The following is a 57,671-nucleotide window of genomic DNA, read 5'->3' on the forward strand; positions in this document are numbered from 1 at the left end:
GTGACAGGCCGGCACTCTAACCAACTGAGCTACACCCGCATTCATTTCAAAGCGTTCCGGATGCTTTCGCACCCATCAAAGCGGCCTTAGCCGTTCGATGAGCGGCTAACTACGGGGTTCGTGTTTGGGTGTCAAGCAGGTTTGAATACAAATCCGTGACAGATTGCGAATTGTTTTCAGAAGCGACGCCGGCGCGTTTCGGTTCCATCGATTTAGCATGGCTGGTTCGCGCCCCACGCATTTCTAAAACGGCTGATACGCCCCGCCCTCCCCCGGCCTGCTTTCGAGAAAGCACATATTGTTGATAACCTGCGCCGAGACGGCGCGAACAAAAAAATCAAAAAATCTTCACAAACACTCTTGCGGTTTTTCGTCGTTCCGCATAGATCACGGCCACCGAAACGCGGCGGGCAATTGCACCGCTTCGCTGAAGGGCGATTAGCTCAGTTGGTAGAGCGCCTCGTTTACACCGAGGATGTCGGGAGTTCGAGTCTCTCATCGCCCACCATTTTTTCAAAAAAAGATGAATAGGCAAAGCCGCGCTTGGCAATTGTTCAACGCTCGTTCTCACTTCGGGGAGAGCGCGCCCTCTATATCTTGCGCACGAATGGAACCGGGCACGCCGAAGCGTGCCGCTCAGTAGTTGCCCGTGATGACGATCGTCAAAAGCACTGCCGAAACAAGCACGAGAGCTGCGATGGCCAACTCCCATGGCCAGTGATTCGCCATGGAGGCGATGAAGACCAAATCTTTTGTGCCGCGTCCTTGAACCAGCTCCTTTAAGCTGGTGCGCCATGAGCAACAGCTCGCGCGAAGGACTGCGAGACCGGATCACGACCGGGGAGCGGCACCTCACGCAGCAACGTAGGGACCGCGACCGCCTGGATGGATGCCTCCTTGGCGATTTCCGTAACATAGTTCGAGAGAATCGGGCGCGGCGCGATCTCGATAAACAAGTTGCACCCCATCGCCATCGCCGCCTGACAGGCAACCTTGAAAAGCACAGGATCGCGAACATTGCGCCACCAATATTTGGTGTCCAGCAGACGCCCATCATAGAGCTCACCTGTCACCGTCGAAATGAAAGAGGCCGTGCCAGCGTCCGGCGCGACATCTAGCAGATCCGCGAGGAAGGCATCCTTTGCCCGGTCGATGATCGGATGATGAAAGGGATAGTTGATGTCGAGTATGTGCACGACAATGTGCGCCTGGCGGGCAGTATTCTTGAATGCCTCGATCTGGTGGACAGGACCGGAAATCGTAACCGAATTCGGTGCATTGATCGCCGCGATGCAAATATCGTCTAGGTCGTGTGCCTTGGCAAAGGCGAGTGCGCCATCCTCATCGAGAACAACGGCTGCCATCTTGCCTTCACCGGCAAGAAGATCCTGATGCAGCGAGCGTTTAGCGATGATGGCGACCGCCTCGGCAGCCGTCAGTGCTTTGGCCACATAGGCGGCTGCTATTTCACCAACCGAATGGCCGAGGACAACATCAGGCTTTACACCAAGCGCCGAGAGGCAGTCCGAGAGGGAAACTTGAACGGCAAACAGCAGGGGCTGCGCAACCTTCGTATCGGCAAGCCGCGAAGACAGGTCAGCGGACACCAGGATATCCGTCAGCCTCTCGCCAAGATAGTATTCAAAGAGAGCACTGAACGACTGGAAACATTGCCGGAAATGGCGGTTCTCTTGATAAGCCTCGACGCCCATTCCCGCCCATTGCGAACCGTTACCAGAGAAGACGAAGGCAATTTTGATCGGTTGGGCCGGCAATTCACCAGTGAAATATTTAACCGGTGCCGTCGGCAGCGGACTTAATCCATTAAGCTTAATCTCCAAGGCCACGCTCCAGCTTCGACGGCGCTCGCCACGCTTCGTCCCTCCCCAACTTATGCCATTCGATGACGTCATCCAAGTCTTGTAGCATGCCAGCACCGCAAAACGAGCAGGGCAAAGAACTGATTCTCAGCGACGACGGATCGACTTCGGAAGAAACGAGGCGATGGTATGAGACGCAGAAGTTGAAGGGCAATATCCGGTTCGTTCTGAACGGCAGGAATGGCGGCATAGCGGCTGCCTCCAATGCCGGGCTGTCTCAGACCCGTGGCCTATGGGTTGCCTTTCTGGACCATGACGACATGATCGCGCCGCATACGTTCAAGGTCGTGCGGCATGTCTTCAAACAAAATCCACGCGCGAATTTTCTCTATACCGACGAATTGGTGGTCGACGATATGCTGAAGGCAACAGGACTGATGCTGAAACCGGCCTACGATCCCGTTCTCCTGACGGGCGTCAACTACATCAATCATTTCTCCATCTATCGCCGCGGCCGGCTCCAGGAGATCGGCTATCTGCGCACCGGATATGACGGCTCTCAGGATTATGACTTGCTGTTGCGCTATCTGGATGGATTGCCCGACGATACAATCCTGCACTTGCCCTACCCGGCCTATTGGTGGCGGCGCAATGGCCGCACCTATTCGCGCAAGTTCATGGATGCGGCGACCACCAATGCCCGCAAGACGCTTTCCGAACGATTCGCGCACCGGCAGCAGCCCATTCGCACGGAAGAGGCGCTGACGGACACCCTCCATCGCGTCATGTTCGAGCGGCCGGAGGCTGCCTGGCCCAAGGTTTCGATCATCATCCCCAGCAAGGACAGCCTCGACCTGATCTCGAGGGTGCTGAAGGATATCTTCGAACGCACGGATTACCCCAATTTCGAGGTGCTGGTCGTCGACAACGGCTCCTCGGATCAGGCTGTCCTCGATCTCTACGACCATTATCGTCGGACCTACCCGCAGTTCTCCGCGTCGATCATACCGGAACCGTTCAACTTCTCTCGTTCGGTCAATCGAGGCCTCAGTGCCGCTACAGGCGAACACTATCTGATCCTCAACAATGACGTCGAAATCATCGAGCCGGGCTGGCTGAAAGAGAAGGTGACCTGCCTCGCCTATGAGGGAACCGGCATTGTCGGCGCCAAGCTGCTCTATGGCAATAACAAGCTCCAGCATGCCGGTGTCATCGTCGGCTTCGGCGGGCTGGCCGGTCATTGGTATATGAACAAGCCTAGGGAATTTGGCGGCCCGATGAACAGGCTGCATGTCCGCAATTCGATGACCTGCGTCACAGGCGCGGTGATGCTGATTTCCGGCGACTGCGCCCGCGCCATCGGCGCATTTGACGAAGAGAATTTCGCGGTCGCCTATAATGACGTCGACTATTGCGTGCGTGCCCACAAGGCCGGGTTCCGCATCATATGGACGCCGTTCGCCTGCCTCTACCGCCATGAATTGGTGTCGCGCGGGTCCGACAACTCGGGAGAGCGGAAAAAGCGCTTCGAGCGGGAGAAGGATAATTTGCGCAGGCTAGACGAGACGCGGACCTTCGTGGATCGCGCCCTCAATCCTGCCTATAGCCGGGACAAATCGGACCCCAAGATCCTGATCCCGACGAAATTGCACACGCCACAATGAGTTCACGATCCGGCCGGATCGATGTCTTATCGCGTCGTTAGGCGCGATACTGTTCCTCGCTCACATATTCCATCCAATCCGCAGCCTTGCCATCCTGCGTCTCTTGAATAGCGATATGGGTGAGTGCGGTCTCTGGTCCCGCACCGTGCCAATGTTTTTCGCCGGGCTCGAACCAGAGGACATCACCGGCATTGATCTCCCGGATGTCGCCGCCCCAGCTCTGCGCGACCCCCTTGCCCGCGGTTATCACCAGGGTCTGTCCGAAAGGATGAGTATGCCAGGCGGTGCGGGCGCCCGGCTCGAAGCTGACGCTGACGACCTGGACGCGGGCTGGCGCCGGCGCTTGCATCAACGGCTCCTGGCGCACCTCGCCGGTAAAATACTCCGCCGGTGCCTTCAGCGTTGGGCGTGATCCATTAGGCTTAATTTCCACGGCTTTTCTCCTGCTTTGACCGGCGCTCGCCGCGTCTCGCTCCTACTGCCAGCCTATGCCATTCGGTGAAATCATCCAAGGCCGACATTCTGCCGGGCGCTCAAAGCCGGATCAGGTCCAAACCCCCACCGATCTCCCGCTTGGCGATCTCGACCACGCTCATCTCATGGGTGAAGAGAATGGTCTGGAAACGCTCCGCCGTGCCGGCGAGCGCCTTCAATCCGGCGCTGGCGCGCTCGTCGTCGAAGGTCTGGAAGATATCGTCGACGATCAGAGGGGCCGGTTCGTTGCGGGCGGAATAGTCTTCGAGGAAGGCAAGCCGCAAGGCGAGGTAGAGTTGATCGCCGGTTCCCTCGCTCAAGCCTGCTAGCGGCACGCGCTCGCCGCCGGAGCGTTCGGCCAGCAACTGCAGCGTATCCGCGTCGTCGTGTTCCTCGACCAGCCGCGTGAAGCCATGGCCGGTCAGCAGCGAGAAGAGTTCCCCTGCCCGCGTGATCACCGGATCGGCCTGCTGTTCGCGATAGGCCTCCATCGAGCTTGCCAGCATCTGTGCGGCAAGCTTCAGCACCACCCATTGCCGCGCCAGGTCCTTGGCTTCCTGCTCGGCGGAAAGCTTTTCGAAGACGGCGTATTCGGCGCTGACGCCGGTTTCAAGCGCGCTCCGTTGCCGCTGGTTTTCCGCCAGGCGGGCCGCGAGCGCACCGTTAGCGCTGAACTGCCTCTGGTCCTCTGCAGATAGCCGCTCGATCTCCAGTCCGGCGGCGACGCGTTCGAAGCCGACGAGTTCGGCACGAATCACCTCTTCGCCATCGCCTTCCGACTGCTGACGCAAGCGGTCGCGGCTTTCGGCGAGCCGCGCATGCAAGCGGGCGCGATCGCGCAGGCGCGAGAGCAGAGCCGGCAGATCGGTGTCCTCGGGCAAATCCGCTGTTAGATCGGCAAGGGCGGCCGTGACCGTCGCAAGCGCCTCGCCACAATGGGCGGCCTGCGCCTCCGCGCGTTGGCGCTCCTCCTCGAGCCGGTCATGCTTCTTCTGCTCGCCACGCACCGCGCCGACACGGGCGTGCAATGCCTCGGCGGCGGCATCCGGCGGCAGATGATCCACCTCGTATCCAGCGGTTGCGGCAAGGGTAGCGAGCCGCCGCTCGAAATCGGCCATGTCACGGCGCATGCCGCTGACGCGGCGCTGGCGATTGTCATGCTCAGCCAGAACATCCGGCAACTCCGTCCATGCCTTCAAGGCTGCGGCAGCCATTTCCAGCGTCGCATCGGCGGAAAGACCGAGCGACAGGACTGCCTTGCCGAAGGCATCGCGCCAAACGGCTTGACGCCGCTCGATAACCTGTTGCTGCTCGCCAAGCCGCGTCAGCCGGTCCCGCGCCGCGCCGATCTCGCCTTCGCGCGTCCGGCTCTCGCTCCAATGCTCCGACAGCAAACGGAGATGTTTTCTCAAACCTTCCGCCATTGCGCCCGGCGGCAGGCGGCCGCTCTTGTAGCCGGTGGCATCAGCAATATCCTTCAGCGCCGGCGAGATACGCGTCTCCGCCAAGCCAGCCTCACTCCGCTCATCCTGCAGATCACGGAGAGCCCGGCGCTCGCGGAACAAAGCCTCGACCCCACGCCGCCATTCCAGCATGGCTGCCGGATCGAGAGCGGAAACACCCGATGCATCGAAGAGTGCCGCGAAAGCGGCCAGCGCCTTTGCCGAGGCTTCCTCGCGCTGCTGCAATCGTTTTGCGGCCTCCTCGCACTCCTGCAGCAATCGTGCCTGACGCAGGCGGTTATCGGCATGGCGCGAGACGCGATCCGCATCGCTCAATGCCGCATCGGCCAGTCGATCCGCTTCAGCCAGGGTTGCCGCAAAAGCGGCGATCGCTTTGCCGTCCGGAGATTGGCCGGCATCCGTCAGCCCATCGCGGATCGATCGCCATTGGACATCACGCGCTTCACGCGCGCCGGCGATCTGTTCACGGGTGACGATCGGGCCGGTCCGCTCCGCATCTGCCAGCGCCTGTTCGATCTCTGCCAATTGCTCATCATAGCCGCGCAGCTTGTCGGATGCTTCGCGTACGCCGGCGCGGGCCGCATCTATGGTCTCCCGATGCGCGGCGATCTCGGCGCCATCCGGCAACGATGTAGCAAAGAGCGCGTCGATATCGGCGACCGCCGGGCGCAGGCGGCCCGCGGCCTCGCGAAGATCCGTCACGATACGGCTGATCTGCGTCTCAAGCCCATCAAGACGGGCAAGGCTAGCGAGATCACTTGCCAATGCTTCCAGCTGATCTGTGTACGGCCTCGGATCGATCAGGCGGCCCGCGGAGCCGTCCTTCTCCAACGATGCCAGCTGCCGGCGCTCGCTGTCCAATTGCTCGGCATTTCCCTGGCCCTGCTGCAACAGCCGCCTGCCTTCCTCGACCAGTTCGGAGAGGCGGACGCGATCGGCGTCGCTGGGCTGCTGCTTTTCCAACTGTGATACATCGGCAAAGCCAAGGCGGCGGCCGAGTTGCGCAAGCGTCGCCTCATAGCCGGCCAGTTCCTGATCGACGCGCGGCAGATCCTGGCGCTGGCTGCGATAATTGCCGGTATCGGCAAAGAGCTGGGTGATATCGTCGGCTAATTGCAGCACGGTTTCGTCGATGCGGATCATCGACAGTTCTTCGCCGGTGCGCGTGGCCAGTTGCTGGGCGCGGTGTAGTTCCTCTTCGGCGGTGCGCTTGTCGTTCAGGCCCCGCTCCAGCCGATCGGCAAAACTGTCCGGTATTGCCGCGAGATCAGCGAGGTCCTCAAGGGCCGCCCTCTCCGCATCGATTTCGGCCAGTAGAGGCTGCAGCGTCTTCAGCTTTTGCAGCCGGTCGAGGGCCTGCCGCGTCTGATGACGCTCATCCTGCAAACGCTCCAACTCGGCCTCGATCTCGGCGGCTTCGGCGAGCAGCTTCTTCCAGTCGCCGGATTTGAGCTCGTTGTCGCGTTCGGCTTTGCGAGCCTCGTCGTGGCGGTCCAGCGCCTGATAAAAACTTCGATCCTTGGAGCGGCGCTGCGCATAGATGCCATCGGCTTCGCCTTCCAGCGACTGGCGCAGGCGAGAGAGGCCGGTGAGACCGGAGGCAGCGGAAAACAGCAGACTGCCTATCTCGCCGCCGCTGCGCAGCATCGCCGTCGCCCCTTGCCGCAATCGGAGGGAATCGAGGCCGAAGGCGCGCTCGAAGACATCACGGCTCAGATTGCCGAGAAATGGCGCCAGGGCATCTTCTGCAAGCGGCGTTTCCTTGTCATCAGGTGCAAGCAGCGTGTTCTTTCGTCCGCGACGCCGACGAAAGGCGAGCGTTGCACCATCGCGCGTGGCGATCGACGCGCCGACGCGCAGGGTCGTCGGCTCGTGCAGAAAGCTTTGCTCAGCGGCAGTCGGAAAGCCAAACAGCAGGTCGGAAATCGCGCTCAACGCCGACGACTTGCCCGCTTCGTTTGGCCCGTAAATGACGTGCAGCCTGGCGCCCGTGCGAAAATCGAGCGTGCGGTCGGTCAGCGCGCCGTAGCGAAGAATATCGAGCCGGTTAAAGCGCATGGGTCAGCCCGCTCCCTGCCCGCGTGCCAGCAGCAATTGCCGCGCCTCTTCGATCAAGGTCTCGATTGAGTCGTCCAGCGGCAGCTCTGCCGCGCCCAACCCGCCCGGCAGGCGGACCGCGATCTCTCCGACCAGCCGGCTTGCTTCGGCCACGATATCCGCGTCACCGGCATGCTCGGAGAGCAATTGCCCAAGATCAAGCGTGCCATTGGCCTCGACAGCAGCCGCAGAGGGCGCTTCGAGCCGCAGTTCAAGCTTTTCCAGCCAGATATCCTCGTGCACGCGATGGCAGGCTGCCTCGACTTCATCGCGCCACTGCTGGCGATTGGCGGCGATAGCACCCTGCAGCGGTGTGATGCCCGACAGCCGCACCCTCAACGCTGTCATCCGCCCTGCCATCTCATCGGCCAGCAATTGCACCGCCTGCTCGACGTGGCGCAGGATCGCGGCCTGATCGTCCTCGGGATCGACTGTGATATCGACCTGCGCAAAACGCGCCTCGTCGACGATCAGGCGTTCGTGGCTGATGCGGCCATCCTCGACGGTGACGAGCACGGCGCCCTTGGCGCCACGTTCGCGAATGCTGCGGCCCTGTAGATTGCCGGGAAAGATCACCAGCGGATCGGTTGCCACCACTTCATAGTCATGGACATGGCCAAGCGCCCAATAGTCGTAGCCGCGCGAACGCAGGTCATCGACCGAGCACGGCGCATAGGGCGCATGCGGCTCGCGGCCGGTGAGCGAGGTGTGGAGAACACCGATGTTGAACCAGCCGGATACGGGTGCCGGATAGTTTATCGCCAGATTGTCATTGGCCGAGCGTTCGGCAAAGCCCTGCCCGTGCAGCGCCACCCGCAAAGCCTCCAGCTTGACGGAGCCCGGCTTGCTGGTTGGGAATTCATGGACATTGGCCGGCAGCGTGATGGTCTTGGTGATGACGCTCGCCGCATCGTGATTGCCGCGCAGCAGATAGACCGGGATTCCGGCTCGTTCCAGGCGCGCCATTTCGCGGTTGAAGAACAGGCCGATCTTGTTGTCCTTCCAATCGCCGTCATAGACATCGCCGGCAATGAGGAAGAAATCGACCCGTTTCTCGATCGCCAGCCCCACCAGCGTCGAGAAGGCCTTGCGGCTCGCCTCCACGAAGATCGAGGCGATCGCGGCATCCTTCAGAGCCAGCCCCTGGAAAGGACTGCCGAGATGCAGGTCGGCGGCGTGGATGAAGCTGAAAGAGGCCATAGGCTCCAGTCGATGTCAGATATCTGGCATCCCTTTTAGGCAAATACGGAGGCAATGAATACCTGCCGGCAGCGGTCATCCCATGCTTTCGTGGATTGCCGAACGCTGTCATATTCCTATGTCACACGATTGCGATCCTGCGCCATCCTCACGCGCTTGCCGCGACTTCAGACGGCTGCTACTGCGCTAGACTTTCAGTACGAACGGAGAGATTTTCATGAGACACCATGCTTTCGGCCGCACGCCCTTCACCGTCACGGATGTCGGCTTCGGCGCCTGGCAAATCGGCGGCGCCTGGGGCGATGTCAGCGAGGCCGATGGCCGCGCGGCACTGAACGCAGCACTCGATGCTGGCATGACCTTCATCGACACTGCCGACGTCTATGGCGACGGCCGCTCCGAAAAGATCATCGCCGACGTGCTGAAGGATCGCGGCGGCGAGCGCCCGATGGTTGCCAGCAAGGCTGGCCGACGCCTCAACCCGCATGTGGCCGACGGCTACACCAAGGCCAATCTCGAAGGCTTCATCGACCGCAGCCTGAAGAACCTCGGCGTCGACAGCCTGGATCTCGTACAGCTGCATTGCCCGCCGACGGAAGTGCTCTACCGCCCCGAAGTCTTCGCAGGTCTCGACGAGCTGCAGAAGGCCGGCAAGATCAAGGGATATGGCGTCAGCGTTGAGAAGGTCGAGGAAGCACTGAAGGCAATCGAATATCCCGGCGTCGTCAGCATCCAGATCATCTACAACATCTTCCGCCAGCGTCCTGACCATCTGTTCTTCAAGGAAGCCAAGCGGAAGCAGGTCGCCGTCATCGCCCGCGTGCCGCTGGCCTCCGGCCTGCTCTCCGGCAAGATCACCCGTGACACGCACTTCGCCAGCGACGATCACCGCAACTTCAACCGCAACGGCGAAGCCTTCGATGTCGGCGAGACCTTTGCCGGCGTGCCCTTCGAGGTCGGCCTGCAGGCGGTGGAAGAAGTGCGCAAGCTTGTTCCAGCCGGTGCTAGCATGGCCGCCTTTGCGCTACGCTGGATCCTGATGCACGAGGCGGTCACCGTCGTCATCCCCGGTGCCCGCAATGCCGAGCAGGCCAAGGCCAATGCGGCCGCCGCCGATCTCGCACCGCTGCCTGCCGACGTCATGGCGGCAACGCGCGAAATCTACGAGCGTCTGATCGCCCCGCACGTCCATCACCGCTGGTAAGAGCAAAGGCCTCTAGAAAACTGGTGGTCGGGTGCAGACCCGGCCACGAACGGGAGACACGGGAGGAGAATTCAATGAAAGTAGCGCTTGTAACGGGTGCATCCCGCGGGCTTGGCGCGGTCATCGCGCGCGGATTGGCGCAGGACGGTTGGGCCGTTGCAGTTAATTATGCGAACGATACCCCTGGAGCGGAAGCGGTAGTTGATGCGATCCGGCAGCAGGGCGGCCAAGCCTATGCGGCAAAATTCAGCGTGATCGACAAGGCTCAGCTGACCGCGGGGCTGGATGCAATCAGGGACGCGATCGGCCCCGTCGACCTGATCGTCAACAACGCAACGGGTCCGCAGCCAAGCATGCCCTTGATGGAGCAATCCTGGCGGACCTATCTCGATCAGCTCGAGTTCTTCGTCAAAGCCCCCCTCGAACTGCTTCAGGCGGTGCTGTCGGATTGGCGCCAGCGCAAGTCGGGACGAATTATCAATATCGGCTCGGAAATAGCAGAGCTCGGCAATCCCAATGTCGGGAACTATGCGGCGGCAAAAGGCGCCATGCTTTCCATGACCCGCTCCTGGGCTCGGGAATTGGCGCCCGAAGGGATTACGGTCAATCTGGTCGCTCCCGGCTGGATTCCCGTCGAACGCCATGTCGGATCGTCCCAGCAGTCGATCGATGACTATCTCGCCCAAACTCCGCTTGGGCATTTCGGAACACCGGAGGACATCGCCCACATGGTGGTATTCCTCGCCTCGAACAAGGCAGACTTCCTGACGGGTCAGAAATTTGCAGTCAACGGCGGACGCACGCTTCTCTGATCGCCGCGTGCCAACAAAAAAGGGGTTCGAAATGATTCGAACCCCTCATATCGTCCGCCATGGAGCAACCGCTCCGACGGCGGGTGAAAACGGATCAGCTGTTAACAGCGTCCTTCAGGCCCTTGCCGGGCGTGAACTTCGGCACGTTACGGGCCGCGATGTCAACTTCAGCGCCGGTCGACGGGTTGCGACCCTTGGAGGCTGCACGGTGAGAAACGGTGAAGCTACCGAAACCTGCGAGACGAATGTCGCCGCCCTTCTTCAGTTCAGCCTGCACGGCATCGAAAACAGCGTCAACAGCGGAAGCAGCGTCGGCCTTCGTAATACCGGCCTTCTCGGCCACTGCGGACACGAGCTCATTCTTATTCATGTTTCCACCCCTTTCTACTGGTATGAAACGACTAGTCTGTTAGCGGGGCGCAGAATACGTATGCTCCGGCCCGCCGCAACCCCAAAAGCCCTGCAAATCAAGGAAAAGCAAGCGCCGCCAAAAGCTTTTCACAAAAAAAGACCGGCAAAAACGCCGGTCTTTTCTCGTTTTATGTCAATTTGTCATAAATCAGGCGAAACCGCACTTAATGCGCGATCGTCGCTCCGACATCGTCCACACCCTCGACCGTTGCAATCACCGGTGTTTCGACGGTGCCGTCCCATTCGATCGGCTCGGGCCGGCGAACCAGCGCATGCTTGATCACCTCGCCCATGCGGGATACCGGGATGATCTCCATGTTGTTCTTCACGTTGTCCGGGATCTCCGCCAGGTCCTTGGCGTTTTCCTCCGGAATGAGCACGATCTTGATGCCGCCGCGAAGTGCTGCGAGCAGCTTTTCCTTCAGTCCGCCAATCGGTAGGACACGGCCGCGCAGCGTGATTTCGCCGGTCATGGCGACATCCTTGGAAACCGGGATGCCGGTCATGATCGAGACCATGGCGGTTGCCATCGCGACACCGGCCGACGGACCATCCTTCGGCGTTGCCGCTTCCGGTACGTGGACGTGGATGTCGCTCTTGTCGAAGCGAGGCGGCTCGATGCCGAAGTCGACAGCGCGCGAACGGACATAGGAGGCCGCGGCGGAGATCGATTCCTTCATCACTTCCTTCAGGTTGCCGGTCACGGTCATGCGACCCTTGCCCGGCATCAGCACGCCTTCGATCGTCAGCAGCTCGCCACCAACTTCCGTCCAGGCGAGACCGGTGACGACACCGACCTGGTCTTCACGCTCGGCTTCGCCGTGGCGGAAGCGCGGAACGCCGAGATACTGGTCGATATTCGCAGCGGTGACCGCAACGGACTTGCTCTTGCCCTTGATGATCTCGGTGACCGCCTTGCGGGCGAGCTTCATCAATTCGCGTTCGAAGTTACGAACACCGGCTTCGCGGGTGTACTGCTGGCTAATTGCCATCAGGGCATCGTCGCTGACCGAGAATTCCTGCGGCTGCAACGCATGTTCCTTGATGGCCTTCGGCAGCAGGTGCCGCTTGGCGATTTCGCGCTTCTCGTCTTCGGTGTAGCCGGCGATACGGATGACTTCCATGCGGTCCATTAGCGGAGCCGGAATGTTCAACGTGTTCGCCGTCGTGATGAACATCACGTCCGACAGGTCGTATTCGACTTCCAGGTAGTGATCCATGAAGGTCGAGTTCTGCGCCGGATCCAGCACTTCGAGCAGGGCCGAAGACGGGTCGCCACGGAAATCCATGCCCATCTTGTCGATTTCATCGAGCAGGAAGAGCGGGTTGGACTTCTTGGCCTTCTTCATCGACTGGATGACCTTGCCGGGCATCGAGCCGATATAGGTACGGCGGTGACCACGGATTTCGGCTTCGTCACGAACGCCGCCAAGCGCCATGCGGACATACTCGCGGCCGGTCGCCTTGGCGATCGACTGGGCAAGCGAGGTCTTGCCGACGCCCGGAGGGCCGACGAGGCACAGGATCGGGCCCTTGATCTTGGTCGCGCGGGCCTGGACGGCCAGATATTCGACGATGCGCTCCTTGACCTTGTCCAGACCGAAGTGATCCGCTTCGAGGATCTTCTCGGCATTGCCCAGATCGGTCTTGATCTTCGACTTTTTGTGCCACGGAATGCCCAGCAGCCAGTCGAGATAGTTGCGCACGACAGTGGCTTCCGCCGACATCGGGCTCATCTGGCGCAGCTTCTTCAGCTCCGCATCGGCCTTTTCCTTGGCTTCCTTGGATAGCTTCGTCTTGGAGATGCGCTCTTCCAGTTCGGCCATCTCGTCGCGGCCTTCCTCGCCGTCGCCGAGCTCCTTCTGGATCGCCTTCATCTGCTCATTCAGATAGTATTCGCGCTGGGTCTTCTCCATCTGGCGCTTGACGCGCGAGCGGATGCGCTTTTCGACCTGCAGGACCGAAATCTCGCCTTCCATGAAGCCGAGCGCCTTTTCGAGGCGGCCCTTGACGCTGGTGGTTTCCAGCATCTCCTGCTTCTCGGTGATCTTGATCGACAGGTGCGAGGCAACCGTATCGGCGAGCTTCGAATAGTCTTCGATCTGGCTGGCCGCACCGACTACTTCCGGCGAAATCTTCTTGTTGAGCTTCACATAGCTCTCGAACTCCGAAACGACCGAGCGGCTCAGCGCCTCCAGTTCGACCGGATCTTCCGCTGGCTCATGCAGGACGTGGCCGAGGGCCTCGTAGAAATCCTCGCGCGCCGTATAGGTGTCGACCTCCGCGCGTGCCTTGCCTTCGACCAGCACCTTAACGGTGCCGTCGGGAAGCTTCAGGAGCTGCAGTACATTCGCCACGGTGCCGACCTTGTGGATCGCATCCGGGGCCGGATCGTCGTCGCTGGCATTGATCTGGGTCAGCAGCATGATCTGCTTGTCAGACCCCATGACCTCTTCCAGCGCGCGGATGGATTTTTCCCGTCCGACGAACAGCGGCACGATCATGTGGGGGAAAACCACGATGTCGCGCAACGGCAATACCGGATAGGCAATGCTCTCATTTGCCGCAGACGTTTTCTTAGTCATGTCATTTCCTTTCCGTCGTCCCGTTCCCGGGCTCTCTGCCGGCCTTGGGGGATTAGCCGGCTCTCTCACTTGGGTTAGAAGTGGAGCTTCACATTATCTATTTCAAGTCGTGCAGGACGCGCGCCGTGAGGCAGCGAGACACGAATTCACAAGGAGGAACGCAACAACAAACACCGGACCCCGGCTACTCGAACACTGCCGGCAACGCAGGCCGCGGAGGACCACAGCCGAGCAAAAACCCGATCCACCGACGATTCCGGAATCATGCCATCATGGCTGCGGCGGGCGCTCTTCACAACCGGTTTGGACGGCGTTCCCATAAGCTTATCCCGGACTTTATCAGGAAACTGTACGATTTTTCAAATAGAAAGGGGCCCGTCAACGACGAGCCCCTGTATTTAAGCTGCAGATCTGTCGATCAGGCGGTGGCGTTGGCCTTTTCGTCCTGCCGATCGGCGTAGATATAGAGCGGGCGGGCGGAGCCGCGAACCACTTCCTCGGAAATGACCACTTCGCGAACACCTTCCAGCGCCGGCAGATCGAACATGGTGTCGAGCAGGATCTTTTCCATGATCGAACGCAGGCCGCGAGCGCCGGTCTTGCGCACGATCGCCCTACGGGCGATTTCGCGCAATGCGTCCTCATGGAAGTTCAATTCGACGTCTTCCATCTCGAACAGGCGCTGGTACTGCTTGACGAGCGCGTTCTTCGGCTCCGACAGGATCTGGATCAGTGCATCCTCGTCCAGGTCTTCCAGCGTCGCCAGGACCGGCAGACGGCCGATGAATTCCGGGATCAGGCCGAACTTGACCAGATCTTCCGGCTCCAGCTCGCGCAGCACTTCGCCGACACGGCGGTCATCGGGGCCCTTGACGGCAGCACCGAAGCCGATCGAGGTCTTTTCGCCACGAGCGGAGATGATCTTGTCGAGACCGGCAAACGCGCCGCCGCAGATGAACAGGATGTTCGTCGTGTCGACCTGCAGGAATTCCTGCTGCGGATGCTTGCGTCCACCCTGGGGAGGAACGGAAGCGACCGTGCCTTCCATGATCTTCAGAAGCGCCTGCTGCACACCCTCGCCCGAGACATCGCGGGTGATCGACGGATTGTCCGACTTGCGGGAAATCTTGTCGACTTCGTCGATGTAGACGATACCGCGCTGGGCGCGCTCGACATTGTAGTCGGCAGCCTGCAGTAGCTTCAGGATGATGTTTTCGACGTCTTCACCGACGTAACCAGCTTCGGTCAGCGTCGTGGCATCAGCCATCGTGAAGGGCACGTCGATGATGCGGGCCAGCGTCTGCGCGAGATAGGTCTTGCCGCAGCCGGTCGGGCCGACGAGCATGATGTTCGACTTCGCCAGTTCGACATCGCCGTTCTTGGACGCATGCGCGAGACGCTTATAGTGGTTATGCACCGCCACCGACAGGATCTTCTTCGCCTGCCTCTGGCCGATGACATATTCGTCGAGAACCTTGATGATGTCCTGCGGCGTCGGCACGCCGTCACGGGACTTGACCATCGAGGATTTGTTTTCCTCGCGGATGATGTCCATGCACAATTCGACGCATTCATCGCAGATGAAGACGGTCGGTCCGGCAATCAGCTTCCGGACTTCATGCTGGCTCTTGCCGCAGAATGAACAATACAGAGTATTCTTGGAGTCGCCGCCGTTGCTGCCGCTGACTTTGCTCATATCCTTTTCCTTCCAGCACGCCGCGGATTTTCCAATCGAAATCGCGGTCCACTCAATGCGCCCGCCGGACCTGCCCCTCGTTTCATCAGCAGATCGCGGCGCTCTTCGGGGTACTGAACGCAGCCCAGCAATCATACCGGGCCGCGGTGGCAACGAATCCCCCTTCGAATGCCGAATGCCATGTCATAAAAACGCTACATAGCATGAATGCGTACTATTACCGTGTTCCGCTCCACATTAAACCCCTATTCGATCACAAATGGGATAGAACTGTGGCGTAGAAGTCACCGCTGCGTGGATAACTCACGTAGCGGCTTCACCTTCCATTTCGGTACGCGACGTCAGCACCTTGTCGATCAGACCCCAATCCTTGGCCTCGTCGGAGGACATGAAGTGGTCACGATCCAGCGTCTGCTCGACCTCTTCATAGGTCCGGCCACAATGCTTGACGTAAATTTCGTTCAGGCGACGCTTCATCTTGATGATGTCGCGAGCATGCCGTTCGATGTCCGAAGCCTGCCCTTGGAAACCGCCCGACGGCTGGTGAACCATGATGCGGGAATTCGGCGTTGCGAAACGCATGTCCTTGTCACCAGCGGCAAGCAGCAGCGAGCCCATGGACGCAGCCTGGCCGATGCAAAGCGTCGAAATTGCCGGCTTGATGAACTGCATCGTATCGTAAATCGCCATACCGGCGGTCACGACGCCACCCGGCGAATTGATGTAGAGCGCGATTTCCTTCTTCGGGTTTTCAGCCTCGAGGAAAAGAAGCTGGGCGCAGACCAGCGTCGCCATGTGATCTTCGACCGGGCCGGTCAGGAAGATGATGCGTTCCTTCAGCAGGCGGGAATAGATATCGTAGGACCGTTCCCCGCGGTTAGTCTGCTCAACAACCATCGGCACCAGAGCCATAGCTGTATCGACTGGATTTCTCATGTGCGTCCTTTACCAAGCTTGCCCCGACGGCGATAACGCCGGGAATCGAATAAAATCCTTTATCCCTACATAGAGTGTCCCTGCCCTACACTTCAAGACGCCCGAAGGGATAACGCCAAAAAGGCCTAATGCTCATTAGATGTTGAAGAAGCGTTTCCAACCGCCGATGCCAATAGATCCGATGACGTGATACGCGTACTCCACCACATTTCCCAACCAAAAGGTGAAGGAAGGGTGAAATCCAGGCGATGTTGGCACAGCGCCTGCCACAAGCGCAGCTAAAATTTACCAAGCGGCTCAAGAAACTCATCATCTTACTCGGCGACGATTGCAAGCGTTGCCCTGTCCCCTTACGCCGTCGCTATCCGCGCCGCGGAAAGGGAGAAACGCCGACCGTGCTCAATATCACCACGGGACTGACCATCTGGTGCTCGGAAGCGATCACGCTCGCTGCCGTGCTTTTTCTCGCCTGGCGGCACAATCGCCAGATGCCGGCCTATCTGATGTGGGCGCTGGGCTTCGCCTTCAGCGCCGTCGGGTTCGGTCTCGTGGCGGCGCGTGGCCTCATTCCGGATCCACTGTCGATCGAATTCGGCAATGGGATCGCTCTCCTCGGCGAGAGCGCCTGGATCGCTGGGTTTCACCGGATGGACAAGCGCAAGCTCCAGTGGTCGTCGCTGCTGCCACCGGCGATCTGGATCGCCGGCATCGGGCTGCCATGGATCCATGAGAGCTATGCCAACCGAGTCTTCCTGTATGACCTGGCGGGCGCTGTCGGTGCGATGCTGATGGCTCGCGCAGTGCGCCCGGCGGAAGGCCGGCGCGAGGCAACACGCGGTCTGCTTGGTCTCGTGTTGATGGCTCTCGCCTGCGACTGCCTCATCTCCTCCATGTCGATGATACTTCTCAGACCGAGCTTCGAAGAGGCGTTGATCTATCGCGGCTATTCCGCCCTTGGATATGCGTTGCTGATCACTACGGCCATTGCGCTCAGCGGCCGGTTGCTGATGGAGCGCGCCGAGCGGCACTGGCGAACGATTTCGATCACGGACATGCTGACGGGCGTCCTGAACCGGCGCGGCCTGCAGGATTATTTGCCCCTTGTCGTCAAAAAGGCAGCAAGGGGTTCGCACAAGATTGCCGTGCTGCTGTTCGATCTCGACCACTTCAAGGCGATCAACGATCGTTATGGCCATCAGACCGGCGACACCGTGCTTGCCGAATTTGCCCGCATCGGTCGGCAGTTCATACCCGAAAGCGGCGCATTCGGCCGCATGGGCGGCGAGGAATTCATCGCCTTCATCCCAGTCGCCGATCAGGCCGAGGCCGAGGCGATCGCCGAGACGGTCCGTGCGGAAGTCTGCCGTGCGCCGCTGCTTGCCGGCCAATCGTTCGTATCGGCGACGGTCAGCGTCGGGCTGGCGATCATGCCCTGCGGCAGCGCTAATTGGGACCGGCTCGTTTCCGCCGCCGATCGGGCGCTTTATGCCGCCAAACGCGCGGGCCGCAACTGCACCGTCGTCTTCGGCGAGGCGGAAGCGTCGACGGCGACCGACATGCCGCCGGATCCGAACGGCGGCGAACTGGTGCCGACGCTCGACGACCAGATTCATGCGCTCCGTCGTCTCGGTACGCTCGCCCAGATGTAACGGTCTTTTCCCATTCGATTTATTCCGATAATCCTCTCGTCATGACCATATCTTCCGTCTTCTCCATCGATCCCGTCTCGCGCCGCCTCTCCCTCAACGGCCGCGATCCCGCTTTCTACAGCAACCCGAACGCGGTCTACGCCGCCTTGCATGCCGAATGTCCCACATTCTATTGGGAAGAGCAGAGGCGATGGTATTTCATCGGCTACGACCATGTGAACGGGCTGCTGCGCGACCGCCGCTTCGGCCGGCAGATCCTGCATATCGCCAACCGCGAAGAGCTCGGCATGCCCGCGCCGCTGCCACACCTGAAAAATTTCGATCTCTCCGAACAACATTCTCTGCTCGAAATCGAGCCACCGGAACACACGCGACTTCGCACCCTCGTCAACCGCGCCTTCGTCTCCCGCCATGTCGAGAAAATGAAGCCGGAGCTGGCTGAGCTGGCCAATCGGCTGATCGATAAATTCGAGAAGAACGGCGAAGTGGAGCTGCTCTCGGCCTTTGCCGATATCATCCCCGTCACCATGATCGCGCGGATGATCGGTATCCCGGAGGAGATGGGGCCACAACTCTTGAAGTGGTCGCATGCCTATGTCCGCATGTACATGTTCGGCCGCACGCGCGAGGATGAGGACGCAGCGGATCAGGCGGCGAAGGAATTCTCCGACTATGTGAAATCCGTCATCCGCGAACGCCGCGCCAATCCGCGCGACGATCTCCTGACGCATATGATCACTACCGAGCATAAGAGCCAGTATCTGACCGAGGACGAGCTGGTGTCGACGACGATCGTGCTGCTGAACGCCGGGCACGAGGCGACCGTGCATCAGATCGGCAATTCCGTCCGCGTCATCCTCGAAAGCGGCTATGCGCCATCGGCACTTTTCAAGGACGAGGCAACGACCGAGCGCACCGTGGAAGAGACGCTGCGCATCTGCGCGCCGGTGCATATCTTCGACCGCTGGTGCCTGGAGCCGACGGAAATAGACGGCGTCTCCTTCCAGCGCGGCGACAAGGTGGCGATGATTCTCGCCGCCGCCAATCTGGACCCCAAGAAATTCTCCGATCCCCTCACCTTCAAGCCCGACCGCAATGAAGCGCCGAACCTCTCCTTCGGGGCCGGCATCCATTTCTGCATAGGCGCGCCGCTGGCTCGACTGGAGCTGAACGTGGTGCTGCCGATCCTGTTCGAGCGCCTGCCCGGCCTGAAGCTTCAGAAGACGCCCGAGGTCAAGGACGTCTATCACTTCCACGGCCTCGACAAGCTCGAACTGAGCTGGTGAGCTTGGCGGGCGCGAGCCTGTCGGTTCGCTCGATCATGCCCCAAAACGAAAAATGGCGCGCCAAGCGGGCGCGCCATCGCAAAATTGCCGGCAGCGGGCGATACCCGCTTTTGTCGTATCAGCCGTAACGGCCGGTGATGTAGTCTTCCGTGCGCTTCACCTTCGGCGCCTGGAAGATCTGCTCGGTCGGGCCGTATTCGATCAGATCGCCCAGATACATGAAGGCGGTGCTGTCGGAGATGCGGCTTGCCTGCTGCATGTTGTGCGTCACGATGACGATGGTGAACTCGCCCTTCAGCTGAGATACCAGCTCCTCGATCTTGGCGGTCGAGATCGGGTCAAGCGCCGAGGTCGGCTCGTCGAGGAGCAGGACTTCCGGACGCAAGGCGATGGCACGGGCGATGCAGAGGCGCTGCTGCTGACCGCCGGAAAGGCCAAGTCCGCTCTGGTGCAGCTTTTCCTTCACTTCGCTCCATAAGGCTGTTTCCGTCAGCGCCGCTTCGACGCGGGCGTCCATTTCCGCCTTGGAAATCTTCTCGTAGAGCCGGATGCCGAAAGCGACGTTTTCATAGATCGACATCGGGAACGGCGTGGGCTTCTGGAACACCATGCCGACCTTGGCGCGCAAATCGTTCAGATCGACGTCCTTGGCAAGAATATTGCGACCGTCCAGCAGGATCTCACCCCCAACCGTCTGACCCGGATAGAGATCATACATCCGGTTGAACGTGCGCAGCAGCGTGGACTTACCGCAACCCGAAGGGCCGATGAAGGCGGTAACCGCATTTTTGCGAATGTTCATATTCACACCCTTCAGAACGCGATGGCCGTTCTGATAGGTGAAATCGAGGTTCTTCACCTCAAGTTTCGCGATCATGCCGAGATCCGACTGAGAAACGGCGTCCTTCCCCGGCTGTGCGTTGACGCTCTGGAAATTGTTGTCGCTCATGTTCATGGTCTCATTCCTATCGTTCGGCGGCGTCATTGGCGGCGTCCACTCAAGACACGGGCAAGGATGTTGAGGGCGAGGATGGCAACGGTGATGATCAGCGCGCCGGCCCAGGCCAGTTGTTTGAGATCCTCGCCTGCATCGGCGGCGAGCGTATTGATGGCAACCGGCAGCGTGGCGATTGGACCGGTCAGGCCTGCATTCATGAATTTGCTGTAACCGGCCGTGAAGAGGAGCGGCGCAGTTTCACCGCTGATACGGGCTATGGCCAGCAGGATGCCGGTGAGGATGCCTGTCCAGGCGGACCGGTAGATCACCATCGTCATGGACTTCCAGCGCGGCGCGCCGAGCGCAGCGGTCGCCTCACGAAGCTCGTTTGGCACTAGCAACAGCATATCCTGCGTCGTGCGGTTGACGACCGGAAGGGCGATCAGCGCCAGCGCGAGGATGCCGGCGAAGGCAGAGTTGCCGTGCATGGGCACGACCACGGCGCCGTAGACAAACACGCCGATGATGATCGAGGGTGCGGACAGCAGGATGTCGTTCAGGAACTTGGCGGCCTCGGCAAGCTTGGTGCCGTTGGCATACTCCACCAGATAGGTGGCGGCGAGAATGCCGATCGGCGCGGCGATCAGGATGGCGCAGCCCGTGACCAGTACTGTTCCGTAGATTGCGTTGATCAGGCCACCGCGCGAACCCTGGGCCGGGATCGACATGGTGAACACGTCAAGGCTGAGCGCCGATACACCGCGATAAACCAGGGTTCCAAGGATCACGCTGAGAAAGAATATGCCGAGAATGGCCGCGATGAGGCACAAGACCATCATCACCCGGTTCTTCCCATAACGCCTCGAGACGAGGTTCTGACGAATTGCATTGTCCATGGGTTTATTCCTCAAAGCGCGTTGCCGCGACCGATCATCCACCTCGCCACCGCAAGCACGCAGAAGGAAAGGACGAACAGGAGCAGGCCGAGCGCAATCAGGCTCGACAATTGCAGACCGTCGGCGTCGCCGAAGTTGTTCGCGATCTGGGCGGAAATGGTGGTGGACGGCGAGATGATCGACGATTGCAGACGGCTGACCGAACCTATGACGAACGTGACGGCCATGGTTTCGCCAAGCGCGCGGCCGAGGCCGAGCATGATGCCGCCGACGAGGCCGCGACGTGTATAGGGGATCAGGATGTGGCGGGCCACTTCCCATGTGGTCATGCCCGTGCCGTAAGCGGATTCACGCAGCATCGGCGGCACGGTGCTGAACACGTCGCGGGAGATCGCGGTGATGAACGGCAGGATCATGATGGCCAGCACGAGGCTTGCCGTCAACAGGCCGACGCCCGGCGCCGGCGGCTGGAACAGCAGGCCGATCACCGGCACCTGGCCGATCGTCATCATAAGGAAGGGCAGGATATAGGTCTGCATCAGCGGCACGAGAATGAAGAGGCCGACGATGCCGTAGATAATGGAGGGAATACCGGCCAGAAGCTCGATGGCCGTACTGATCGGACGTCGCAGGCTGCCGGGGCAAAGTTCCGTGAGGAAGATGGCGATGCCGATGCCCAGGGGAACGGCGATCAGCATGGCGATGAGCGAACTCACCAGCGTACCGACCACGGCAGGGACAGCACCATAAATATCGGCGGGAGCGCTCCACTTCGTGCCCCAGAGGAACGAAAACCCGAAGGCCTGGAAGGTTGGCAAGGCATCGATGATGAGAACCACGATGATTGCCAGCAGCAGAAGCACGACAAGAGCAGCCGAGCCAAACGTCATAAAATAGAAAATTCGATCCTGTATCCGGAATTTTCTGGTGACGGCGCTGGTATCCAGTGCCTGGAAGCCAGCCGTCTGAGTCGCGTCAGCCATCGATTTCCCCTTGTCCTGTCACGAAAGGCGGACAGGGCCGTGCCCTGTCCGCCGTAACTTCTCAGCTAGCACAAATTACTTCGCGCCAAAGTCCTTCGTCCAGGACTTCTCGACAACCGCGGCAACACTCTCCGGGATCGCAAGATAGGACAGGGCGGTCGCGTCCTTCTGTCCGTGCTCATAGGACCACTTGAAGAATTTCAGCGCTTCTTCGTTGAGAGCAGGATCGGCCGGCTTCTTGTAGAGCAGAACCCAGGTCGAAGCTGCAATCGGCCAGCTCTGATCGCCCGGCTGATTGGTGATGATGAGGTTGAAGTTCTTGGCGTTGGCCCAATCGGCGTTGGAAGCAGCAGCCTTGAATGTCTCGAGGCTCGGCTCGATAACCTTGCCGGCAGCATTCTTCATCTTCGCGAAACCAATGTGGTTGGCGATGACGTAGGAATATTCAACGTAGGAGATCGAACCAGCTGTCTGGTTGACAGTGGTGGAAACGCCTTCGGAACCCTTGGCGCCGAAGCCGACCGGCCATTCAACCGCCGTGTTCGAACCAACCTTTTCCTTCCACTCCGGCGAAACCTTCGCCAGGTAGTCGGTGAAGTTGAAGGTCGTGCCCGAGCTGTCGGCGCGATAAACGACGGAGATCGGCGTGGAAGGCAGCTTGACGTCGGGGTTGAGGGCCTTGATGGCCGCATCGTCCCACTTGGCGATCTTGCCGAGGAAGATGTCGGACAGCGTCTTGCCGTCGAGAACGAGTTCGCCCGGCTTTACGCCTTCAACATTATAGGAAACGACGATGCCGCCGGAGATCATCGGGAACTGGGCAATGCCGTTCTTCTCGAGGTCAGCGTCGCTCATCGGCTTGTCCGAAGCGCCGAATACGATGGTCTTGTCGAGGAGCTGCTTGATGCCGGCGCCCGAACCGACAGACTGGTAGTTGACGACATTGTTCGTCGCAGCCTTGTAGCCTTCAGCCCACTTGGACAGAACCGGCGCGATGAAGCTCGAGCCAGCGCCTGTGATGTCGGCAGCCGAGGCCGAAACGGACATGGCAGCGATGAAGCCTGCCGTCAGGCAAAGCGAACGAAATTTCTGGTTCAGCATGTTAGACTCACTTCCTCAAGTGATGAAAGGATGGCGAGCAGGAGTCCGGCGCGGGGTGTCCCATCGGTTGGTAACGCCCACCTGAATCTCCTGGCGACAGTGATGCGTCTAAAGGCGCAGTGTTTCAGTTTGATGACAGTTTGGTGAAAGCCCGGTGACACAACCTGTGGCAATGGAAATGGTTATCGCGCGGACGGCACGGCAAAGACCGGCGCGCAATCGAAGCGGCACCGGTCTTCATGTTTTGATTCAACTGGCTTTGCGGCAAAATCCAAGGCGCCGTCAGAGACGGATCACATAGTCCTTGCGAGTCGTTTCAATGACTTCCCACGTCCCCTTGAAGCCGGGCTTTAGGATCATCCGGTCACCGGCGCGCAGGTGAAAAGTCTCGCCATTCTCGGCGGTTACCACCGAATGACCGGAGAGGATGTGGAAATATTCCCACTCGTCATAGACGATCTTCCATTTGCCGGGCGTCGCTTCCCAGATGCCCGCATAGAGCCCGCCATCGGCCTCCTCGGCATTCCAGGTGCGGAATTCCGGTGCTCCGGAAATGATGCGATCGTCGGCCGGTGCACCCGTTTCCGGCTCGATGCCGTCGGTATCCAATCGTAAATATGTTGTCATAAATCCCTCATGACGATCTGGAAACACTCGGTCGTAGTGCACCGCATTCGGTTGGCTTCGCGACGTTCAGGAACACCAGGCCTGAAGACCTGGCTATCGACCGCCTCTTGCAAGCCCGTGTTCGATTAGCCGGTCGACGAGCGCCGGATAGGAAATCCCCGTCGCTTCCATGGCCTTCGGGTACATGCTGATATTGGTGAAGCCCGGCATCGTATTGACCTCGTTCACCACCATGCTCATGTCCGGCCTCACGAAGAAATCGACGCGCGCGAGACCTTCGCAGCCCAATGCGCGAAACGCGTCCAGCGAGAGCTCGCGGAGATGCTGGGTGAGATCGGCAGGCAATTGTGCCGGAACGCTGGTTATGGCGCCATCCTCATCGATATACTTTGCGTCATAGGTATAGAAGCTGTGGTCCTGGCCGGTGACGATCTCGCCGGGCAGGGAAACGAACAGCGTGCCATCGGTCTGCTCCAGGACGGCGCATTCGATTTCGCGCGCCTTGACGAACTCTTCTATGAGCACCTTGTCGTCATGCTTGAACGCCTCGATGAGCGCCGCGCGAAATTCCTCGGCGTTCGCCGCCTTGCTGACGCCGACGGAAGAGCCCTGTCGCACCGGCTTGACGAAAACGGGCGAGCCCAAGGCACTCGCTGCCTCCTCAAACGATAGAGTATCGCCAGGTCTCACGGTGATCGAACGGGCGACCGGCAGGCCGGCGTCGCGCAGCAGGCGCTTGGCGATATCCTTGTCGATGGCGGTTGCCGATCCCAGGATGCCGCAGCCGACCAACGGAACGCCGACCATTCGGGCGAGGCCCTGGATGGAGCCATCCTCGCCATAGAGACCGTGCAGAACCGGGAACAGGATGTCTATCGCCGGCAGCTCGCGCGGTCCGGTCGGGTCGCCGACAGCGAGAATCCGGCCCTTACCACCCGGCAGCAGGCAAACTTCGCTCCCCGCATAAACGACCGGGTCCGGCAGCGCTCCCCCTTCCAAAGCGGTCAGCAGCCACTGTCCATCGCGGCGGATGACAATCGGCACGATCTCGTATTTGTCGACATCGATTGCTTTAATGACGTTGCGGGCGGACATGAGGGAAACATCGTGTTCAGAGGACTGTCCGCCGAAGAGGACCGCTACGCGCAATCTTGAGGTCATAGTTTTCTGGTGCTCACCGTTTCAATTCGTCGCTAAAGTTGTAGCGGACCAATTGTAACGAAATTGAGATCTCCTGGAGGCCGTGAACCGAGAAAGTAGTTGTAGCCCGTCAAACCTTCGCCAGGGCCTGCTCCAGGTCGGCGATGATGTCCTTGACGTCCTCGATGCCGATCGACAGGCGCACCACATCGGGGCCGGCGCCGGCGCCAATCCTCTGTTCGTCGGTGAGCTGCTTGTGCGTCGTCGAGGCCGGATGGATCACCAGCGAGCGGGTGTCGCCGATATTGGCGAGATGGGAGAACAGTTCCAGAGCCTCCACGAAGCCCTTGCCTGCCTCATAACCGCCCTTCAGGCCGAAGGTAAAGACGGAGCCCGCCCCCTTTGGCGAATAGCGCTGCTGCAACGCGTGGTTCGGGTGATCCTCGAGGCCGGCATAATTTACCCAGGCCACCTTGTCGTGCCCCTTCAGCCAGCGGGCGACGGCAATCGCATTGTCGGAATGGCGCTGCATGCGCAGCGGCAGCGTCTCGATGCCGGTCAGGATCAGGAAGGCGTTGAAGGGTGAAATGGCGGGGCCGAGATCGCGAAGGCCAAGGACGCGGCAGGCGATGGCGAAGGCGAAATTGCCGAAGGTCGCGTGCAGCACGATGCCGTTATATTCCGGCCGCGGCGTTGACAGCATCGGATAGTTGCCCGAGGCGGACCAGTCGAAGGTGCCGCCATCGATGATCACGCCGCCCATGGAGTTGCCGTGACCGCCGATGAATTTGGTCAGCGAATGCACGACGATATCGGCGCCATGCTCCAGTGGCCGGATGAGATAGGGACTGGCCAGGGTATTGTCGACGATCAGCGGCAGGCCGTGCTTGCGGGCAATGGCGGCAATGGCCGCGATATCGACGAAGGTGCCGCCGGGATTTGCGAGACTTTCGATGAAGATGGCGCGGGTGCGTCCGTCGATCTGCGCCTCGAAGGTGGCGGGATCATCGCTGTCGGCCCAGCGTACATGCCAATCGAAATTCTGGAAGGAATGGCCGAACTGATTGATCGAGCCGCCATAGAGACGCTTGGCCGCGACGAAATTATCGCCCGGCTGCATGATGGCGTGGAAGACAAGCAACTGGGCGGCGTGGCCGGAGGCAACCGCAAGGCCCGCCGTGCCGCCTTCGAGAGCCGCCACCCTCTCCTCCAGCACCGCCTGGGTCGGGTTCATGATGCGGGTATAGATATTGCCGAACTGCTGCAACCCGAAGAGTGCAGCGGCATGATCCGCATCCTGAAAGACGAAGGAGGTCGTCTGGTAGATCGGCGTCGTGCGGGCACCCGTCGTCGGGTCCGGCTGCGCACCCGCATGGATCGCCAGTGTGTCGAAACCTGGATTGTTCGTCGCCATGCCTTTTCCTCCCGTCGAGATTGTTATTGCAGCAACGGGATCATAGCGCCCGGGATCTGAAAGGTAACCGCGAAGTTTTCCAAGCTCTTCCTCTTACAGGAAAAACTTGCTCTCTTTCGGTGATACCGCGCGACAAACGGCCAACGGTCGCGGTCGAGCGCTATGCCTCAGTCAGGCGACCAGCCGTGGATATTCGATTGCCGGGCAGCGGTCCATGATGACCTTGACGCCGGCAGCTTCCGCTCTCGCTGCAGCAGCATCGTCCCGCACGCCAAGCTGACCCCAGATGACGGGCGGGCGCGGCTCGATCATGATCGTCTCCTCGACCACCGTTCTCAGATATTCCGGGGCGCGAAAGACATCGACCATGTCGACCGGCTCCGGAATATCGGACAGATGGCCGAAAACCCATTGACCGAGGATCTCCTTGCCGGCCTGTCCGGGATTGACCGGAATGACGCGATAGCCCCGCGCCATCAGATAGGCCATGACGCCGTTGCTCGGGCGCTCGGGATTGGGCGATGCGCCGACGAGCGCGATGGTCCGCACGGATAGAAGAATATCGGCGATATAGGAATCGTCATAACGGTCGTGGTTCATCACGGAGCCTCCCTATTCGATCACACTTGTGTTTTGTCACAAATCCAGAAGCCAAAGCTTCGCTTTTGGATGTATATATAAGAATTATAACAGTTTCAGGGAGGATTGCCTCGATGAAAAAATTCATCCTGCTAAGCCTGCTGATCGCCTCGGCCGCCACGCCGGCTCTGGCGATATCACGCTATAACGCCATGTCTTTCACCTGTGCCGAGGCCAGGGCGGTCATCAACCGTGAGCGAGCCGTCATCATGCGCTATCCGTCCACGAGGGTGCGCAACATGACGCTCTACGATCGCTACGTCTCGGACAGCAATGCCTGCAATGCCGGTTACTATGCCTACCAGGACTACATGCCGACCAAAGACCGGGCCAATTGCCCCGTCTATACTTGCCGACCGTCAAGCGACTTCGACGACGACGATATTCTCTTTCGGCGCTGACGAGATTGGCATCGTCGCCGGATCAATCACGGCCCGATAAGCATCTGATCGCTCCGGGCCTTTCTCCATTTTCGAATACGTCCCCCGGATTCGAATCGGAGCCGCCATTATCTATCGTCAGGCCGCCGTTGGTGGCCGTTGCAACGCAAAATAGTTTCTGGCGCATAGATTTTGCGGTTATTGCCCAAAGCGCTTTCAGTCACGCTCCCCGCAGATGGCGGGTTGCGTTCTCATGAAATGCAACTTTTGTTCACCGTTCATTCAGAGGATAATTAGCAAGAACTCATGATGCATGAGGAAATGAGAACTGATTGCGAACGGCCGATATATGCCACCACATGAATTTCTCAGAGAAAAAGACCGTGGTTAAAAATCACTTATTCCGAAATAAATATTACTTTTTATTGTCTCTGTTGGGAATGTTAGTCGATTTTCCCAGAAAAAGCTAGAGTTGCGCCGATTAGGCATTGTTCTTGAATTTTGCGGCCCCCGCTTTCGCTGACCACCCTTCATGCTGCGCTATACTTGTCCCGCTTCGTCTGACGGATGACCGAACGGAGCGGGATGGTCCAATTAGTTAACCTACTCCTCTCCCATATTTTCACAGCGCTTTGGGAACTTATCGACAAAAGCTGCCACAATGCGTTCACTCGACATCCGATTTTTGTTCTCGCTTCATACTCACATGCATTAGAAACGCCTTATAGTTGTAAGCCGGAAATGGAACGGACAGGAAACGAGAAGACCCGTATATTTCCGTGGGTCTGAAATACGGTGATACGGCCGCAACGTTCCACAAACAGCTCGTCTGTTGCTTTTTGATGCATTGAGGATCAAATGACGGCGCGATAACCACAAATTATCAAGTTTTTTGCCCGCCATAGCCTATTCCCCCGAGGTTTCCGTGTCTCTTGACGTCATCGCTCTCGTCCTTCTCGGTGCCATGCTGCACGCGACCTGGAATGCGATCATCAAGGCCGGCACCGATAAATCGCTGGATGCGGCTCTGGTCGCAGCCGGCGGCGCAATCACCGCCCTGCCCTTCCTGTCGTTTCTGCCGTTGCCCGCCTCGGCCGCCTGGCCCTTCATCGGCGCGTCGGCGATCCTGCAATTCGCCTATTTCCAACTGGTGGCCGCCGCCTATCGCGCCGGTGATATCGGCCTCGTCTACCCGCTGATGCGCGGCGTTGCGCCGATGATCATCGCGGCGACCAGCGGCTTCATCCTTAAGGAGAGCCTGTCGGGTGGAGCCATCCTCGGCATCATGACCATCTGCGCGGGCATCATGACGCTGGCCTTCGAGGCACGGAAGGGCGGCCGGACAGCCATCAAGCTCGCGCTTTCCAATTCCGTGGTGATCGCCACCTATACCTATGTCGACGGCATCGGGGCACGGCTATCGGGCAATTCCATATCCTATACGCTGTGGATGGCGCTGCTACCGCCCGTGCTGCTGTTCACCTGGGCGATCTCGCAGCGCGGAGTGAATGCCGTGGCCGCTCATGTCCGCTACAACTGGTGGCGCGGCCTGATCGGCGGCGCCGGTTCCATCGCATCCTACGGCCTGGCGCTATGGGCCATGACGAAGGCGCCCGTCGCCACCGTCGCGGCATTGCGCGAAACCTCGATCCTGTTCGCGCTGGTGATTTCCGTGGTCATTCTGAAGGAGCGATCCAGCATTTGGCGCTACATTGCCGGCGCGATTATTGCCGCGGGCGTTCTGATTCTGAAGCTGGTTTGACGTCGAAAAGTATGTGGTATATAAATACCGTACGATTAATATGCTGATTTTGCTAGGTAATTTTTACAAGCGTCGAAATCCGTCATATTGACCTTCACATACATTCGCTCTATAAGCCGCCCCAGATCGCAGCCTTTCCGGGCTGTTTTCTTTTTGGCGTGTGTTTCGCTCGTCAAACCAAGCAACAAGAAACGCCCTGATGCCTTCGGGTCCGGGGTCCTAAAAGAGAGTATACAACATGGCAACCTTCTCCCAGAAGCCTGCAGAGGTGGAGAAGAAGTGGATTCTCATCGACGCCGAAGGGCTTGTCGTTGGTCGTCTCGCTTCTATCATCGCTATGCGTCTGCGTGGCAAGCATAAGGCTACCTTCACGCCGCACGTCGACGACGGCGACAACGTCATCGTCATCAATGCCGACAAGATCGTTCTGACCGGCAAGAAGTACGAAGACAAGGTTTACTACTGGCACACCGGTTATGCCGGCGGCATCAAGGAGCGTACCGCTCGTCAGATCATCGAAGGCCGCTTCCCGGAGCGCGTCGTTGAGAAGGCTGTCGAACGCATGGTTCCCCGCGGCCCGCTCGGCCGTCGCCAGATGAAGAACCTGCGCGTCTACGCCGGCTCCAACCATCCCCATGAAGCGCAGCAGCCGGTCGTTCTCGACGTGGCCAAGCTGAACAAGAAGAACGTAAGGAGCGCCTGATAATGGCTGATCTCTCTTCCCTGAAGGATCTCGGCACGGTATCGGAAGCAGCTGCTCCCGTTCACGTCCGCAAGGTTGACTCGCTCGGTCGCTCCTACGCGACCGGCAAGCGCAAGGACGCAGTTGCCCGCGTATGGCTCAAGGCCGGCTCTGGCAAAATCATCGTCAACGGCAAGGACTACACGGCATATTTCGCCCGTCCGGTTCTGCAGATGATCCTGCGCCAGCCGATCGTCGCTGCTGCCCGTGATGGCCAGTTCGACATCATTGCTACCGTTGCCGGTGGCGGTCTCTCCGGCCAGGCCGGTGCTGTTCGTCACGGCCTGTCCAAGGCTCTCACCTACTTCGAACCGGGCCTGCGCTCGGTCCTGAAGAAGGGTGGCTTCCTGACCCGCGACAGCCGCGTTGTCGAGCGTAAGAAGTACGGCCGTGCGAAGGCACGTCGCTCGTTCCAGTTCTCCAAGCGTTAATCGCTTATCCGAGATCGGATTTGGAAAGGCCGGGCTCTGCCCGGCCTTTTTCTTTTATACATTGTCGTATGCGGGCGATGTCTGATAGATAGTCGTAACACCTCCGAAACAATCGAGGCCTCAGACAGGACCTTACGATGGGAAGCACTCCGTCAGCAGACAGATAGGCCGCAGCAGCTTTTTTGTTGTTGCGGCGTCTGTCCCAGCCAATCTGATCGTGATGAAAAGACAGGCCGCCGCCAAATCCAATTATTTGAGCGGATGCTTACTTATGCCTTCAAGAATCCCAACGTGGAACTATCGCCTGCCGGCAGCGCTGCTGCTGATGGCGCCCTTCGATATCCTTACCTCACTGGCAATGGATATCTATCTTCCTGTCGTCCCGATCATGCCTCGCGCACTCGATACGTCGCCGGCCGTCGTCCAGCTGACCCTCAGCCTCTACATGCTCATACTCGGCGCGGGCCAGATCGTCTTCGGTCCGCTTTCCGATATCGCCGGACGTCGTCCTGTGCTCCTCGGCGGTGCGGCGCTGTTTGCGGCCACCTCCTTCCTGATGGCCGGCACCTCCTCCGCCGACCTCTTCATGGCACTACGACTGCTGCAGGCGGTCGGCGCTTCCGCGGCTCTCGTCGCGACCTTTGCAACGGTTCGCGATGTCTATGCCGAACGTCCGGAAGGTGCCGTGATCTACAGCCTGCTGGGCTCGATGCTGTCCTTCGTGCCGGCGGTCGGTCCCATCGCCGGCGCCTTGATTGCGAACCATTTCGGATGGCGTGCCATCTTCCTGGCTCTCGGCATCCTGACACTCGCTGCAATCTTCAATGCGACGTTACGATGGGATGAAACCCGTCCGGTAACCGTTTCGAGGCCGAAGACAGCCTTTCGTCCAATCCTGAAAGATCCTTCCTTCTGGACCTATACGATAGGCTTCAGCGCAGCCATGGGCGCATTTTTCGTTTTCTTCTCGACCGCTCCGCGCGTGCTGATCGATCAGGCCGGTTTCTCCAGCCTCGCCTTCAGCCTTGCTTTCGCAACGGCGGCGCTGGTGATGATCGCAACGGCGCGCTTCGCCGGACGCTTCGTCAAGCGGTGGGGCACGGCCGGCAGCCTTGCCCGGGGAATGCTGATGCTGCTCGTCGGCGCAACACTGCTCGCCGGCGGGGAGCTGTTTCTAACTCCCTCCTTCGTCAGCTTCGTCCTGCCGATGTGGATTATCGCAATCGGCATCGTCTTTACGACAGCGGTCACCGCAAACGGCGCGCTTCGAGCCTTCGGCGATACGGCAGGAACGGCGGTCGCTCTCTATTTCTGCGTCGAAAGCCTGATCGTCGGTCTGATCGGCACCTTGTTTGTCGTCATCCTCGGCGGCGATACCGCATGGCCACTCGCCGGCTATTGCGCCGTCATGGCGCTCGTCACGCTATTCTCTTTGTGGCGCCTGCAGAAGAGAACCTGAAACGACGACGAAAGGCCGGGCTCTGCCCGGCCTTTTTTTGTTTTTCCTGGGCTTTTTTGACGGATACCACATCGCCATGCAGGCAAAGCGCGCATTTTATGGCAAACTCGCGCATCACCCATGGAGGAGCCTTAGGATGACACGGACGATAGCTGGATTGATCCTGCCATTTCTGCTTGCAATATCGGGCACCTCGCCTGCCCTTTCGGCGGACGCTCCGCAGCCGACGCCGCAAGAGCAAACGCAGATGGAAAGCATGAAGGAATTCATACAGGCCAATCCGGATTGCAAGGAGTTCACGGATCAATGCTCTGTCTGCACGCTTGCCGACGGAAAAGCTGAATGCTCCACGCCGCAAATCGCTTGCGTCAAGCAGGCCTATCAATGCTCGGCTCCGGCCAGTAAATAACAGAGACAGGAAAGCCCTCTGTTTGAAGCCTTGCAGGCATGCATGCTTGCGCGCATCGAGCCAGCCTGTGCTTTCAGCATAAACGTAGGAGAACTCCGTGCCGAGCACGTCGATCGACCATGCCTTTACAGCGACCAGCCTGACATCGGCGGCCAGCGACCCGACCTTTGCCGGCGCGCTCTCCTTCATGCGCCGCCGCTTCACCAAATCGCTCGAAGGCGCCGATGCCGTCGTCTGGGGCATTCCTTTCGACGCGGCCACATCCAACCGGCCGGGAACACGCTTCGGGCCGCAGGCAATCCGCCGCGCCTCGGCAATCTTCGACAATGATCCGCAATATCCCTTCAACCGCGATCTCTTCGCCGAGATGTCCGTGATCGACTATGGCGATTGCCTGCTCGATTACGGCAATCACCAGGAAACATCGGCCGCGATCGAAGACCAGGCGAATGCCATCCTCGACAGCGGCGCCTTCCTGCTGACGCTTGGCGGTGATCATTTTGTCACCTGGCCCCTCCTCAAAGCCCATGCCGCCAAGCACGGGCCTCTGGCGCTGGTGCAGTTCGACGCGCATCAGGACACCTGGTTCGATGACGGCAGGCGCATCGACCACGGCTCTTTCGTCGCCCGCGCCGCCCGCGACGGACTGATCGATCCCGGCCGCTCCATCCAGATCGGCATCCGCACCCATGCGCCGGAGGATTATGGCATCCGGGTTCTCTACGGCCATGAGGTCGAGGATATGAGCGCCGCTGATATCGCCTCTGCTATCATCTCCCATACCAAGGGTGCGCCGACCTATCTGACTTTCGATATCGACTGCCTCGATCCGGCCCATGCGCCGGGTACGGGGACGCCGGTGGCCGGCGGTCCGTCGAGCGCGAAGATCCTCTCGACGCTGCAGCGGCTGCATCAGCTCGATATCAGGGGCGCCGATGTCGTTGAGGTATCACCGGCCTACGACCATGCCGACATCACCGCCATTGCAGGGGCGACGGTGGCGATGTATATGCTCGGTCTCCACGCCGAAAGGCGTGCGGCTGGAGGCTGAGACCAGCTGTTATCATTTTGAATCAACTTCATGGCAAACTGAGTCCGGAAACATTCTGAACCTATTGAAAGAGCAGGAATAAAGAACATGGCACCGAAGATCTTCATCGATGGCGAACACGGAACCACGGGCTTGCAGATTCGCACGCGCATGGCCGACCGCCGCGACGTCGAGCTTCTGTCCATTCCGGAAGCAGAACGGCGCAATGCCGCCATGCGCGAAGACATGCTGAATAGCGCCGACATCGCCATTCTCTGCCTGCCCGACGATGCGTCGAAGGAAGCGGTGAAGATGGTCTCGGCCAACAACAATGTCCGCGTCATCGACACGTCGACTGCCTTCCGCGTGCATCCGGACTGGGCCTATGGCTTTGCCGAAATGGACAAGGATCAGGGCGGCAAGATCACGAGCGCGCGTTTCGTCGCCAATCCCGGCTGCTATCCAACCGGCGCCGTCGCCCTCATTCGGCCGCTGCGGGCCGCCGGCATCCTGCCGGACGGCTATCCGGTGACCGTCAATGCCGTTTCCGGCTACACCGGCGGCGGCAAGCAGATGATCGCGCAGATGGAAAATGCCGATCATCCCGACGCAATCACCGCGCCGCATTTCCTCTATGGCCTGCCGCTGACCCACAAGCATGTGCCGGAAATGACCACGCATGGGCTGCTCGACCGCGCGCCGATCTTCTCCCCCTCGGTCGGCAAGTTCGCGCAGGGCATGATCGTGCAGGTGCCGTTACATCTCGATAACCTTGCAGAAGGCGCGACGATGGAAAGCATCCATGCCGCTCTTGTTGGCCACTTTGCCGGCCAGGACGTCGTACAGGTCGTCTCGCTTGCCGAGAGCCGCGCCCTGCCGCGCATCAATGCGGTCGAGCTGGCTGGTAAGGACACGATGAAGCTGTTCGTGTTCGGCACGCCCGGCACCTCCCAGGTCAATCTCGTCGCCCTGCTCGACAATCTCGGCAAGGGCGCTTCCGGCGCTGCTGTCCAGAATATGGACCTGATGCTAAGCGCCTAAGACTCTCAGCGGCACTTCCAATCTTCGGCGGTCGGGATTTCATTCCGGCCGCCGAATGCATTTGACGATTGCCTTGTGGACAAGTGCGCTGTCCTGTCACATGCAAATTCACCACCAAAGCAAAAAATGTGTTGCCTGTGATAATTGCGCCACATTCATTCCCTACGGCCTGCATCAGCCGCTCCGGGGACGCAGCGGTATGGGCACTGCTCGTCAGGCAATTTTCAAGATCGCGCCAGCGTAAAGGAATTGGTTACCATAATTCGGCATGCTTTCCGATAACCGGCAAAGTGACGTCCGGACGCAGATTTCGCGTCGCGGCATAGGCCCTTTTGTGAGCCGGTGTGGTGCGTATTTAGTTTGGATCAAGAGTATCATGGCGTTTGCGACCGAGACGTTCGGTAACATCAATCCCCGTTCCGGGTCCGCTTTGCGCCGGAAAAAATCCTCCGGGATCAGTCCCGGCACAGTTATCACCGGCGTTTCGGTCGTGGCTTTCGCCTGGGTGGCCGCAACCCTGATCACCACGCAATCGATGGTCCTGTCCCTGCCCGGCGCGGGTATGTCGGCGATAGATTCGTTCACGCCGAGGGCGTCCGCCTTCATCGTGCCGCAGAGCCATCTGACGCGCCCGACCCGGCTGGCGAGCCAGACCTTGCCCGTGAACCAGCAAAGCCGCACAAGCAGCGTGCCGGCCGACGCGCCGATCGGCGGGGCCGGATACACGGCGACAAGAGACGTCGTCGTTCAGCCCAAGGCAACCGCCGCCGATGCGATGCGGGCGCAGCTTGCAAGCGCCCTTGCGCAACAGGCCTCCGAGTTTCGACTGGCGCAAGCTTCGGCCTCGATCATCAAGGGCAACCGTCCGGTCATGCACGCCTCACCCGCCGCGATTGACCATCTGCGCAAGGTGATCGCCCTCAACTTCGCCAACACCATGCAATCGCTGATGCAGGTCAGATATGCCGCCGCATCCTTGCCGACGGTTGCTCCGGCAAACGCCGCTCCGCAGCCGGTTGAAATCGCCTCCGCCGCTCCCCTTGCCGGCGCGCCGGCCGTGGTTGATGCCGTGCCGCTGCCTGCAAAGGACACCGACCTGCCTGCCGCGGAGACCTTGCCGGTCGCCGCGAACCTGCCGAGCGTGATACCGCTTGCCCGCCCGGAGCATGTGGTGGAAACGGCGCCCGTTGTCGCCTCAGCTGCGCCCGCCAGGTCCCGCAGCGACGACACCGTTCCCGTGGCGCCGCCCGCGCATCTGACGGCTTACGCCAGGACGGACGACGATGAGACCCGGCCGAAGCGGTTCCTCAATCCCTTTGCCGCGATCAGCCCGCGCGGCGGCAACGGCACCGCCATCTACGATATCTCGGCCGGAACCGTCTATCTGCCGAGCGGCGAACGCCTAGAGGCGCATTCGGGCCTCGGCCACATGCGTGACAATCCCCGCTATGTCGACCGCAAAAACACCGGCCCGACGCCGCCTGAAACTTATAACCTGACATATAGGGAAAGTCTGTTCCATGGCGTGCAGGCGCTGCGCCTGACACCCGCGAACGGTGCCCGCGTCTATGGCCGCGACGGCTTGCTCACTCACTCATACATGCTCAGAGGAGGCCGCGGCGAATCGAACGGTTGCGTGGTCTTTAAGGATTACGCCCGCTTCCTGGCTGCGTTCAAGCGCGGCGAATTCAAACGTATACAGGTGGTGGCGCGTCTGTCGTCGGCGCCCAGCAATATTGCGTCACGCTGAAGCTTTGCGAACAGGAGGGCGAGGCGATCATCCGCCTCAGTCCCTCACGGCAATGACCGTCTGGCGCGGATATTCTCCGTAAAAACCGCGCCAGTTGGCGATGGCAAAGCCGAAGACGATCAGCGCGCCGGCCTGGTGGGTCAGTGCCAGATGCAGCGGCACCTGCAGGAGCAGCGTCGTAATGCCCAGGATCGCCTGGATCAGCACCAGCACGAACAGCACGACCGAGCGGCGGGCATGGGTCGTCTCCGCCGCCGCGCGCAGCGAGATGATCATATTGACCGCGACGACGGCGAAGAGCGCATAAGCGCCGAGTCGATGGACATATTGCACCATCTTCGGGTTCTCGAAGAAATTGATCCAGCCCGGCGACTGCACGAACAATCCGCCCGGCACCACCGCACCGTCCATCAACGGCCAGGTATTGTAGGACATGCCCGCATCGAGGCCGGCAACCAGCGCGCCGAGATAGATCTGGAACAGCGACATGAAGGCAATAAGGCCGGCGAGTTTCGCCGAGTAACGCGTCGGGGCCGGCTCGTTCGAATGCGGCGACAGCGCGCGCATGAACCACATGCAGGAGGCAAAGATCAGACAGGCGGTGACGAGATGGGTGGCGAGGCGATACTGGCTGACGTCGGTCCGCGCTTGCAGGCCGGACGAGACCATCCACCAGCCGATCGCGCCCTGCAGCCCGCCAAGCAGGAAAATACCGCCAAGCGGCAGCCATAGCTTGCGCTCGACGCGGCCGGTGAGCACGAAGAACAGCAGCGGCACGCCGAAGATGACGCCCATGGCGCGGGCAAGGAAGCGATGTGCCCACTCCCACCAGAAGATGCCCTTGAATTCGTCGACCGTCATATCCTTGTTCAACAGCTGGAACTGCGGAATGCGCTTGTAAAGGTCGAACTCCTCCTGCCATTCCTGTGCATTGAGCGGCGGGATGACACCATGGATCGGCTGCCACTGCGTAATCGACAGGCCGGATTCGGTGAGGCGCGTCGCGCCGCCAACCAGCACGAGGGCAAAAAGCGCCAGAAGCACGCAACCGAGCCAGATGCGGATAGCGCGGCGATTGCGGTCCTGGCGGGCCACTTCGTTCAAAACAGCCTGTTCCGACGTCAAATTTGCGACAGCCATAGTATCTCCCTTCATGCGCCTGTTGATTTGCCTGATGGGGGCGTGCAAAACAAGTCCCGGGAGTTTGCGGCATGCCGTCGCGGTATGCCGTCGTAAGAGGAGAGACCAACCCGTGCCCCTTCGCCTGCGCAAATTTGTAGGGATGATTTTGCTCGTCCTGCTGGTGGTGATCTATGCGATCGTGGCGATGATCGTGGCGGTACGCACGCTGGCCGATCAACCCGGCTGGGTCCATTTCCTCTATTTCTTCGTGAGCGGCATCATCTGGGTACTGCCGGCGATGGGGATCATCAAGTGGATGGCGGGGCCTCGCGCCCGATAGAGGCGCACCCAAACGCTCGCGGATTAACGTGGGGATAACCGTGATGAGCGGGAAGTCTTTCGCATGACCCTACCTTAAATCAAAAATAAGCCGCCTGAGCGAAGACTGCACCGGAATGCCGTCCGATCGGAGACATCAGGTGCAGAGACAGAAGCTCGATATCGCTGACATGCCCGCTACGAATGCGGCGCACAGGGATATTGTGTCCGCTGCCGTGCTATCGACAGCTGGTCGCAGCATCGACATCGAGATTTTCGACAGCATGGCGCCGCTGGAGACAGAATGGCGCACGCTGGGGCGAGACGATCTCGCATCGCTTCACCAGAGCTATGACTGGTGCATCGCCTGGGCCGAAACCTCAGGGCATCCGCTGGCAATCGTCCACGGCTCCGTCAATGGGCGCACCGCCTTTATCCTGCCGCTGGAGATCATTCGTTCCAAGGGCGTGCGCCGCGCCGAATTCATCGGCGCGCGCCACAGCAATATCAATACCGGCCTGTTTTCCGCAGAGTTTCTGGAAACCGCCGGCAATGGCCTGACAGCGTTGCAGCGGGCTGAGATCGCGCGGGCGTTGCGAGGCAAGGCCGATCTGATGCTGCTGCGCAATGTGCCGCTCGCCTGGCGCGGTCGCACAAGTCCCCTCGCCTCGCTGCCGGCCGTCGAGAACCAGAACCACGCCTTTCAACTGCCTTTCCTCGGCTCCTTCGAAGCGACCCTGAGGCAGGTGAATGCAAAGCGGCGGCGCAAGAAATTCAAGCACCAGAGCCGCATCCTCGATGACAAGGGTGGCTATGAGCATGTGATCGCGGGGCCTGATCAGCAAGACGCGCTGCTCGATCTGTTCTTCCGGCAGAAAGCGGTCCGCTTCAAGACTGCGGGCCTGCCGGATGTATTCCAGGATGCGCCGACCCGAACCGCCCTGCACCGGCTGCTGTTGCATCGGGACGGCGAAGAATCCCATTCCACGCTGGAGATGCACGCGCTACGGCTTAAGGGCGAGCATGAGGGGCATATCCCGGCGATCGCCGCACTATCGCGGAAGGGCGATCACGTCATCTGCCAGTTCGCCTCGATCGATGAGACGCTGGTTCCGGAGGCGAGCCCCGGCGAACTGCTGTTCTGGCTGATGATCGAGCGGTTGCATCGCGAGGATGTTGCCCTCTTCGACTTCGGCATCGGCGACCAGGGCTACAAGCGCTCGTGGTGTCCCATGGAGACCGTGCAGCACGACCTGATCCTGCCGATCTCCGCGGTCGGCCATGTCGCTGCTTTCGCACAAAGAGGCATGACCCGCGCCAAAGCAGCCATCAAGGCCAGTCCGCAACTCTATGGCCTGATCCAGCGACGGCGCGCGCGGCAACGCGTCAACACCCCTTCGACGGAAGAAACCGACAAGGATTGATTAGGCCGCATACTGACGAGCGTCGGCGCCACGCTCGGCACGCCAGCCGGACATCAGGATGATGTGCTCATAGCCAGCCTTCTGGAACTCCGTCATCGCCGCCATGAACTGGTCTTCGTCGGGCTCCGGCATGGAGAGCAGGATTTCCGTATCCTTGCTGCGTGTCAGACGCGCGACGCCGGAGACGTCGGCGGCACCGCATTCGACCAGAACAATATCATAGGCCGAACCGAGCGCATCGAGGATGAGCGACAGACGGTCGGCGCCGCGCATCGCGCGACCGACGTCACTGGTGCCCTGCGGCACAAGATGCGCGTCGGACAGGCGATCCGGGTGAATGGTGTCGGCAAAAGCGGCCTCTCCGCAGAGTAGATCCGTCACCCCTGAAAGATCGTCGGATTCGGCCATCAGCCGCGACGGGCAGCCGGTTCCCGTCATATCGACCAGCACGATGCGGCATCCGGCATCGGCAATGGTGCGGGCCAGCATCACGGTTGCCGTGGAACCATTGTCGCCGGTCGGAGATATGGAGATAGCAAGGCGAGAGTCGCGTCCGATCAGATAATCGGCGACCGACTGGATGGAGAAATCCTCCTCGTCTTCCGCTGCCTCTTGCGGCATATGTCCAAGATCGACCGCCTCTTCCATCTCGCGCGCCAATACCGGATCGACGGCGACGGAAAGCATGCTTGCAGGCACAGGCCCCTGATGCACGTTGGCCGCGGTTAGCGGACGAGCAGCGGTCTCGCGCTCAGCCGGGCCGACCGGACGCAGGGCGCGGCCACTGAAGAGCTCCATCAGCATGATGACGATGCAGGTCAGGAGAAAGGAGGCGAGTGCGGCGACGACGACGATTGGCCCAACCTTCGGAAAATAAGGATCGACCGGCTCGACGGCCTGGGAGACAACGCGGGCATCCGCCGGACTTGAATTCTTGTTGACGCGGGAGGCGGCCTCCCGATAGCGGGCAAGATAGGTTTCCAGCAATTGCCGTTGCGCGGTCGCTTCACGTACCAGCGCGTTGAGGCCGACTTCATCCTGCCCTGCCCGGGCGCTATCGGCCTTCAATGTGTTCGACTGCGCCACGAGCTGCTGTTCGCGCAGCTGCGCGACCTTGGCTTCGTTCTCGATGCTGGCAAGGATCTTCTGGGTCTCGCGGTCGATCTGCTGACGGATATCGGTCAGCTGGGCACGCAGGCTCTTCAACCGGGGGTGCCCTTCCATCAAGCTGGTGGACAGATCCGAGATCTGCGATTCCAGGCCGGACTCCGTTGCCTTCAGCCGCTGGATAGTCAGCGAGCCCGAGACATCGGTCAGCGTATCGATGGAACGGCCGGAGGCGAGCGCGCCGCGCACGGCCTGGGCGCGTGCCTCGGCATTGGCCCTTTCGCCGCGCACCTGCGCCAATTGACCGGAAATATCGGCAAGCTGCTGCGTCGCGAACGTATTGGTGTCGCTGGTCTGCAGGAGGCCGTTGGCGGAGCGGTAATCAGCGACCTTCTTTTCGGCCTCGCTGACCTTCTCGCGCAGATTGGTGATCTCCGGCTCCAGCCAGCGCGTCGCCTCGCTGTTGGAATCGAGCTTGGCGCCGCTCTGCATCGACAAATAGATCTGCGCCATGGCGTTGGGAACGCTGGCCGCCAGATCCGGATCGCGGGAGGTGAAGCTGACACCGATGACGCGGGAACTGTTGATCTGATAGACCTGCAACCGGTTGGTAAAAGCATCGAGCATCCGCTCTTCCGGCGCCTTGTCGAGCGAGCTCTTCTTGAGGTGCAGCATGACCAGAATGTCGGAGAAGGCGGAGCTTCTTGTCGCCGCATCGAATTCCGGGTGCTCATAGAGCTTCAGTTTGGTGATCACCTGCTTGACGAGATCGGCCGACTGCAGGATCTGCACCTGGCTGGCGATATTGAGCTCGTCCAGCAAGGGAGCCGAGCCGGCGTCATTGTTCTGAGTCGTCGTCGCGAATGCCGGCGCGCGCTGCTCGATCAGAATGCGGGTTTCGCTGCGATATTCCGGGGAAACGACCTTGGCGACGGCAAACGCCAGGCAAGCGCCGGCGAGCGTGATGGCGATGACCCGCAGCCGTCGCTGCCATACAGCGCGAAAGAGCAGCGCCAGATCAATATCAACATCCTGCTGGCTGCTGTTGATGCCGGGCATATACAAGAACTCCATAATATAAAGCCAAGATTAAATGTAAACGACTATAGTAACCCAAGCGTTAATAGTATTTTCGAGTATTATTTTCGACACCTCTAATGAATGACATGAATTTTTCTTCGCTCTTTACCGACCGTTAACCCTAACGGATCGATAACGACGACAGTGATTTTCCTCGTCCGTGAGCGCGAAATGTCCTTCGCAAAGCCAAAGATTGTCCTGGCACTCGGCATGGCAGCCGTGAGCGCCGCGCTCAGCGGCTGCAACACCTATCAGCCTGCGCCGAAAGCCTTCAGTGAAGCGACGATCCAGCCCTATATGCTGGATAGCGGCGATCGCCTGCGCGTGACCGTCTTCGATCAGGAAGGCCTGACCAACACCTATACGGTCGACCAGGCCGGCTACATCTCCTTCCCGCTGATCGGCCAGGTCCCTGCCCGCGGCCGCACGCTGCAGCAGCTTTCCGGCCAGATCGCCCAGAAACTTCGCCAGGGCTACATCCGCGACCCCGATGTCACCATCGACATCGACCGCTACCGCTCGGTCTACATCATGGGCGAAGTCGGCCAGCCCGGCCAGTATTCCTACGTCCCAGGCATGACGATCCAGAACGCCATCGCGGTTGCCGGCGGCTTCAGCAGTCGCGCCAACCAGGCCAATGCCGACGTGACCCGCAAGATCAACGGTCATGTCATGACAGGTCGGGTCGGCATCTCGGATCCGGTGCTGGCGGGCGATACGATCTATGTCCGCGAACGGCTGTTCTGACCGTTCACGATCATGACAAAACCGCTCCGCATCCTCCATTGCTTCAGGTCACCGGTCGGCGGGGTCTTCCGCCATATCCGCGATCTGGCGGAGGAACAGAGCAAGGCGGGACATCAAGTCGGCATTCTCTGCGACAGCCTGACCGGCGGGGCGCATGAGGACCGGTTGTTCGACGATGTCCAGCCCTTTCTTGCGCTTGGCGTGACGCGCCTACCGATCCGGCGTCACATCAGCCTGTCGGATATTACGACGCTCTGGAAAAGCTATAAGACAATCAAAAGTTTGCGGCCGGATGTGCTGCATGGGCATGGCGCCAAGGGCGGCCTGCTTGCACGCATCATCGGCTCAGTCTTGCGGGTGAAGAAGTATCGCGTAGCCCGCGTCTACACAGCGCATGGCGGCAGCCTGCATTTCTCGCGCACCTCGCCGCAGGGCATTCTGGTCCATAGCCTGGAGCGGCTGCTGGAATTCCTGACCGACGGGCTGATCTTCATCTGCGATTTCGAACGCCGAAGTTACGAGCACAAGATCGGCAAGCCGCGGACGCGCACCGCCCTGATTTATAACGGCATCAGCGATAGTGACTTCAGGACCGTCCCCACGCGATCGGACGCGGTCCATTTCGTCTATATCGGCATGCTGCGGGACCTCAAAGGTCCCGATCTGTTTGTGGAGGCCTTCGCCAAGACCGAACGGCGGATCGGACGCCCCCTCTCCGCGCTGATGATCGGTGACGGGCCGGACAGGGACAAATACCGGACGATGATGATCGAGCGCGGTCTCGGCCAGCGCATCGGCCTGTTGCCTGCCATGCGCGTGCAGGACGCCTTTGCCCTGTCGCAGGCCGTCGTCGTCCCCTCGCGCGCCGAAGCCATGCCCTATATCGTGCTGGAGGCGCTTGCGGCGGAGAAAACCGTGATCGCCTCGCGCGTCGGCGGTATTCCCGAAGCACTTGGTGAGGATAGCGCGGCGCTCGTGGTTCCCGACGATACAGACGATCTTTCGCGCGTGATGGCCGAGGCCATCACCGAACCGGACTGGGCTCGCCGCATCATGCCCGATATCGGCACAATCCGCTCGGCGTTTTCAGCCTCGATCATGGCAAGGGATACTGTCAACCTATATTACAATATACTTGAGCCAGGCGCCGAACGTTAGAATACAAGCGAGTGTTGTAAGCGTTTCTTAGCTCATACCTGCTAGGCGATATCCGGTAACGATCGGATGAATTGCCATGAACCCCATCGAGAAGTCCAAGCAATTTGACTTGGACCATATTCGCAAGCAGGTTTCGGAAATCCGCGCCCGCAGCGCCGAGGAAAAGGGCGGCGAGAATCTGTCCGGCGACATCAATGCCTATGCCCGCCAGATCGCCGAGCAATTTCGCGAAGGCAACCAGACACCGGCGATCATCATCGGCCAGTATCGGCTCTTCGAATTCCTGTGGCTGCTCGTCGTCGGACTTGCGGTTCTCTTCTTCCTGACAGCACCGGGCGATCATTCCTTTCTGGCGAAGACAACGGTAACGATCTCGCTCAGCACGCTCACCATCATCTTTCTGCAGGTGGCTGACGCCTATCAAATCCCGATGCTACGCCTGCCGCACCGCTTCCTGCAGCGCATCCTGCTGCCATGGGTGGCGGCGTTCGCGGTGGTCGCCATTGCCCTCGTGCCGTTCCATGTCGATGGCGTCTATTCTGTCCGCCTTCTCACCACCTGGTTTGTCGCCGGCGCGATTTTCCTTGTCGGCGCGCGCCTGATGTTCGCCTATGGCATCCGCCACTGGGCTCGCAACGGCATCATGGAGCGGCGCGCCGTCATCGTCGGCGGCGGCGAGCCGGCCAAGGAACTGATCCGCGCGCTCGAGCATCAACCCGATAACGATATCCGCATCTGCGGCATCTTCGACGATCGTGGCGAGAAGCGGTCGCCGGTGATGGTGGCCGGCTATCCGAAACTCGGCACTGTCCCCGAGCTGGTCGAATTTGCCCGGCTGACCCGGGTCGACATGCTGATCATCGCGCTGCCGATGAGCGCCGAAGACCGTATTCTGCAGCTCCTGAAGATGCTCTGGGTGCTGCCCGCCGATATCCGCCTGGCGGCGCATGCCAACAAGCTGCGCTTCCGCCCGCGCGCCTATTCGCATGTCGGCGCGGTGCCGATGCTCGACATCTTCAACAAGCCGATCCGCGATTGGGATGGCGTCGCCAAGCGCATCTTCGATGTCTTCTTCAGCCTGCTCGCGCTGTCCCTGCTCTGGCCGGTCATGCTTGCCGCAGCGATCGCGGTGAAGACGACCTCGAAGGGGCCGGTCTTCTTCATGCAGAAGCGTCACGGCTTCAACAACGAGATCATCAAGGTCCTCAAGTTCCGCTCGATGTACACGCATATGAGCGACCCGACGGCCCGCAACGCCGTCACCAAGAACGACCCCCGCGTCACGCCGGTCGGCCGCTTCATCCGCAAGACCTCGGTCGATGAGCTGCCGCAGCTCTTCAATGTGCTGCTCGGCAACCTGTCGCTCGTCGGCCCGCGTCCGCATGCCGTGCTGGCGGCGAGCCATAACCGCACCTATGCCGATGTGGTCGAGGGTTATTTCGCCCGCCATCGCGTCAAGCCCGGCGTCACCGGCTGGGCGCAGATCAACGGCTGGCGCGGCGAGATCGACAGCGACGACAAGATCAAGTTCCGCACGGCCTATGACCTCTATTACATCGAGAACTGGTCGCTGTTCTTCGATCTGAAGATCCTGTTCCTGACGCCCTTCCGTCTTCTGAACACGGAAAACGCCTATTGACCGCGATCGATCTCCCCTTCCCGCGCGTCGACCGGCCGCAGCTTGCCACGCTTCGGCTGATCGGCACGGCCTGCGTCGCCTTCGGGGTGTTCCTGTCGGGTTTCGTCATCGCCGAGCCCGCGCCCTATGAGCTGTGGCTCGCCTTTCTCATCGGCACCTGGTTCATCCTCGGGCTGAAGATCTCGCGCAGCACCGCGCCGCTGCTGGCTCTCTTCCTGGCCTTCAATGTCGGCGGCATGCTGTCGCTGACGCAGATGCGCGATCTCGGCGCCAGCGACCATCTCGACGGTCCGGTCTATATCGCCGTCTCCACCTTCCTGGCGCTGAGCGCCGTCTTCTACGCCGCGATCATCGAGGACAGCGAAAAACGGCTGAAGTTGATCTTCAACACCTGGGTCGTTGCCGCGCTGATCACGGCGAGCCTTGGCATACTCGGCTATTTCCACGCTGTCCCCGGCTTCGGGATTTTCACGCGCTACGACCGCGCCATGGGCGCATTTCAGGATCCGAACGTCTTCGGTCCCTATCTGGTGACACCGACCATCTTTCTCATGCATGGCATATTGATCGGCGATCTCAAGAAGGCGCCGATCAAGGCGCTATGCCTGATCGTCCTGGCCTTCGGCATCTTTCTCTCCTTCTCGCGTGCCGCCTGGGCGCTGTTCGCCTTTGCCTCGGTAATGCTGATCTTCTGCATGTTGCTGAAGCATCGCAGCAACGCCTTTCGGTTGCGCATCCTCGTGATGTCGCTGACGGCAATTGTTCTCATGGTCGTCGTGCTGATTGTCGCACTGCAATTCCATCAGGTCAGCGACCTGTTCTCGACGCGCACGCAGCTCGTGCAGGATTATGACGGCGGACATCTCGGCCGCTTCGAGCGGCATCGCCTCGGCTTCATGATGTCGATGGAAAGGCCGCTCGGTATCGGGCCGCTGGTGTTCTCCACCCTCTTTCGCGAGGACGAGCACAATATCTGGCTGAAGACGCTGACCACCTATGGCTGGCTCGGCTTCTTCTGCTGGGTCAGCATGATCTGCTGGACCATCTATATCGGCTTCCGCAACCTTTTGAAGGAGCGGCCCTGGCAGCCTTACGTGATGATCGCCTGGATCGTCATTCTCGGCCATGTGGGTATCGGCAACGTCATCGATACCGACCATTGGCGCCATCTCTACATGCTGATCGGTATCGTCTGGGGCTGCGGGGCGCTGGAGCAACATCATCAGCGTGGCTTGACCCGAAGGGAAGCGGCGCCGTGAACATCAATGTCGCCGTCAAACGCCTGTCGTTGCTGCAAGTCCTCGAACCGAGCGGCGGCGGCTCCGGCCGCCATTTCCTCGATCTCTGCCGCGCCATGCAGCACCGGGGCCATTCGGTGACGGCGGTCTATTCGCCGCTGCGTGCCGAAGCCGCCTTCGTCGCCGAACTGGAGGGCATGGGCCTCGACAGCGTCATTCCGCTCGCCATGCGGCGCGCGCCGGGGCCGTGGGATCTCACCGCGTGGTGGAACATTCGCCGGATCGCTGCGCGGTATGGGCCATTCCACCTGATCCATGGCCACAGCTCCAAGGCGGGCGCGCTGACACGGTTGCGACTGCCGGGGCCGCATGTCCCGGTCATCTACACACCGCACGCCTTTCGGACTATGGACCCGACACTCGACTCCAAAGGCCGGACGATCTATGGCGGCATCGAGCGTCTGCTCGGCAGCCGGCTGTCCGACCGCCTGATCTGCGTGTCCCGCGATGAATATGATCACGCGCGGTCGCTGGGTATTCCGGAGGCCCGCCTGCGCATCGTCGTCAATGGCGTCAGTGCGCCGCCATCAGGGCAACGCGCCGCCATCCGCGTACGCTACGGCATACCGCAGGACGCCCTGCTCTTCGGTTTCGTCGGTCGACTGACGCGGCAGAAGGCACCGGAACGGCTTATTCAGGCTTTTGCCCGTATCGCTAAGGAATTGCCTCGGGCGCATCTGCTGATGATCGGGGTCGGCGAACTGGCCGACACGGTCAAGGACATGATCAAGGCCGCCGGCCTTGAGGACCGCGCCCATCTTGACGATGCGATCCCCGGCGCTGCCGCCATCGACGCCTTCGACGTCGTCGTCATGCCCAGCCGCTACGAGGCCATGTCCTATGTCATGCTGGAGGCCGCAGCCGGCGGCAAGCCGTTGCTTTTGAGCGATGTCGGCGGAGCGCGCACGGTGATTGAGCCCGGCCGTAACGGCTATATCATTGCCAATAGCGACGACCCTTCAGAACTGGCGATGACGATGCGGCGTTTTGCCGACCCGAAATTGCTGCGGAACTTCACCGCCGAGGCCCGCCAGCGCAAGGATGGCTATACGCTCGCCGGCATGGCCGACGCGACGGAGGAAATCTATTTCGAACTGCTCGGCTACCGCGCTCCTGCGCCGCTGAGGAGACCGGAAAGAATCATGTTGCGCAGCGCCTCCTGAAGGATGCTCGAAAATCGCCATCCCATTTCAGTTTGAAGGTGAATTCCATTCGAAATCAGTTCCGATTTTCGAGGTTTTGCGCTAAATTTCAATCATGATCACATCAGCGCAACTCCGCGGCGCACGCGCCATGCTCGGCCTCACATCGGAGGCGCTTGCGGCCGAAAGCAAGCTGCCCCTGGCAACGATCAAAACGCTGGAAACGGATGTCAGTTCGGCGGACGCCAAGTCGCTTGTCGCCGTGCGCTCGGTTCTCGAAGCTCATGGCGTCCTGTTCCTTGCCAATGGCAGCGACGGAAACGGCGGCGCCGGCATCCGCTTCAAGCACTGGGCGGAGGATGGCGGCACCCGGCCAGAAAACCTGAATGCCACCAACGACGATTGATATCCGGAACATTGCCACGCAAGTGAATATTCGTTAAAATATATTCGAATATTCATTCTGGGATATGCAGATGCCCCTCTATATAAGAGACGACGATATCGACGCACTCGCAGTTGAACTGCAGACGTTGAGCAAGGCTCGCACCAAGACTGAAGCGGTACGTTCCGCGCTTCGTCATGAAATCGATCGGCTGCGAGACGCCGTACCGCTTCGCGATCGTATTGCCAAGATTCAGGCGGAAGCTACGAAACTCAGCCTGCCCAATCCAGATTTCGACTTCAAGGCATTTACGGATGAAATGTGGGACGACGTCTGATGTTCATAGACGCATCGGTCATTGTCGCAATCCTCAACCAGGAACCCGGCTGGCAGGAGCTCGCTAAAAGGCTCGCGCATGTCGAAAATGCCTGTGCAGTGTCTCCGCTCGTCCGTTTCGAAGCGATGCTGGGCATTGCGCGGGCTGCCGTTCACAAGCGCAGCGGGCCGGGTACGAAACCAGACCCTATGATTTTGCAGGAGTCTCGCAAGCTGGTGGATGACTTAATTGCTGAAATTGGTGCAACAGAAATTGCCATCACGAACACCGTTGGCAACGGAGCGATGGACGCAGCTGCGATGTACGGAAAAGCAATCGGCCATCCGGCCGATCTCAATTTTGGTGACTGTTTCGCGTATGCTTGCGCAAAAGCGTGCGGAAGCGGCCTTCTATATAAAGGCGACGATTTTGCGCAGACTGATCTAGCTTGATCGTCTAGGCGCTACGCCAGCTTCCAGCTTTGAACGAGCTGCTCCGGCGCCGAGATGGCGGCCGGCAGGATGAAGCGCTCGGTATCATTAGCCGGCTCCTTGCCCGCGACGATGGATCGAGCCGGCAGGCCGTGGCCGAAATCATTGAGTGTTACCAGTTCCACCACCACGTCGCCGTGCTCGCCTCGCCATTCGCGCCGCTCGCCGCCTTCGAACAGGCGCAACCGGCCTTTCGTTTGCGGACGTTCATGCACCGCCAGCCACTGCGCCACCGATGCCTCCGCATTGGCATATGAGACGGTGCCGTCGTCAGATCCATGCCAGATGGAGACCGACGGGAACCGAACGGCATCCGGCGAGACTTCGCGGACAAGTTCGGCCCATTTTTCGGCCGGACGCGCCGAGCCTCTTCTCATCACATCCAGCGCCGACATAGCATCGCGTGCCGCACCAAAAGGCAGGCCACTGATGATGGCACCGGCAGCAAACAAGTCCGGATAGGTGGCAAGCAGCGCCGACGCCATCGCGCCACCGGCCGAAAGGCCCATGACGAAAATCCTGTTGTCGTCGATCTTGTGCAGCCGGCGGCTGAAATCGATCATCTCGCGGATCGAACCCAGTTCGCCGCGATCGCGCGTGACCGAACTCGGGCGGAACCAGTTGAAACAGAGATTGGGATTGTTGAACGACTTCTGCTCGGCATAAAGAACAGCGAAGCCATGCTTGCGCGCCAAGGCTGTCCAGCCGCTGGCACGATCGAAATCCTCGGCATTCTGCTGACAGCCATGCAGGACGACGACAAGCGGCATCGGCCCCTCGACGCCCGGCGGCACATATTCGAGCATGCGTAGGTCACCCGGATTGCGCCCGAACCACAGGACCTCCGTCAGGCTCTGCGGCACGAGCTGCGTGGATACGCGCTGACGTGCCGGCTGCGAGCGCGGCCGCGTTACGGGGAACTTGAGCTGTGGCAACTCGACGGAATCGACGAGCAAACGGCGCAGCCGGCTCGGAACCTTGAAATTCATCCTAGACCTTTCAAATTATCCGCACCCACCGTTGTTGATCTTGTTTGGCGGGCGGCGACCGCACTCCGTCCCCAAGGGGTCGGCATCGAGCAATGCGACTCTATTTGTGCGATGCAGCAAATATAGGGCGGCAAATGAGATTCGAATAGGCACAATGCATCATTGCAGCTATGTGAAATCCGCTTAAATCGATTAGATAGTTATCGCTAAAATGACGAAAATGTCAGAGATAGGCTCGAGCAAGCGCGACAAGCTTCGCGTCTTCCTTCACGCCCTGGCGATAAAGTTGGATGATCAGCGCGCCGAGACGCTCAGCTTCCGGGCCGCGATGATCGATGCCGCGATCCTTGCAGACGATATCCAGCACCTTCTCCAGACGATCCAGATCGTCCGAAAACAGGGGTAGATCCTGGGGATGGATTGAGGTTTCCAACATCTGCGCTGCCTCGTCCGTCGGGCGGAAGCACGCTAATACATTCGCCGGAGCCCGCTTTATAACCGGCATATCCACGCTAACTATGCGCCCTGCCCGGGGGCTTGGCAAGGAAGGTTTTATCGCATTACCCCCTGACGACCGCGCATTGTAATTTGCAAATGCCTGATACCAACAAACGAAAAGCCAACGGATCGGTAAGAAATCACGGCGATAATCCCCCCGCAATTGAGGGATGACACCATGGCAAAAGCGAAACGACGCACGCGGCGAAAGCCACAGTCCAAAGCGGGCAATTCGATGTGGCTATGGGGCGTGGTTGGCCTCGCCGCAGTAGCCGGCATCTTCGCCTATGAGCACCGCCGGGAAATGCCGACACTTCTGGCCAATGCCGGCGCCACAGGCGCCCGGCATGTATCGCAGGTGACAGAGGCAGTACAGGCCGCGCCGACGCCGGCTGTAAGACCGAAGGTCAGGACGGCTGTCGTCGTTCCGGAACGCCCGGACACGACAATGCCGGTTCCGCCCAACGCCATTCCCGTATCCTTGCCAATGGAACGCGCGGCTCCAGTGCTGGCCACCGCTCCTGTCCACGAAAACGGCGGCCGATTCGGCCTATGTGGCAGCGCGACTGGCGCCAACTGTGTCGTCGACGGCAGCACCTTCTGGCAAAATGGGGTCAGGATCCGTCTGGCGGATATCGATGTGCCTGACATCGCCCCCTCCCACTGCGCCGGTGAACAACAAAAGGGCACCGCCGCGAAGCTGCGCCTGCAGGCGCTTCTCAACGACGGCACGTTCGCACTCTCCGGCAGTGCCCGCGGCGAGGATCAACATGGCGGCAAATTCCGCATCGCCATGCGCGCCGGCCGCTCCATCGGCGATCAGCTGGTGTCCGAAGGGCTCGCACGCCGCTGGACAGGACAGACGCCATCCTGGTGCAGCTAAATCAGTGAAAATTTGATTGGGAGTTCAAGGAGATAAATGGTCGGGGCGACAGGATTTGAACCTGCGACCCCTTGACCCCCAGTCAAGTGCGCTACCGGGCTGCGCTACGCCCCGACCTGCCTAAAAAGGCCTGATTGCATTAGTCTGTCGGGCATGGCAGCGCAAGAGGTAAAATCGCAGCTCGGTAGAAAAATGGCGTGCAGAGCGAGAAAAATCCTCGCTCTCTTACTCACCTGCATTGTCGGCGTGGCCCATGGTTCGGCTGGTAAGTGTTGTCCGACGCCCGGTAGGATTGGTAGCGGCTGGCGCAGGCTCGTGCGTGACCGTCGTAGCGTTCCGCGTGCTGCCTGTAGAACAGCGTGCCGGTCACGAATGACTTGAAAAGCACGCCGCTATCCGAGTCGTCGTCGTAATAGCTGTCGGAGCCGTGGCGTTTGTGGCCACCGCGCCAATGGTTGTGGCTATGCCAGTGCCCATGGCCGCGAACCTGGATGATATCGGACCCTTGCTCCGGCGCCGAAAGCGCGGGCATGGTGATGGCGCTGGCGGGCAAGACCGCGCTTGCGGCCAGCAATAGGCCGAGACCGGCGACAGCCATGGATCTGGTGATCACGCGCATGTGTAGCTCCCTTCAAGTCCAACAGCGGTAGATCCAAGCACATCTGCGTGAAAAACCTTGCCGCCGACCACTCCGACATTACCTCTATATAGTGGGTTCGAGCCACACTCACAGATGCCTTTCCGTCTTTCTTCCCGACGGATTGTCATTGAATAAGAAGTAATTGGAAAGTTACGCGATGAAGCCGCTGATTGCCCTTCTGCTATGCGCGCCGCTGCTTGCCGCATGCACAACGACCGAACAATCCCTGCAGCCGATCCCCGGCAGCATTACCTATCGCGGCCAGCCGGAGATGAAGCTGACGCAATCGCCTCCGGGCACGCGCCTGCCACATCATTTCACCAATCAATGGGGTGAAGATGTCTATGAGACCTACATCATCCAGCCGGATCACAGCCTGAAGCTGGTCAGCCGCCAAGTGATGACGCGGCCGCTATAGGCCCTAGAATACGTTTGCAAACAGAAACTCCGCCGACGCTGCGCCGGCGGAGTTTCTGTATTCTGTCGTGTCCGGCTTACCAGCAACGATAGCAGCGGCGGTAATAGGGCCGGCCATAATAGCCGCGATGATGATTGTCGCTGACCGCAGCGCCGACAAGGACGCCGCCGATGACGCCGGCGGCAATGCCCGCAGCAGCTTGATTTTCGGCTTGCTGCGCCTGCGAGCGATTGGCCTGATAGGTGGCACCGACACAGCGGCTGTAGCGCTGCGTGCCCGGACGCAAGCCCTGAGACTGGCAGGTCATTTCAGCGCTGGTGGCGGATTGCTCCGGCGTCTGGCAGCTCGTCAAAATAGTCGATATGGCGAAAAGACCGAGCGCCATGGTAGCTCGTATACGCATATTACCTCTCCAACAATTTAAAGTGTTATCCCTGGAGAAGGAAATACAGCCAAAGGTAATTTGACGCAAGCCTCACATTACCAATTAGTTAACAAGAAAGCACCGTGAACTTGATCCACTTTCCCGCGCCGACGGGCACTCTTTCGCTCAAGAATGCCGTCAAGGCGGCGCCAAAATGAAGGGTCCGGCACGACTGCCGGCCCCCTCTGTCATTTCTCGAATGATCAGCCGAAACCGATCAGAAATTCCGCTCGAAACGCAGAATGCCGGCAACGGTGTCATCGTTGATGAAATCATAATGCATGTAGGTCAGTTCCGGCTCGATGAGCAGATCCTTGACCGGGTTGAACTTCAGGTTCGTCGTTGCTTCGAAGATCTTCGAGTCGGTATAGGCAAGCTGCAGGTTCCACTTCAGCTTGTCGTTGACCGGTACGCCAACGCCGCCCCAGACGGCCCAATCTCCCCAGCCGCACTTTGCCCCATGGACGACGCCATCGGAGGTCGTGCAGGCCGATTCATCCTGATAGGAGCCGGCATACTGGTTGAGCTTTTTGCCATCCGTGTTCCAGCCGCCCATCAGGAAAGCTTCCACGCCGCCGAACTTGGCGTCGACGCGAGCCTTGATGGCGCCTTCTTCGACGATGGAGTCATACCCGCCGACGACCTTGAAGCCGAGCGTGTCGGTCGTATACCCCAGACCGGCAACGACGTTGGGCGCATATTGATCGGCCTTTGAGGTAACCCAGGCGCCGCCGTAGCTGTCCGAGTCAGACCCCGAATTGCTGTCTTCTAGCGAGATGACGGCGGAGAAACCGGAGCCGGTATCATATTTGTAGGTCAACTGGTTGAGTTCGTACGGGCCATCATAGATCGCATCATCGTTGATGACGTCGCCAGCATAGCCCGTATAGAGATTATACTGCGAGTCGAGCTTGCCGACGGTGAAGCCGGCAAGGCTGATATTGGCAAACAGCAGCTTATCGGCTGTGGCACCCCCATCGTTCCATTCCCAGCGCAGGATCATGTTGGTCTTCAGCGGACCATATTCCGTGTCCGTCGCCGTATCGACATTGAGCTCGACGCGCTCATGCCAGAGCGTACCGACCTTGTTCGTCGGATTGTAGGCGTCGTACCACTCACCCTCGGTGCGAACCTTGCCACCGATCTTCAGGCAGGTCTCGGTGCCTGGAATGAAGAAATAGCCGGTGCCGTAGGCATCGCAGATGCGGACATATTCCAGAGGCTCGGGTTCGGCCGCAACGATGGCATCGGCCGCATGGGCGCCGCTCACCGTTGCCAGCGCGGCAGCGGAGCCGAGAAGAAGGCTCTTGATGTTCATGGTGTCTCCATTCGAATATCCATCAGGGGATGGAGTCCGCGGTAGACAACTTCACACCGCCCCATAGCCTGATTTGGCATCTCCCCATGACGGGGCGAAGCAATAACGCTTCGTTAGCAAAATTGAACCCGGTGCAGAGAGCTTGCAAGCCAATAAACATAGCAAGCTAATTGTCATATTGGCATGGATCGTCGTTCGTGACAAAAATATCACGCCCTTGATCCGGCAGGGCGGCGCTCACGCTGGGCCAGCGGTATTGAAGGGCGGCGATAAATAAATACAATCGCCTGCCGGGTTCAGGAGGCGGTCGCCATCAAACGCGATGCCAGTGAGGTATGATTCGGAGGAAAAATTATGGCTTTCAAAATCTTAAGCGTATGCCTGCTCGCCGTCGGCATGGGCACGACGGCAATGGCCGCCTCCAGTGACCACGGGGGCGGCGATCGAGGCGGCTGGGGAGATAGCCCTGGTGCCGAAGACAACAACAACTATCGCAGTACCATCATCGACAGAAGCGACACCGCCGGTAGGGACGAAAAAGATCCGAATGCCTGCTGGACGCTGCCACGCTCTGCCGACGGCAAATCCATTGTCGCGCCGAGCCAGGCTAATCCCATCGTTCCGCGCAAGTGCAATTGACCAGGTAGTTTTGAAGCAGAAGGCCTCGCCTACCGCACCTGGTCGAGCAACCGCTTGCATTCCAGCAAGTCGTAGAGCGTTTCCTGCAGCAGCGCCCTGTCTTCCTTGCCGACGCTCGACTTGCCGAGGGAAACATCCGGCACGTCGTCTTCGCCGCTGACGAAGTTGAAGAAGCGGCGACTGATCGGCGCCTTGGCGCGTCCGACGATCTGATCCTCGTCGGGATGGCCGGATCCAACACGCGGCTCGGCCGGGGCCGGTTCCTGCGCGGCGGCGGCAAGCGCCTCGACACTGGCGAGGTCGCCATGGCCGACGGCGATGACGAATTTATTGCCGTTGGTTTTCAGGAGTTTCTGGACGCCCTTGATCGTATAGCCGTGATCATAGAGCAGATGGCGGATGCCGTTCAGCAGATCGACGTCCTCGGGCCTGTAATAGCGCCGGCCGCCGCCTCGCTTCATCGGCTTGATCTGCGGGAAACGGGTTTCCCAGAAACGCAGGACATGCTGCGGCAGATCAAGGTCTTCCGCGACTTCGCTGATCGTGCGAAATGCATCCGGGCTCTTGTCCATCGTCATACTCCCACAGCATGTTTCTGACGCCACGCGGGCCAGACCATGCAAAACCGGATATCCGCACCGCGGCTCGTCGCGATACGACTCACCATATTTCAACGGTTTGCCGGGAGAAATTCAAGTCATCTCTTCGGCTGTTTCACAAGCAAGCCGAAAAACAACCAAGAAAGGCCGGGAAAACGGCGGGACCGCACGAGTGCCAGGTCACGCCGACAGCAGTTTTCAATGGATCAGGAAGCAGGATTTGCCGGCCGCGCCTTCGCCTTGCGGCTGGCATGGGCCTTCAGGATACGTGTCTTCAGGACGTTGGACGCCTTGAAGGTCATGACGCGACGCGGGGAGATCGGTACCTCTTCGCCGGTCTTCGGATTTCGACCGATACGCTCATTCTTGTCGCGCACCTGAAATGTCGCGAAGGAAGAGAGTTTCACAGTTTCGCCACGCACGATGGCGTTGCAAATCTCATCGATCACCGTCTCGACGAGTTCCGCAGATTCGGTCCGGGAGAGGCCAACTTTCCGGAATACCGACTCCGCCAAGTCTGCGCGCGTCACTGTCTTGCCCGTCATGGTTCCCCGCCCAAATTGCTGCGTATTATTATCCAAGTCGCAAGAGTATTGCCCTTGCGCCAAACGGTCAAGCTCTTGTTCGGAATCGGGTTTTAGAGACTTGGCCTACCAGCGCAGCAGAACCGCGCCCCAAGTGAAACCGCCGCCCATGGCTTCCAGCATCACCAGATCGCCCCGCTTGATTCGGCCGTCGCCGGCAGCAACCGCGAGCGCCAACGGGATCGACGCGGCAGATGTATTGCCGTGAAGATCCACCGTCACCACAACCTTTTCGGGAGCAATTCCGAGCTTCTTAGCCGAGCCGTCGATGATACGGCGATTGGCCTGGTGCGGCACCAGCCAGTCGAGATCATCGGCCGTGACGTCGGCTGCCTTGAACGTCGCTTCGATGACATCGGTAATCATGCCGACGGCATGCTTGAACACTTCTCGGCCGGCCATATGCAGCACGCCGACCGTTCCCGTCGAGGAAGGTCCGCCATCGACATAAAGCTTGTCCTTGTGTGCACCATCGGAGCGCAGGCTTGCCGTCAGCACGCCGCGATCGGTATTGGCGCCCGTCCCCTCGCCTGCTTCGAGAATCAACGCGCCAGCGCCGTCGCCGAAGAGAACGCAGGTCGTGCGATCGGTCCAGTCGAGGATACGGGAGAATGTCTCGGCGCCGATGACGAGCACGCGCTTGGCAACGCCACCGCGAATATAGGCGTCGGCGGTGGTCACGGCGTAGACGAAGCCTGAGCAGACGGCCTGAACATCGAAGGCGAAGCCATGATGCATGCCGAGCCGGTTCTGGATATTCACCGCGGTGGCGGGAAAAGTGTTATCCGGCGTCGAGGTGGCGACGATGATCATGTCGAGATCGTCAGCCGTCAATCCGGCATTAGCAAGAGCTGCCCGTGCCGCCTGCTCGCCGAGCGAGGCCGTGGTTTCACCTTCGCCGGCGATGTAGCGCTGACGAATACCGGTGCGTTGGACGATCCAGTCATCACTGGTGTCTACGACTTGCTCCATATCGCGATTCGTCATGACACGCTTAGGCAGCGCCGCCCCGAATCCGCGAACAACTGAACGGATCATTCCTATTATACCCCGTCACTCATGCCGCTTCAGGCCCAATCGGCGGCTGCCGCTTGGCATGATATCTTTTCAGATCATTTTCTATTTTTTGTGTCAGGCCGTTCTTGGCCATGTCGTAGCCGACATCGATGGCAGCCGCAAAGGCCTCGGCACTGGCGCCACCATGGCTCTTGATGACGATGCCGTTGAGGCCAAGGAAAACGCCGCCATTGACCTTGCTGGGGTCGAGCTTCTCGCGCAGCAGGTCGAAAGCGCCCTTGGCGAAGAGATAGCCGATACGGGCAAGCAGCGTGCGCGTCATCGCCGAGCGCAGATAAGCGCCGATCTGCTTTGCCGTGCCCTCGGCGGCCTTCAGTGCGATATTGCCGGAAAAACCTTCCGTCACCACCACATCGACCGTACCCTTGCCGATATCGTCGCCTTCGACGAACCCGGAATATTCGAGCGATTCAAGGTTGGCTTCGCGGATCAGGCGGCCGGCTTCCTTGACGTCTTCCTGGCCCTTGATTTCCTCGACGCCGACATTCAGCAGGCCGATGGTCGGACGTTCGATCTCGAAGAGGGCGCGGGCCATCGCCCCGCCCATCAATGCGAAATCGAGCAATTGCTGCGAATCGGCGCCGATCGTCGCGCCGACGTCGAGCACGATGCTTTCGCCCCTGAGCGTCGGCCAGATCGCGGCGATCGCCGGACGTTCGATGTTGGCCATGGTGCGCAGGCAGAACTTTGCCATCGCCATCAGCGCGCCGGTATTACCGGCGGACACGACGACATCGGCCTCGCCCAGCTTCACCGCCTCGATCGAGCGCCACATGCTGGAGACATAGCGGCCACGGCGCAGCGCCTGGCTCGGCTTCTCATCCATGCTGATAGAAACATCGCATTCGTGAAAGACGGATTTTTCACGAAGCTTCGCGTATTTCCCGAGGATCGGTTCGCAACGATCCTTCATACCGTACATGATGAAGGTAATGTCGGGATGCCTCTCCAGCGCCTTGGCCGCGCCAGGAATAACAACCTCAGGGCCGAAGTCGCCACCCATTAGGTCAAGAGAAATTCTGATCACGCGTCCCTAGTCCTTCTTGTCCGCCGGGCCCGGCGGAATTGGCGTCAAAATACCGGTTTCTCCCCGCGTTACAACTGAATTGTGTTCAATTGCCAGGGGTGTCTATTCCTTTTTCCAGTCTTTCAGGACAGCGAATGGCGAGGGTTTCTTGTCATCTTCGCCTGTATCTTCGATGTGGTCTTCAAACGCGATACCGGGCTTGCGCGGGTACGGATCGATGGCAAGCGCGGCGAATTCCGCGACGGCGGCGCCGGCATCGATCGTATCGCCGGTGAAAGTTTCCGGAAGGTCCGCACCATCCGGATCGAGC

54 protein-coding genes, 2 tRNA genes and 1 pseudogene (1 of these 57 running past the window's edge) are annotated in these 57,671 nt (G+C 60.0%); 28 read left to right on the top strand and 29 right to left on the bottom strand.

Features of this window, described 5'->3' with window-relative positions:
- Positions 1-432 precede the first annotated feature (432 nt).
- A tRNA-Val gene (locus tag PMI03_RS10305) sits at positions 433-508 on the top strand.
- 280 nt (positions 509-788) lie between these two features.
- On the opposite strand, the pseudogene PMI03_RS10310 reads toward PMI03_RS10305, so the two are convergent.
- Positions 789-1,784 (bottom strand): annotated as a pseudogene (locus PMI03_RS10310) (acyltransferase domain-containing protein); the annotation flags it as partial.
- 143 nt (positions 1,785-1,927) lie between these two features.
- On the opposite strand from PMI03_RS10310, the gene PMI03_RS10315 reads away from it, so the two are divergent.
- Positions 1,928-3,484, top strand: coding sequence for a glycosyltransferase family 2 protein (locus tag PMI03_RS10315; protein ID WP_007692693.1), 1,557 nt, complete (start codon positions 1,928-1,930; stop codon positions 3,482-3,484).
- A gap of 37 nt (positions 3,485-3,521) precedes the next feature.
- Here the strand turns inward: PMI03_RS10315 and PMI03_RS10320 are convergent, their stop codons facing one another.
- The 3 genes from PMI03_RS10320 to PMI03_RS10330 form a co-directional block, all read right to left on the bottom strand.
- On the bottom strand, positions 3,522-3,917 hold the full coding sequence (locus tag PMI03_RS10320; protein ID WP_007692695.1) for a cupin domain-containing protein: 396 nt from the start codon (positions 3,915-3,917) through the stop codon (positions 3,522-3,524).
- A 100-nt stretch (positions 3,918-4,017) separates the two neighbouring features.
- Complete coding sequence (locus PMI03_RS10325; protein WP_007692697.1) at positions 4,018-7,479, bottom strand: YhaN family protein; 3,462 nt, start codon at positions 7,477-7,479, stop codon at positions 4,018-4,020.
- Positions 7,480-7,482: 3 nt separating this feature from the next.
- Positions 7,483-8,718 (bottom strand): DNA repair exonuclease, encoded by a 1,236-nt coding sequence (locus PMI03_RS10330; RefSeq protein ID WP_007692700.1) that lies wholly within the window; start codon positions 8,716-8,718, stop codon positions 7,483-7,485.
- Positions 8,719-8,935: 217 nt separating this feature from the next.
- On the opposite strand from PMI03_RS10330, the gene PMI03_RS10335 reads away from it, so the two are divergent.
- Positions 8,936-9,922: an aldo/keto reductase gene (locus PMI03_RS10335; RefSeq protein ID WP_007692701.1), complete on the top strand. Its 987-nt coding sequence runs from the start codon at positions 8,936-8,938 to the stop codon at positions 9,920-9,922.
- Positions 9,923-9,996: 74 nt separating this feature from the next.
- On the top strand, positions 9,997-10,734 hold the full coding sequence (locus tag PMI03_RS10340; RefSeq protein WP_007692703.1) for an SDR family oxidoreductase: 738 nt from the start codon (positions 9,997-9,999) through the stop codon (positions 10,732-10,734).
- Positions 10,735-10,828: 94 nt separating this feature from the next.
- Here PMI03_RS10340 and hupB read toward each other — a convergent pair whose 3' ends face one another.
- From hupB to clpP, 4 genes are all read right to left on the bottom strand, one after another.
- On the bottom strand, positions 10,829-11,104 hold the full coding sequence (gene hupB, locus PMI03_RS10345; protein WP_007692705.1) for a DNA-binding protein HupB: 276 nt from the start codon (positions 11,102-11,104) through the stop codon (positions 10,829-10,831).
- Positions 11,105-11,309: 205 nt separating this feature from the next.
- Positions 11,310-13,730: an endopeptidase La gene (gene lon / locus PMI03_RS10350; protein WP_007692707.1), complete on the bottom strand. Its 2,421-nt coding sequence runs from the start codon at positions 13,728-13,730 to the stop codon at positions 11,310-11,312.
- Between the two features lie 418 nt (positions 13,731-14,148).
- Positions 14,149-15,426, bottom strand: a complete 1,278-nt coding sequence (gene clpX / locus PMI03_RS10355) for an ATP-dependent Clp protease ATP-binding subunit ClpX (protein WP_007692709.1) — start codon at positions 15,424-15,426, stop codon at positions 14,149-14,151.
- 303 nt (positions 15,427-15,729) lie between these two features.
- On the bottom strand, positions 15,730-16,362 hold the full coding sequence (gene clpP / locus PMI03_RS10360; RefSeq protein ID WP_007692710.1) for an ATP-dependent Clp endopeptidase proteolytic subunit ClpP: 633 nt from the start codon (positions 16,360-16,362) through the stop codon (positions 15,730-15,732).
- Positions 16,363-16,757: 395 nt separating this feature from the next.
- Here clpP and PMI03_RS10365 point away from each other — a divergent pair, with 395 nt between their 5' ends.
- Entirely contained in the window at positions 16,758-18,011 is a 1,254-nt protein-coding gene (locus PMI03_RS10365) for a diguanylate cyclase (RefSeq protein WP_039973784.1), read from the top strand.
- A gap of 41 nt (positions 18,012-18,052) precedes the next feature.
- A complete protein-coding gene (locus tag PMI03_RS10370) occupies positions 18,053-19,297 on the top strand; it encodes a cytochrome P450 (RefSeq protein WP_007692712.1) in 1,245 nt (414 codons plus the stop codon).
- A 118-nt stretch (positions 19,298-19,415) separates the two neighbouring features.
- On the opposite strand, the gene pstB is transcribed toward PMI03_RS10370, so the two are convergent.
- The 8 genes from pstB to PMI03_RS10410 all read right to left on the bottom strand — a co-directional run bounded on the left by pstB (position 19,416) and on the right by PMI03_RS10410 (position 26,995).
- Positions 19,416-20,174 (bottom strand): phosphate ABC transporter ATP-binding protein PstB, encoded by a 759-nt coding sequence (gene pstB, locus PMI03_RS10375; RefSeq protein ID WP_034519485.1) that lies wholly within the window; start codon positions 20,172-20,174, stop codon positions 19,416-19,418.
- Between the two features lie 104 nt (positions 20,175-20,278).
- Positions 20,279-21,130 carry a phosphate ABC transporter permease PstA gene (gene pstA, locus PMI03_RS10380; RefSeq protein ID WP_007692714.1) on the bottom strand — a complete coding sequence of 284 codons (852 nt, stop codon included), beginning with the start codon at positions 21,128-21,130 and terminating at the stop codon, positions 20,279-20,281.
- Positions 21,131-21,141: 11 nt separating this feature from the next.
- Positions 21,142-22,113 (bottom strand): phosphate ABC transporter permease subunit PstC, encoded by a 972-nt coding sequence (pstC, locus tag PMI03_RS10385; RefSeq protein ID WP_007692716.1) that lies wholly within the window; start codon positions 22,111-22,113, stop codon positions 21,142-21,144.
- A 75-nt stretch (positions 22,114-22,188) separates the two neighbouring features.
- Positions 22,189-23,160 carry a phosphate ABC transporter substrate-binding protein PstS gene (gene pstS / locus PMI03_RS10390; protein WP_229202600.1) on the bottom strand — a complete coding sequence of 324 codons (972 nt, stop codon included), beginning with the start codon at positions 23,158-23,160 and terminating at the stop codon, positions 22,189-22,191.
- A gap of 336 nt (positions 23,161-23,496) precedes the next feature.
- Entirely contained in the window at positions 23,497-23,841 is a 345-nt protein-coding gene (locus PMI03_RS10395; RefSeq protein WP_007692718.1) for a cupin domain-containing protein, read from the bottom strand.
- Positions 23,842-23,934: 93 nt separating this feature from the next.
- Positions 23,935-25,002 carry a D-alanine--D-alanine ligase family protein gene (locus tag PMI03_RS10400; protein WP_007692719.1) on the bottom strand — a complete coding sequence of 356 codons (1,068 nt, stop codon included), beginning with the start codon at positions 25,000-25,002 and terminating at the stop codon, positions 23,935-23,937.
- A gap of 109 nt (positions 25,003-25,111) precedes the next feature.
- Positions 25,112-26,395 (bottom strand): O-acetylhomoserine aminocarboxypropyltransferase, encoded by a 1,284-nt coding sequence (locus tag PMI03_RS10405; protein ID WP_007692720.1) that lies wholly within the window; start codon positions 26,393-26,395, stop codon positions 25,112-25,114.
- Positions 26,396-26,566: 171 nt separating this feature from the next.
- The gene (locus tag PMI03_RS10410; protein ID WP_007692721.1) at positions 26,567-26,995 is read right to left on the bottom strand and encodes a CoA-binding protein; all 429 of its coding nucleotides are present in this window, start codon (positions 26,993-26,995) and stop codon (positions 26,567-26,569) included.
- Positions 26,996-27,108: 113 nt separating this feature from the next.
- Between PMI03_RS10410 and PMI03_RS10415 the strand changes: the two genes are divergently transcribed.
- The 9 genes from PMI03_RS10415 to PMI03_RS10455 all read left to right on the top strand — a co-directional run bounded on the left by PMI03_RS10415 (position 27,109) and on the right by PMI03_RS10455 (position 36,038).
- The gene (locus tag PMI03_RS10415; protein WP_007692722.1) at positions 27,109-27,435 is read left to right on the top strand and encodes a hypothetical protein; all 327 of its coding nucleotides are present in this window, start codon (positions 27,109-27,111) and stop codon (positions 27,433-27,435) included.
- A 904-nt stretch (positions 27,436-28,339) separates the two neighbouring features.
- Positions 28,340-29,176, top strand: coding sequence for an EamA family transporter (locus PMI03_RS10420; protein ID WP_007692723.1), 837 nt, complete (start codon positions 28,340-28,342; stop codon positions 29,174-29,176).
- A 238-nt stretch (positions 29,177-29,414) separates the two neighbouring features.
- Complete coding sequence (rplM, locus tag PMI03_RS10425) at positions 29,415-29,879, top strand: 50S ribosomal protein L13 (protein ID WP_007692724.1); 465 nt, start codon at positions 29,415-29,417, stop codon at positions 29,877-29,879.
- Between the two features lie 2 nt (positions 29,880-29,881).
- On the top strand, positions 29,882-30,349 hold the full coding sequence (gene rpsI, locus PMI03_RS10430; protein ID WP_007692725.1) for a 30S ribosomal protein S9: 468 nt from the start codon (positions 29,882-29,884) through the stop codon (positions 30,347-30,349).
- 271 nt (positions 30,350-30,620) lie between these two features.
- Positions 30,621-31,808 carry a CmlA/FloR family chloramphenicol efflux MFS transporter gene (cml, locus tag PMI03_RS10435; protein ID WP_007692727.1) on the top strand — a complete coding sequence of 396 codons (1,188 nt, stop codon included), beginning with the start codon at positions 30,621-30,623 and terminating at the stop codon, positions 31,806-31,808.
- Positions 31,809-31,944: 136 nt separating this feature from the next.
- A complete protein-coding gene (locus tag PMI03_RS10440; protein WP_007692729.1) occupies positions 31,945-32,217 on the top strand; it encodes a hypothetical protein in 273 nt (90 codons plus the stop codon).
- A gap of 97 nt (positions 32,218-32,314) precedes the next feature.
- Entirely contained in the window at positions 32,315-33,268 is a 954-nt protein-coding gene (speB, locus tag PMI03_RS10445; protein WP_007692730.1) for an agmatinase, read from the top strand.
- Positions 33,269-33,355: 87 nt separating this feature from the next.
- Complete coding sequence (argC, locus tag PMI03_RS10450) at positions 33,356-34,288, top strand: N-acetyl-gamma-glutamyl-phosphate reductase (protein ID WP_007692732.1); 933 nt, start codon at positions 33,356-33,358, stop codon at positions 34,286-34,288.
- A gap of 376 nt (positions 34,289-34,664) precedes the next feature.
- A complete protein-coding gene (locus PMI03_RS10455) occupies positions 34,665-36,038 on the top strand; it encodes a tlde1 domain-containing protein (RefSeq protein ID WP_007692734.1) in 1,374 nt (457 codons plus the stop codon).
- 36 nt (positions 36,039-36,074) lie between these two features.
- Here the strand turns inward: PMI03_RS10455 and PMI03_RS10460 are convergent, their stop codons facing one another.
- Positions 36,075-37,178 carry a COX15/CtaA family protein gene (locus tag PMI03_RS10460; RefSeq protein ID WP_007692736.1) on the bottom strand — a complete coding sequence of 368 codons (1,104 nt, stop codon included), beginning with the start codon at positions 37,176-37,178 and terminating at the stop codon, positions 36,075-36,077.
- Between the two features lie 112 nt (positions 37,179-37,290).
- Here PMI03_RS10460 and PMI03_RS10465 point away from each other — a divergent pair, with 112 nt between their 5' ends.
- The gene (locus tag PMI03_RS10465; RefSeq protein WP_007692738.1) at positions 37,291-37,500 is read left to right on the top strand and encodes a DUF2842 domain-containing protein; all 210 of its coding nucleotides are present in this window, start codon (positions 37,291-37,293) and stop codon (positions 37,498-37,500) included.
- Positions 37,501-37,639: 139 nt separating this feature from the next.
- Positions 37,640-38,902 carry a GNAT family N-acetyltransferase gene (locus PMI03_RS10470; protein ID WP_007692739.1) on the top strand — a complete coding sequence of 421 codons (1,263 nt, stop codon included), beginning with the start codon at positions 37,640-37,642 and terminating at the stop codon, positions 38,900-38,902.
- On the opposite strand, the gene PMI03_RS10475 is transcribed toward PMI03_RS10470, so the two are convergent.
- Positions 38,903-41,068 carry a GumC family protein gene (locus tag PMI03_RS10475; RefSeq protein ID WP_007692741.1) on the bottom strand — a complete coding sequence of 722 codons (2,166 nt, stop codon included), beginning with the start codon at positions 41,066-41,068 and terminating at the stop codon, positions 38,903-38,905.
- A 192-nt stretch (positions 41,069-41,260) separates the two neighbouring features.
- Here PMI03_RS10475 and PMI03_RS10480 point away from each other — a divergent pair, with 192 nt between their 5' ends.
- The 8 genes from PMI03_RS10480 (at position 41,261) to PMI03_RS10515 (ending at position 48,226) form a co-directional block, all read left to right on the top strand.
- Positions 41,261-41,836, top strand: a complete 576-nt coding sequence (locus PMI03_RS10480; RefSeq protein WP_007692743.1) for a polysaccharide biosynthesis/export family protein — start codon at positions 41,261-41,263, stop codon at positions 41,834-41,836.
- A 12-nt stretch (positions 41,837-41,848) separates the two neighbouring features.
- Positions 41,849-42,994 carry a glycosyltransferase family 4 protein gene (locus PMI03_RS10485; RefSeq protein ID WP_007692745.1) on the top strand — a complete coding sequence of 382 codons (1,146 nt, stop codon included), beginning with the start codon at positions 41,849-41,851 and terminating at the stop codon, positions 42,992-42,994.
- 76 nt (positions 42,995-43,070) lie between these two features.
- Entirely contained in the window at positions 43,071-44,633 is a 1,563-nt protein-coding gene (locus PMI03_RS10490) for an undecaprenyl-phosphate glucose phosphotransferase (RefSeq protein WP_007692746.1), read from the top strand.
- Positions 44,630-45,892, top strand: a complete 1,263-nt coding sequence (locus PMI03_RS10495; RefSeq protein WP_007692748.1) for an O-antigen ligase — start codon at positions 44,630-44,632, stop codon at positions 45,890-45,892. Before PMI03_RS10490 ends, PMI03_RS10495 begins: the two co-directional genes overlap by 4 nt.
- Positions 45,889-47,094: a glycosyltransferase family 4 protein gene (locus PMI03_RS10500; protein ID WP_007692749.1), complete on the top strand. Its 1,206-nt coding sequence runs from the start codon at positions 45,889-45,891 to the stop codon at positions 47,092-47,094. Before PMI03_RS10495 ends, PMI03_RS10500 begins: the two co-directional genes overlap by 4 nt.
- A gap of 94 nt (positions 47,095-47,188) precedes the next feature.
- Positions 47,189-47,479: a DNA-binding protein gene (locus PMI03_RS10505; RefSeq protein WP_012651218.1), complete on the top strand. Its 291-nt coding sequence runs from the start codon at positions 47,189-47,191 to the stop codon at positions 47,477-47,479.
- Positions 47,480-47,549: 70 nt separating this feature from the next.
- Positions 47,550-47,795, top strand: a complete 246-nt coding sequence (locus tag PMI03_RS10510; RefSeq protein WP_007692751.1) for a type II toxin-antitoxin system VapB family antitoxin — start codon at positions 47,550-47,552, stop codon at positions 47,793-47,795.
- On the top strand, positions 47,795-48,226 hold the full coding sequence (locus tag PMI03_RS10515; RefSeq protein WP_007692755.1) for a type II toxin-antitoxin system VapC family toxin: 432 nt from the start codon (positions 47,795-47,797) through the stop codon (positions 48,224-48,226). Before PMI03_RS10510 ends, PMI03_RS10515 begins: the two co-directional genes overlap by 1 nt.
- 11 nt (positions 48,227-48,237) lie before the next feature.
- On the opposite strand, the gene PMI03_RS10520 is transcribed toward PMI03_RS10515, so the two are convergent.
- Both PMI03_RS10520 and PMI03_RS10525 read right to left on the bottom strand, forming a co-directional pair.
- A complete protein-coding gene (locus PMI03_RS10520; protein ID WP_007692758.1) occupies positions 48,238-49,254 on the bottom strand; it encodes a PHB depolymerase family esterase in 1,017 nt (338 codons plus the stop codon).
- Between the two features lie 223 nt (positions 49,255-49,477).
- Positions 49,478-49,690, bottom strand: coding sequence for a hypothetical protein (locus tag PMI03_RS10525; RefSeq protein ID WP_007692759.1), 213 nt, complete (start codon positions 49,688-49,690; stop codon positions 49,478-49,480).
- Between the two features lie 240 nt (positions 49,691-49,930).
- Between PMI03_RS10525 and PMI03_RS10530 the strand changes: the two genes are divergently transcribed.
- The gene (locus PMI03_RS10530) at positions 49,931-50,635 is read left to right on the top strand and encodes a thermonuclease family protein (RefSeq protein WP_007692762.1); all 705 of its coding nucleotides are present in this window, start codon (positions 49,931-49,933) and stop codon (positions 50,633-50,635) included.
- A 37-nt stretch (positions 50,636-50,672) separates the two neighbouring features.
- Here PMI03_RS10530 and PMI03_RS10535 read toward each other — a convergent pair.
- Positions 50,673-50,749 (bottom strand) — tRNA-Pro (locus PMI03_RS10535).
- 115 nt (positions 50,750-50,864) lie between these two features.
- Positions 50,865-51,254, bottom strand: coding sequence for a BA14K family protein (locus PMI03_RS10540; RefSeq protein ID WP_007692763.1), 390 nt, complete (start codon positions 51,252-51,254; stop codon positions 50,865-50,867).
- A gap of 178 nt (positions 51,255-51,432) precedes the next feature.
- Between PMI03_RS10540 and PMI03_RS10545 the strand changes: the two genes are divergently transcribed.
- Complete coding sequence (locus PMI03_RS10545) at positions 51,433-51,693, top strand: hypothetical protein (protein ID WP_007692766.1); 261 nt, start codon at positions 51,433-51,435, stop codon at positions 51,691-51,693.
- A 76-nt stretch (positions 51,694-51,769) separates the two neighbouring features.
- Here the strand turns inward: PMI03_RS10545 and PMI03_RS10550 are convergent, their stop codons facing one another.
- Positions 51,770-52,096: a hypothetical protein gene (locus PMI03_RS10550; protein WP_007692768.1), complete on the bottom strand. Its 327-nt coding sequence runs from the start codon at positions 52,094-52,096 to the stop codon at positions 51,770-51,772.
- 238 nt (positions 52,097-52,334) lie between these two features.
- Positions 52,335-53,435: a porin gene (locus tag PMI03_RS10555; protein ID WP_007692770.1), complete on the bottom strand. Its 1,101-nt coding sequence runs from the start codon at positions 53,433-53,435 to the stop codon at positions 52,335-52,337.
- Positions 53,436-53,789: 354 nt separating this feature from the next.
- Between PMI03_RS10555 and PMI03_RS10560 the strand changes: the two genes are divergently transcribed.
- Positions 53,790-54,074, top strand: coding sequence for a hypothetical protein (locus tag PMI03_RS10560; RefSeq protein WP_007692771.1), 285 nt, complete (start codon positions 53,790-53,792; stop codon positions 54,072-54,074).
- A gap of 29 nt (positions 54,075-54,103) precedes the next feature.
- Here PMI03_RS10560 and PMI03_RS10565 read toward each other — a convergent pair whose 3' ends face one another.
- From PMI03_RS10565 to PMI03_RS10585, 5 genes are all read right to left on the bottom strand, one after another.
- On the bottom strand, positions 54,104-54,652 hold the full coding sequence (locus tag PMI03_RS10565) for a MerR family transcriptional regulator (RefSeq protein ID WP_012651214.1): 549 nt from the start codon (positions 54,650-54,652) through the stop codon (positions 54,104-54,106).
- Between the two features lie 227 nt (positions 54,653-54,879).
- Positions 54,880-55,218: an integration host factor subunit alpha gene (locus PMI03_RS10570; RefSeq protein ID WP_007692773.1), complete on the bottom strand. Its 339-nt coding sequence runs from the start codon at positions 55,216-55,218 to the stop codon at positions 54,880-54,882.
- Positions 55,219-55,323: 105 nt separating this feature from the next.
- Positions 55,324-56,295 carry a beta-ketoacyl-ACP synthase III gene (locus tag PMI03_RS10575; protein WP_007692774.1) on the bottom strand — a complete coding sequence of 324 codons (972 nt, stop codon included), beginning with the start codon at positions 56,293-56,295 and terminating at the stop codon, positions 55,324-55,326.
- Between the two features lie 19 nt (positions 56,296-56,314).
- Positions 56,315-57,361, bottom strand: coding sequence for a phosphate acyltransferase PlsX (gene plsX, locus PMI03_RS10580; protein ID WP_007692776.1), 1,047 nt, complete (start codon positions 57,359-57,361; stop codon positions 56,315-56,317).
- Between the two features lie 102 nt (positions 57,362-57,463).
- Positions 57,464-57,671: the end of a DUF177 domain-containing protein gene (locus tag PMI03_RS10585; protein WP_007692778.1), read on the bottom strand. It continues 350 nt past the right edge of the window; 208 of the gene's 558 nt are visible here — the last part of the coding sequence; the start codon falls outside the window, past its right edge — the gene reads right to left on this strand; the stop codon is at positions 57,464-57,466.

Origin of the sequence: Rhizobium sp. AP16 (assembly GCF_000281735.1) — a bacterium.
GTDB classification, from domain to species: Bacteria; Pseudomonadota; Alphaproteobacteria; order Rhizobiales; family Rhizobiaceae; genus Rhizobium; species Rhizobium rhizogenes.

Coding starts and splice junctions, on each gene's coding strand:
- PMI03_RS10510 (WP_007692751.1), top strand. CDS start 47,550: ATGCCCCTCTATATAAGAGACGACGATATCGACGCACTCGCAGTTGAA.
- PMI03_RS10485 (WP_007692745.1), top strand. CDS start 41,849: ATGACAAAACCGCTCCGCATCCTCCATTGCTTCAGGTCACCGGTCGGC.
- PMI03_RS10555 (WP_007692770.1), bottom strand. CDS start 53,435: ATGAACATCAAGAGCCTTCTTCTCGGCTCCGCTGCCGCGCTGGCAACG.
- PMI03_RS10575 (WP_007692774.1), bottom strand. CDS start 56,295: ATGATCCGTTCAGTTGTTCGCGGATTCGGGGCGGCGCTGCCTAAGCGT.
- PMI03_RS10570 (WP_007692773.1), bottom strand. CDS start 55,218: ATGACGGGCAAGACAGTGACGCGCGCAGACTTGGCGGAGTCGGTATTC.
- PMI03_RS10520 (WP_007692758.1), bottom strand. CDS start 49,254: ATGAATTTCAAGGTTCCGAGCCGGCTGCGCCGTTTGCTCGTCGATTCC.
- PMI03_RS10525 (WP_007692759.1), bottom strand. CDS start 49,690: ATGTTGGAAACCTCAATCCATCCCCAGGATCTACCCCTGTTTTCGGAC.
- PMI03_RS10565 (WP_012651214.1), bottom strand. CDS start 54,652: ATGACGATGGACAAGAGCCCGGATGCATTTCGCACGATCAGCGAAGTC.
- PMI03_RS10405 (WP_007692720.1), bottom strand. CDS start 26,395: ATGGCGACGAACAATCCAGGTTTCGACACACTGGCGATCCATGCGGGT.
- pstS (WP_229202600.1), bottom strand. CDS start 23,160: ATGTCCGTTTCGGCCTCGGCTGCCGACATCACAGGCGCTGGCTCGAGC.
- PMI03_RS10395 (WP_007692718.1), bottom strand. CDS start 23,841: ATGACAACATATTTACGATTGGATACCGACGGCATCGAGCCGGAAACG.
- PMI03_RS10315 (WP_007692693.1), top strand. CDS start 1,928: ATGCCAGCACCGCAAAACGAGCAGGGCAAAGAACTGATTCTCAGCGAC.
- PMI03_RS10370 (WP_007692712.1), top strand. CDS start 18,053: ATGACCATATCTTCCGTCTTCTCCATCGATCCCGTCTCGCGCCGCCTC.
- pstC (WP_007692716.1), bottom strand. CDS start 22,113: ATGGCTGACGCGACTCAGACGGCTGGCTTCCAGGCACTGGATACCAGC.
- PMI03_RS10330 (WP_007692700.1), bottom strand. CDS start 8,718: ATGGCCTCTTTCAGCTTCATCCACGCCGCCGACCTGCATCTCGGCAGT.
- PMI03_RS10415 (WP_007692722.1), top strand. CDS start 27,109: ATGAAAAAATTCATCCTGCTAAGCCTGCTGATCGCCTCGGCCGCCACG.
- PMI03_RS10460 (WP_007692736.1), bottom strand. CDS start 37,178: ATGGCTGTCGCAAATTTGACGTCGGAACAGGCTGTTTTGAACGAAGTG.
- hupB (WP_007692705.1), bottom strand. CDS start 11,104: ATGAATAAGAATGAGCTCGTGTCCGCAGTGGCCGAGAAGGCCGGTATT.
- rplM (WP_007692724.1), top strand. CDS start 29,415: ATGGCAACCTTCTCCCAGAAGCCTGCAGAGGTGGAGAAGAAGTGGATT.
- PMI03_RS10480 (WP_007692743.1), top strand. CDS start 41,261: ATGTCCTTCGCAAAGCCAAAGATTGTCCTGGCACTCGGCATGGCAGCC.
- PMI03_RS10440 (WP_007692729.1), top strand. CDS start 31,945: ATGACACGGACGATAGCTGGATTGATCCTGCCATTTCTGCTTGCAATA.
- PMI03_RS10530 (WP_007692762.1), top strand. CDS start 49,931: ATGGCAAAAGCGAAACGACGCACGCGGCGAAAGCCACAGTCCAAAGCG.
- PMI03_RS10560 (WP_007692771.1), top strand. CDS start 53,790: ATGGCTTTCAAAATCTTAAGCGTATGCCTGCTCGCCGTCGGCATGGGC.
- pstB (WP_034519485.1), bottom strand. CDS start 20,174: ATGATCGCGAAACTTGAGGTGAAGAACCTCGATTTCACCTATCAGAAC.
- PMI03_RS10505 (WP_012651218.1), top strand. CDS start 47,189: ATGATCACATCAGCGCAACTCCGCGGCGCACGCGCCATGCTCGGCCTC.
- cml (WP_007692727.1), top strand. CDS start 30,621: ATGCCTTCAAGAATCCCAACGTGGAACTATCGCCTGCCGGCAGCGCTG.
- PMI03_RS10475 (WP_007692741.1), bottom strand. CDS start 41,068: ATGCCCGGCATCAACAGCAGCCAGCAGGATGTTGATATTGATCTGGCG.
- clpX (WP_007692709.1), bottom strand. CDS start 15,426: ATGAGCAAAGTCAGCGGCAGCAACGGCGGCGACTCCAAGAATACTCTG.
- lon (WP_007692707.1), bottom strand. CDS start 13,730: ATGACTAAGAAAACGTCTGCGGCAAATGAGAGCATTGCCTATCCGGTA.
- PMI03_RS10550 (WP_007692768.1), bottom strand. CDS start 52,096: ATGCGTATACGAGCTACCATGGCGCTCGGTCTTTTCGCCATATCGACT.
- PMI03_RS10540 (WP_007692763.1), bottom strand. CDS start 51,254: ATGCGCGTGATCACCAGATCCATGGCTGTCGCCGGTCTCGGCCTATTG.
- PMI03_RS10410 (WP_007692721.1), bottom strand. CDS start 26,995: ATGAACCACGACCGTTATGACGATTCCTATATCGCCGATATTCTTCTA.
- PMI03_RS10400 (WP_007692719.1), bottom strand. CDS start 25,002: ATGACCTCAAGATTGCGCGTAGCGGTCCTCTTCGGCGGACAGTCCTCT.
- PMI03_RS10335 (WP_007692701.1), top strand. CDS start 8,936: ATGAGACACCATGCTTTCGGCCGCACGCCCTTCACCGTCACGGATGTC.
- rpsI (WP_007692725.1), top strand. CDS start 29,882: ATGGCTGATCTCTCTTCCCTGAAGGATCTCGGCACGGTATCGGAAGCA.
- PMI03_RS10455 (WP_007692734.1), top strand. CDS start 34,665: ATGGCGTTTGCGACCGAGACGTTCGGTAACATCAATCCCCGTTCCGGG.
- pstA (WP_007692714.1), bottom strand. CDS start 21,130: ATGGACAATGCAATTCGTCAGAACCTCGTCTCGAGGCGTTATGGGAAG.
- PMI03_RS10490 (WP_007692746.1), top strand. CDS start 43,071: ATGAACCCCATCGAGAAGTCCAAGCAATTTGACTTGGACCATATTCGC.
- argC (WP_007692732.1), top strand. CDS start 33,356: ATGGCACCGAAGATCTTCATCGATGGCGAACACGGAACCACGGGCTTG.
- PMI03_RS10515 (WP_007692755.1), top strand. CDS start 47,795: ATGTTCATAGACGCATCGGTCATTGTCGCAATCCTCAACCAGGAACCC.
- PMI03_RS10325 (WP_007692697.1), bottom strand. CDS start 7,479: ATGCGCTTTAACCGGCTCGATATTCTTCGCTACGGCGCGCTGACCGAC.
- clpP (WP_007692710.1), bottom strand. CDS start 16,362: ATGAGAAATCCAGTCGATACAGCTATGGCTCTGGTGCCGATGGTTGTT.
- PMI03_RS10340 (WP_007692703.1), top strand. CDS start 9,997: ATGAAAGTAGCGCTTGTAACGGGTGCATCCCGCGGGCTTGGCGCGGTC.
- PMI03_RS10545 (WP_007692766.1), top strand. CDS start 51,433: ATGAAGCCGCTGATTGCCCTTCTGCTATGCGCGCCGCTGCTTGCCGCA.